The organism is Arthrobacter sp. BPSS-3, assembly GCF_044628475.1.
Lineage (GTDB): Bacteria > Actinomycetota > Actinomycetes > Actinomycetales > Micrococcaceae > Arthrobacter.
On sequence record NZ_JBIMMV010000011.1, the window covers coordinates 1 to 56,999 of the forward strand.

The window sequence follows — 56,999 nt, forward strand, 5'->3', positions numbered from 1 at the left end:
TTCCTTCGGTTTCCCAGTGGTGTCCGCAGTCTTCACGGCATCCAGTGTCACCGGCATATCCAGCTCATTCCTGCCAAGCAGACCGCCTGGCGTGTCGAGCCGGATACACCGTTAATTCCACAGTCCCCCCGCGAGACGGGGCAGGGCGAAGATGTCTTCCATGGTGGCCAGCAGGCTGTAATGGTTGTAGGGGCGGTCCGAGCTGCTGCCCGGGGCGGTGAATGGGGAGAGCACCAGGGCGCCGACCTTTCCTCCGGTCGTGCCGCCGGTGACGCCCGTCGAGGGGCCGACGGCCCCGCCGTCGGCCTCGTCAAAGGTGATCACGAGCATGCCGTCCTGCTGGTAGGCGGGGGAGGCCAGGATCGCCGGCACCTGGCTCTTCAACCATTCATCCGCCGTACCGAGGCCGCCGGCGGTCCCGTCCACGCAGGGACTGTCGTGCCCGTCGTGGCAGAGGTTAGGGGTGATGTAGGAGAGGTTGGCCGTGGTGTTGACCGACTGCAGGTCCTTTGCGAGCTTGGAGTAGTTGACGACGTTTTTGGCGCAGTCCGGGGTGGAGGTCAGGGAACGGAAATAAACGAACGGGTTGTGGCGGGTGCCGTACTGGTCACCGGGGGAGGCCGCCACATGTTCGTCGACGGCACCGAGCTCCGGGTGCTGGCAGGGTGCGGACATGTCTTCCATGTAGCCGCGCCAGGCTTTCGCCTTGGCGCTCAGTTGCCCGGCGATGGTGGGCACCTCGGCAGGGAACACACACCCGTCGCCCATCAGCCGTCCCTGCGAATCAACACCCGTGCCGGTAAACGGCGTGTAGACGGGGCAGTCCTTTTTGGTGCTCATGTTAGGCGGCTGCCCGGAGATCTGGGCGAGATAATTGGGCAGCGAGTTGTGCGAGATGCCGTAATAGTTGGTCAGCAGCACGCCCTGGGCGCGCAGAGTTCCGGAGAGGTACGGGGCCGGGGAGCCGCTGTCCCACACCCGGTCATAACCCTTGTTCTCCAGATTGATCACGAACACGTGGCCCGGCGTGCCGGCCCGTTGTCCCTGCACCGGCCCACCCTGCGACTGGCAGGCCGCCGCCGTGACGACGAGGGCGACCATCGCCATCAGCGTGGCGGTCTGGGATCGCCGCGGGAGCGTGCTCTTCCATAGCGAACGAGTTCGGGCTGTCACGCTGAGCTCCTGTCCTCAGAATGTTCCTCGACGGATACCCCTGCGGCGACGCCGCCGCAAAGTTCCCGGCTTTGCGACTGAGCCTGCCAGAAATGAGCCTTTGGATGCTCTGATCTTCCTGCGGGCAACCTGTGAAGGAGCAGCCGCCGGAAAGAGCTTCGGCGGTCCACGGCGCCTGCGTCCCTTGTTCAGGATCTTTCGTGCTCCCGTCCCTGAGCGGCGGCGGTACGTCGTCGGCTCTTGAGCAGTTCCACTGCGATGGGGACGAAAGAGATTACAACGATGACAACGAAAATCAGGTCAATGTTCGAACCGATCCACTCGTAGCGTCCCAGCCAGAACCCGAGCAACGTCACCCCTACGCCCCACAAGGCAGCCCCGATGGCATTAAAGGCGAAGAAGGAACGGTAACTCATCCCGGCGACGCCGGCCGTGACCGGAAGGAACGTCCGCACCACCGGAACAAAGCGGGCCAGAACAACGGACCGGCGTCCGTACTTCTCGAAAAAGCGGTGCGCCTGGTCCACGTATCTGCGTTTGAAAAACCGGGAATCCTCTTTCCGAAATACCGCAGGCCCCGCTTTGCGGCCGATCAGATACCCGGCCTGGTCGCCTACGAAAGCGGCCACGAACGCGGCGGCCGCCAGAAACAGAATATTCACCTGAATAGTGCCGGTGGCCACCAGCAATCCCGCCGTGAACAGAAGCGAATCCCCCGGCAGGAAGAACCCGACCAGAAGACCGGTCTCGACGAACAGGAACACACACACGACCCCGACGACCCATGGAGCCAAGGCAGGATCACGCAGGAACTCGTTCGGATCAAGCCACGGCGGGAGCAGCCCGGCAACGGGTCGGGACAACACACCGGCAGGCAGCGCCAAAGAAACCATGGCCCTCACCGTAGGGCAACCATGCTGAGCAGACGCTGAGAACAGCTGCCCGGTGCAATCCGCAACGACCGGGCCCGTTCCTCAAACCCGGCACTCACACGCCGCCGGTAAATTCCCTGCCCGGGCCACAGCCGCTTCAGCTGACGCGACGACCTCAAGCCCGATCACGTCCAGGCGCGCCAAGCTGCGGACGTCCCGTTGAAGGGCATGTAGATCCGTCGACAGCCCACCCCGCCCGCACCCGGCCGCGGCCGCGGCAGCAAGACCTGTGCACCTGCCGGTGATAGCCTCTGCCTCGGCCGTGAGCCGTTCGGAAAGTTTCACCTCGAATACCTCATGACTGGCGCCATTGTCCGTCGTGGTGGCCATGACAACGATGTCACCGCCGCCGGCCAGGGCATGCCTTACGGCGGCATCCACGGCCGGACGATGCATCACGGTATCCGGGATAGCCCAGACACCCCCGGAAACGGCGACACCTCCGCCGTCAGCGAGAGCGGCGTAAACGCGGCGCCGATACCGGGGTGCAGCGCCACGGAGCCTGACTATCAGCACCAACCACGTCATGGACCCCAGCTTATCGGGCGCCGTTGGCCACACCCGGCCGCTCCGAATCCAGTGTGCGCACGGACTGCCCGGAACAATAGGTGTCCGCCACCCTTATCCGCGCCGTACAACCTGCCCCGGCGGCCAAAGAGACTCCGAAGCATGGGCATTCCGACGGGAGGGCCCTACATGCCTCGTAGCCCTACATGCATCACAGGCCCTCGGTACTTCAGCGGCAGCACAGCAGGAAGAAAAAGCCTCCGCCGCGGTCGCCGGAAGACTGCGGCCCCGGTAAGTGTGCGCCCGGTCCGTAGCTCCTAATGGCCGACCAGCCGCCCGCACAGCGTCGAAGGGCTGGTGCGTCCGACCCCGGTGAAGCCGCCGAAACAGCGCCCCGAATTGACGCCGTCTTTTGGTGGACCATACAGGAAGCTCGGTTATGCTGGCGCAGATCGTGCAACTGCCGTCCGGCTGACCAGCACGTGCCTTCCATCCCGGCCGGTACCGATGGTTAGTCAGAATGTGATCAGATCTAGGAGGTTGGGTACACATGACCACCGCCAACCCTGCACCCCGGGGACCTTTGTCCACGGCGCCGGATAGCCCCGCTGTCCGGGTCGTGGTCGTAGAAAATCCGCATTGTCTCCAGGAGGACCTGGCCGTCGCCGTGAAGCAGGTCCGGGACACCGCAGAGTCGGGGGACAGACGAGGAATCCTAATGACCCGCCTCGGCCAGTCGCTGTTCACGGTGGAGGCCAGCCCCGACGTACCGTACGGAACCACCCTCGAGAGGGACCTCTGGAGGCGCCGCGCCGTCCCGGGCTCTGATCAAGCAGCACCGGTCCTGTGATACCCGACCCGGACCAGGTCCAGGGAAGTCTGTGGAGAACGGACCCGATAACGCTGCGGGAAATCGTCCTGGACAGGGAGGCGCTGTGGGCCCGCCTCGACTCCTGCCCTGCCCTTGAACGGGTGTGGATCTTATCGCTTCTCGGCCAGCCAGAGGAAGCCATACGCGCCGGCCACGCACTGGCGGCAACAGCCCGGGACCGGCTCCTACCCCTGTTGGTGCTCGCCCGCGCCTACCAGCGCCAATACGCCTGGCATGAGGCGGCCCGGGTCCACGAAGAAGCACTACAACTGGCCGGGACCCGCGTCCGCGAGGCCATGGTCCGATACCAGATCGGCAGGCGACTGTTCGACGAAGCCCGCTACCGCGAGGCAGCTGCCGAATTCGAATGGGCACGCGACCTCTACCGAACCTCGAACACACCCGGGCAAATGGTTCGCACGTGCCAAGACGCCCTCGACAGAGCCCGCGAGCTGCTAACCGGGCTCTAAGCCCGGCCGAACGCAAACCGGGACGACGCCGGACCATGCCAGGGCTGTCTGTTCAATGACCACTACCCGGCGCTGGTCTGCTGGAGCCCACCGATCACCAACCGGCCACAGCCGGCCCACTTCGGCCCCTGTAGGGGCCCTTACAGCTATCCGAGTACCCACAGCGTTCCAGTTCTGGCCGCAGGAACGAGAGACCACCGAACCCGGGAACCATGAAGCCCGAAGCGTGGTGGTGAGGGCGGCGTGCATCAGACAAAGCACGAAGAAAGCGCTTCCCACGACCGGACCGAAATTCCCTCTACAAGCACATACCGGCGCCCGGAGGACGCCAGCGTAATAACCGGCCCGGCGTTCGGTAGGCGATTCCCTCGCGGCAGCGAGGCGACGAATATCGCCGCAAAAGACCGCCATCTACCGCCGAAAATTGTCGTTTTCAGAAGTCGTCTGCACTCGCTCCCGCGGAATTCCGGCGTAGTGCAGACGAGTACGGACACGGAGATGTCACAAGTCCCCTGCACGGAATTGCATTCCGCTCAATAGTCCTCTGCACCAACCGTCACTTTTCAGAAGTCGCCTGCACCAAACAGCGGCGACTATTGCGTCGAAGCCCCAGTCGCGCCCGTTGCCGGGACCCACCGGTAGAGCGTCGGGACGGAGACGCCGAGGCTCGTGGCCACTTCCCGGGGCGGTGTTCCCTGGTTGATTAGTTTACGGGCTGAGCGGATCTTGGCTTCCGTCATGATGCGTTTGCGGCCACCTACTCGTCCCTGTTCGCGCGCGGCTCGGAGTCCGGCTTGGGTGCGCTCGACCATGAGCTCCCGTTCCATCTGGGCCAGGGATGCCATCACGTTGAAGAAAAAGCGCCCGGAGACCGTGGTGGTATCGATCGCGTCGGTGAGGCTGACGAAGCCTACGCCGCGGTTGTTTAGGCCGCCGGCGAAGTCCAGGAGGTCTTTCACGCTCCGGCCCAGGCGGTCTAGCTTCCACACCACCAGGGTGTCACCGTCGCGCAGGGTGTCTAGCGCCTGGCCGAGTCCGGGGCGGTGAGACTTGGTGCCGCTGATCGTGTCTTCGTAGATTTTGTCGCATCCGGCCTTCTTCAGGGCGCCGATCTGCAAGCCCAGGTTCTGGTCCCGGGTGGAGACTCGGGCGTAGCCGATTCGGTGTGAGGTCATGGGTGTTCTCTTCTCAAAAATCAGCCTGGTGTGTTGGTTCGACTGTACCGTTTTGAGAACTATTTGTGAGAACGACCGGCCCTGAGCTCGGTTTTTCGTCCCAACGGCGGTTTTCCGCAGAAAGATGCCCGTTTGCAACAGCTCGCTGCGAACACCACGATTCTCAAATCAACCTGTTCTTGAAATCCTTCGTTTGTGAGAGCACCCACTGGCAGCAGTTGCGGGGGCGGTAGCGGTCATGGGGAGCGCCAACGCGCTAGGCCCCGGCTATCGGGGAGGGTCGGTGCGAGGGGCAGTCCAGTATGATGGCGTCAATTGAGCAGAGGGGGCGCACGTGGGCGGGCTTGCTGGCGGCTCCAACATGCGTCAATCAGGGCTGTCGCTGCCAGTCGTCGCCGCCTTGATCACGATGGTTCTGCTGGTTGCCTGCTCTGCAGTGACCTGTCTGGCCGGGATGCACGCGGGCGCAGGAGTAGACACCGGAAGTCAATCGCACGCAATAGCCAGTGCTGACCATCTCTCACACGAACACGCGTTTGATACCTCAGCTCCAGATCTTCTGAGCCGCGAGGGGCCGGCCGTGCCCGGGGTAGACCTCGCAAATGTCCACGTCGAACCAGCGGAGTCGTTACCTGCCGGTGACGAAGGGTGCGCGCACGACATTTACGATCCTCGAGACGGAACTCTAGTCCGCAGCGCAGCCCCGGACGTGCTAATTCTGTCCGCAACCTCTGGCGGACCCGTCCGCGATGGCAATGTGCAGGGTCGGCTCGCCGGAGTTCAAGATGCCGTGCCCGTTGGCCTTTCGCTCGTTCAACTTTCGATCAGCCGGACGTAGAAGCAGCGCACTGGAAGCCGCCCTATTCCGGCCGGCTGGCCTGCACCTGCGTTGGCCGTCCCGCAGCTCCGTCGAGCCGTCGGCTGTTGCTCCCGTTGGGCGCCGGAGCTCACGGGAGACCGGTGATTCCGCATCCACTGCTTCAAGCCCCCTTTCAGATCATGCACGCCACGCGCTGAGTTCGCGTGGGTCTACGGAAAGTCTCTTGTCATGACCAAAACGCAATCCCTCGTTGTCGCCACCGATGGCTTCCATTCCATCTCCGAAGCGATGATGGCCCTCCAGAAAATGCTCGATGAATCACTCGCCGGCACCTTGAGTCTGTTGGAAGAGGAGGGCAGCAGACTCTGGTCTATTGAGTCGGGTACCCACGCTGTGACTTCAGTTCCGGCGGGCATTCCAACTGCGTCTTCGCAGTCCGTCCGCCCAGTGGCGGTCCAATACGTTGCGTCTGCGGTCGTCTTGATCACGTACCAGGAAGGCGGGAGCGCCTAACGGTCCGAACGTTCTTACCGGACTTCGATAGCCCCCATCATGCCGAGGTCCTCGTGATCCAGAATGTGGCAGTGGTAAGCCGAGCGTCCGCGGAAGTCCTTGAAAGCTACCCGGACCTTCACACGCCCGTTTGCGGGTACGTTGACCACGTCCTGCCAGATGGCGGTGTTCGTCCTTTGGCCGTTTTCCTCGATGATTTGCATCGGCCAGACGTGCAGGTGGAACGGGTGGTCCATGGGGCTGGTGTTGGTCAGCGTCCATTCCTCCACATTCCCGGCCGCTACCGTGGTGTCTGTTCTGGCCTCGTTGAACTCCCTGCCGTCGATCGTGAAACGCATCATGCCACCGCCCCCACCCATGCCCATGCCGGCGGCCAGGACGATCTGCCGGCGTGCCGCGACGGCGGCAGACCGAAGGTCTCCCAGCCCCTTCTGGGCCGGCACGGCCGCCAGGGCTGCGACCGGTTCGCCGGATACGCGGAGGGTGGCCAGCGCGGCGCCGTCCGGCTGATCTGGAGGGTTGCGTGCTCCGGATCCCGGTCCCATCATTCCCGGCATGCTTCCCCGGTTCTGGTAGAGCGCCCGCAGCACGGAGTCTCCGGTCGTGGTGGTCACGAGGAGGTCTGCCCGGTTTCCGGGCGTCAGGAGAAGTTCATCCACACTCTCGGGTGTCGGGAAGCGGCCGGAGTCCATGCCGAGGAGCTGCAGCTGCTGTCCGTCGAGTCGTAGGCGGAGGTAGCGGGACACGCACGTGTTGATGATGCGCCACCGTTCGCGTTGTCCTGGGCGGGCACTGAATTGCGGGTTGCTTTGACCGTTGACGAGGATCAGTTCACCCTCCCGGCCCATCATCCGTTCCATCGCAGGGACTTCCGGGATGTTCCCCAGGCCGTCCAGGGTGGTGTCCGAAATGACCAGTACCCGTTCCGCACTTGACTCGATGGGGTCAGGGTCTTCGACGATGATTGCTCCGAAGAGCCCGGCGAAGATCTGATCGGCGACCATGCCGTGGTGGTGGGGGTGATACCAGTACACGCCCGGGGGATGGTCCCCGGGAAGCTTGTATTCGTAGTCGAAGGTGCTGCCAGGTTCGACCGAGACGAAGACGTTGTCCCCGTTTCCCTCCGGGGAAACGTGGAGGCCGTGGACGTGCAGGTTGGTGGCCTGGGTCAGCCTGTTGACGAGCCCGATCCGCAGGACATCCCCGGCGCGTACGTGAAGCGTCGGGCCGGGGATTCCGCCGTTGTAGCCAAGGGCCGCGGCCTGCCGGCCTGCCAGCAGAATCTGTCCGGGTGCGGCTTCAAGCCGCACCTGCAGCTGGCCGTTGGTGCTTCGTTCCTCCGGCGGCTGGGTCAGGTCGCTTCCCGTAACGGGAGTCTGCCGCGACGACAGGGTCCAGATCATTCCGGCGCCGCCGGCCACCGTTCCCGCAATGCCGAGCCCGCCCAGCAGCACCGCCTGTCGGCGGCTGATGGGCTTCACTACGGGCCCTCACCGAGCACTTTGAGGTTTTCGCGGTACTGGTCTGCGGTGAGTTCTCCTCTTGCAAAGCGCTCGTCGAGGATCTGGCGGGCCCTGCTCCCTCCGACCGGCGGCGGTGCTCCTGGCCCCTGGGGGCCTGGAGGTCCGTATCCATTATTACGGACGCCGCCGCCAAAGACTCTGACCGCCAGCAACACCAGCAGCGCGATCCCGATAAGTAGCAGAAGAGTCCAGAGCCACATCCATCCCATGCCTTGTCCGTAACCCCACATCATGACCGGTGCCTTTCGTTTCAGAGATACTCCGACTCTTCGCCCGGCCTCGGCTGAGAGGTAGAGTCCGAGGTCCCGGTCCACGCGGGCCGGTTTCAACGCATCCGCACCGGCCGGCGGATGGGCCGGCTGATACTTAGGCCAGTGCAGCCAGGAGGGAGGTGCAGGCCGCTTCGCACCGACGGCAGGCTTCGGCGCAGATCCTGCAGTGTTCGTGCATACCGGAGTGCTTCTCGCACTCCTCGGCGCAGGCGGCACAGGCGGTGCGGCAGGCCTCCAGAATTGCGCGGCTGATGCCAGCGTTGGACGCTGTTTGGCGGGTCATGACGGCGCCGGTGGCGGCGCAGATGTCCGCGCAGTCCAGATCCGTGCGGATGCAGGAGACAAGGTCAGCGACCATGTCTTCGGCAAGGCACGCGTCAGCGCAAGCTGTGCAGGTCTGGGCGCACTGAATGCACGCGGCGATGCATTCGGCCAGCTTTGTTTTCTCGGCGCTTTCTGCCGCCTGCGGGTGGACGTCGAGCATGGCAGTGATGTGGTGGGTCATGACGCAGCTCCTGTCGCGCGGTGATGGGGCGGCCGGCCTGTCCGGCCGTCACGCTCACCCTAAACCCCTGATGGTCACGTCGTCAGCCCCTCTCTGAGGACGGGCCAGGGTCCGCCTGCCAGCGGAGCACCAGCCTGGCCCCAGCGCGATGATGAGGCCCGGAAGGAACAACAGAATGCGCAGGAACGCGGCGGTGTATTAGCCGGACTTGACATGGGCAGGTTCTGCGGCCCTTGGAAGGTCTCAAAGGGCTGTGCCGAGCCGCAGCTGGGAGCGCAGGACTTCCTCGCGGAAGGTGGACGACACAATGGCGAGGCCCGTGTACGGCCACGCGTGGTGCGGTCAGGAGGCCTCGGCGGGCCGGAACGTGACTCCTCCGTCGGTGGAGGCGACGAGCCCGCTGGCCGTGGCGGCCCAGATGGTGGGGCTTGCCTCCGGGCCTTTCGCTGCTGCCACCGCCTGGACCGTGTCGTCGATTTTGCCCTTTCGGGTCCAGGTCGCGCCGGCGTCTGCCGAGGTGTGGACTGTCCCGTCGGGTTCGATTCCGACCGCCTCGGCGGGGCTGGCGAAAGCGGCGAACTGGACCACAGGTCCGGAGTCCACGGCGGTCCAGGTCTTACCGCCGTCCGTTGAGCGGCGGATCCCTTGGGGGGTGGTTGCCAGGACAGTGTCGCTGGTGGGGTGTCCGGCGAGGGCGGCCGGGACGAAATCCGCGGCCACCGTGGTCCAGGTTTTCCCGTCCGGGCTGGTGCGCAGTGCGCCGTCGAAACCGACGATTCCGGATTTGGTCGCGGTGAGCGCGTGGAAGTCGGATTCACCCTGACGGGAGAGCTTTTCCCAGGTTTTACCGGCGTCGGTGGATCTGATCAGCCCGAGCGGGTTGGCCATGTCGGAGCCTTCCCCGGGGTGTCCGGAAGCGTAGAGGACGCCGTGATCGGTGCCGCCGGTGAAACCCATCAGGTCGTTGGTGGCGCCGATTTTGGCAGCGGGCTGTTTCGTGATGTCGAACAGGCCATCGTGGGTGGCCAGGAGCACCTGGCCGGTTGTGCTGACGCTCAGCCCGTGCACGTGGGCGTCCGGCAGGGAGCTGGCGGTGCTGCCTGCGGGCGAGGGGTCTGCCGGGACGGAGGACGGGCTGCATGCGGACAGGGCAAGGATGAGGCCGGCGCCGGCTGCCAGAACAGCTGTGGCGCGGACCCGGGGACAGGAGGGATTGGGCATGGGGACTCCAAAGATTCAGGTAGGGCATGGCAGGGGTTGGGCGCCGGCCCGCGACGGGCCGGCGCCTTAGGACACCGGTCAGAGGGCGGCCAGCAGCTCCTGCATTTCCTTGATTTCGGCTTCCTGGGCCGTCACAATGTCTTTGCTGAGTTTGATAGCGTCGGCGTTCTTTCCCTGGGACATTTCGGTCTGGGCCATCATGACGGCGCCTTGGTGGTGGGCGATCATCCCGGTCAGGAAGAGCTTGGCCGCTTCGGTGCCCTGGGCGGCCTCGAGCTTGCTCAGATCGTCATCGCCCATCATCCCGTCGCCCATGCCATGGCCGGAAGCCATCTTGGCCGGTTCGTTCCAAGCCTTGAGCCAGCCCGTCATCTGCTCGATTTCGGGGGCCTGCGCGGCCTTGATCTTGGTGGCGAGGGCGGTGATCCGGGCATCCATGCCCTGTTTCTTGAGCATCATCTCGCTCATCTCCACGGCCTGTTCGTGGTGCGGGATCATTCCCTGGGCGAACATGGTGTCGGCCTCGTTGTGTTCGGTAGCGGCGGCCGGTGCACTGCTGGGCATCATCCCCGGGCCCATTCCCGGCGTCGAACTGGTGGAGGACGCAGGGCTGCTGGAGGTGGCAGACGGTGCGGAGGGGCCGGTTGAGCAGCCGGCAAGGGCCAGTGCGCCGGCAACGGCGGTCGCGGAAAGCGTCAGAAACTTCGTGTTCATCATGGCTGTTTAAGTCCTTCAAGACATTAGAGGGCGCGCGGGCGCCAGGGGATGTGTGCATCAGTGATGCGCCCGGCTCAGAAGAGGAGAGTCAGGCAGGGGCGGGCGCCGGTCAGGTCACAGCGCGGGGCCTCGTTTTACGTTCTGCTGATGCAGAGATCGCCCGGTGAAGGACTGCCGGGGAGATAGGACCACAGCGCGCTGATCGTGCTCTGTGACCCTGCGTTGGTGTTCCGGACGATGATTCCGGTGCCGGGCAGCGGTGCGGCCAGCGAGCCCGTCTTCGCCGACGGGGTGCAGCTCGAGGTCATGGACTGCATGCTGGTGCAGTTGTTCGAGTCCGTGCACTGCACGGTCCGGGCACCCGCTTCGTCCTGTGCTGCGGGCGTCTCCGGGGCGGAGGATGGTCCGGGAGGATGAACTCCGGTGTGGCCGGCAGGGGATGAGTCGTGATGGGCGTTGACGGTTGCTGCCGCCGTGGCCGGGGAGTGCATGGCATGGGTGGCGGTCATGACGTGCATACCGAAAATCCCGGCAATCAGGGCCAGGACCGCGGTAAGCAGGCCCGCACGGCGGAGGAAAGCGATCGCGGTGGCGTGTGCCGGTGCGGTCATGACGGTCCTCTCTTCCTGTGGCGGGCTATCTGTTTCAAGGCTACCGGCCCTGTGGGAGGGCCCTTACCGGTACAACGATCCTGTAAAAGACTTTGTTTCTGTCGCTGGCCGGTGCACGTGGTCGGGCGGTCCGATCTTGCGGGTAAAACCCTGCGGGGACCGCACTGAGGGCAACAGTTGCGGGACTTGGCGGAGGGCGGCGCTCATGGGCGGCGACGGTGTCTTCAGAATCGTGGCCGGGGTCGACGGTTCTGCCCCGTCGCGCCTGGCCCTGGAATGGGCAATCACGGAGGCCCGGCTGCGCAACGGCCGGGTCAGGGCCGTGACCGCCTGGGAGGTCCCGCCCGCCACCGGCATGGAAGGCCTGGTCTGGGACCCGGACGTCTTCCCCCAGGCCGCACGCCGCCTCCAGAACGAGGCCCTGAAGCGCGTGGACAGCGAAGGCGTGACGGTGACCGGGGATGTTGTCCAGGGAAATGCGGCCGCCGTGCTCCTGCGGGCGGCCGGGAACGCTGACCTGCTGGTTGTGGGTTCCCGCGGTCTCGGAGGATTTACCGGATTGCTGCTCGGCTCGGTGTCCACGCAGGTCCTCCATCACGCGCCCTGCCCGGTGCTCGTGGTCCGGACCGGTCCCGGACCGCAGGCGAAGAATGAGTGATCCGTTGGCCCGCAGGGGAACCCATCCGGTGAAGGCAGCGGGCCGTGACCGGTGACCACTCCTCCCACCGGCACCCGCCGGCCGTCCCCGACGGCGGGACCGCTCCGGGGCCGACCCTCCGCGGCAGGCTCCACGCGCTGTGGCATACGGTCGTCGGCGCGGTGGGCCTGATCATGGGCCTCCTTCAACACGTCCTGCACCACATTGGACTGCTCGCCGGAACCGCCTTCGTGGCCGGATCCGGCGGCACCGCACTGTTCGGGGCACTAGGGCTTCTGGCATCCATTCCCTTGCTGGTCCGCCTCTACCACCGGTTTGGCAGCTGGGTCGCACCGGCACTGGGACTCCTGGTATTCGCCGCCATGTTCTCCCTGTCCGCGTTTGTCATCGGCCCGGCCATCAGCGGCACCGGAGGGGACGTGACCCCGGCCCCGGTACCCACCCCGGGCCCGGTACCCATGCCGGGGCACACCAGCGGGCACACCGGAGGGCACTGAACACCCAGGACACCCTTGGAGACCCGGGGATCAGGGCCTTTCACCGGCCAGGGACGTGGAAGGCTACTTCGCGCCGGTCAGGACGTAGCCGGAGGAGCGCACGGCCTCAGCCAGCGCCTCCTGGTCGGCGGTGCCGGTGACCGTGAGCCGGGAGGTGCCGCCCGGGGTCAGATCAACCGTGGCCAGCTCGACGCCGGAGACCCCGGATACGGCCTTTTCGACGGTCTGGACGCAGTGTCCGCAGGTCAGTCCTTCCAGGGTGTACTGCGAGCCGGGAGAGAGAACCGCCGCCTCCGGGGCAGCATCCTGCGTTTCGTCAGCGGGGGAGCAGCAGCTGCAGCCGTGCTGCGCAGCGGAGGCCAGGGGCAGCTGGGTTCGTGTTTCGGTTGTTCCACACATGTCAGTTTCCTTCGGAGCGAGGGATAAAAGGGCTGTTGTGGTTGAACGGCTGTGGCGGCCTGGGAACCGGACAAACCTCGTCACTGACAACACTGAAAGGATACCCCCTAGGGGTATATAGGGCAAGAGTCCGCATCTGCCGCCATGTCAGCGAAGAGGTATTGACGCATACCCCTAGGGGGTATATCTTCGGCTTAACCGGAAAAGGCCGTCCCGGGCGAAAGCCCATACGCAATGAAGGTCCAGCCACGGGTGGACAGAGCCCGCCGCCCTCCTCATTGCCAAAGGACGCACCTTGCCTTCACACCCCAGCCCCGCCCCCGATCACCAGCCGGCACCGGCCAACAGCCGCAGCCTGCCTTCTGGTCCGGCCGTCCCGCCGGGCAGCACCGGCGCCAAAGGAGGAGCGGTGACCACGCTTCTGAAACGCACCGTCGTGGAAGTCCGTGGCCTGCAATGGGCCACCTCCAAAGCGGTCGTGGAACACGTCCTGCTGCAACGGCCCGGAGTCGCCGCCGTCGACGCGAACCCGGTCGCCCAGACCGCGACCGTGAGTTTCGACCCGTCCGTGACCTCCGTGGAGCAGATCTCCGGGTGGATCCGGGACTGCGGATACCACTGCCGGGGCGAAGCGCTCCCCGACCACGTCTGCTACCCGATGGACGAAGAAACAGGGCACCCCGGGCATATACCCGAAACGGCGGAACCGCACGCGGGGCATGCCCACCCTGCAGCGGACAGCCATGCCGGCCACGGCCCGGGCCCGCACGGTGCGATGCCCAAGACCCCGCAGGAGACGATGGGCCACGGCGGACACCATGGCGGAATGTCGATGGATGACATGGTCAGGGACATGCGCAACCGGTTCCTGGTCGCAGCGATCCTGTCAGTGGGCGTGACGCTCTGGTCCCCGATGGGCCGGGACATGTTCGGCTTCACCGCGCCCGCCCCGTTCGGGCTTCGTGACGACGTCATGGCCCTGATCCTGTCCCTTCCCGTCATCTTCTACTCGGCATGGATCTTCTTCGACGGCGCCTACCGGGCACTGAAGGCCCGAACCCTGGACATGATGGTCCTGGTCGCGATCGCTGTGGGCACCGGATGGCTTTACAGCGTCTGGGTCACCTTCACCGGCGGCGGTGAAGTGTTCTACGAAGCCGCCACCGTCCTGACCTCATTCGTGCTGCTGGGCCACTGGTTCGAGATGCGCGCACGCGGCGGGGCGAACGAGGCCATCCGCACCCTGCTCGAGCTTGCCCCGCCGGTCGCCGTCGTCATCCGCGACGGCGACACCGTTGAGATCCCCACCTCCGAGGTCCAGGCCGGGGACCTGCTGCTGATCCGGCCGGGATCAAAAATCCCGGTTGACGGGGAGGTCGAGGACGGCCAGTCGGAGGTCGATGAGTCCATGGTCACGGGCGAGAGCCTTCCGGTGACCAAGACCATCGGCTCGGAGGTCATCGGCGCCTCGATCAACACCACCGGCACGATGCGGGTCCGGGCCACCAAAGTCGGCGCCGACACGGCCCTCGCCCAAATTGTGGCCCTCGTCCAGGAAGCCCAGAACTCCAAGGCACCAGGCCAGCGGCTGGCCGACCGGGCCGCGTTCTGGCTGGTTCTGGTCGCCCTGATCGGCGGAACCCTGACGTTCGCCGTCTGGCTCGCCCTCGGCGCCGGCGTCGAAACGGCCCTGCTGTTCGCGATCACCGTTGTGGTGATCACCTGCCCCGACGCCCTCGGGCTTGCCACGCCGACGGCCATCATGGTCGGCACCGGCCTTGGCGCCAAACGTGGCGTCCTGTTCAAGAACGCCACCGCCCTGGAAGTCTCCGCCCGAATCGACACCGTCGTGATGGACAAAACCGGAACCCTGACCAAGGGTGAACCGGAAGTCACCGACGTCGTCGTGGAGGGAATCGGTGAAAACGAACTCCTGGCCCTGGCTGCCGCCGTGGAGCAGGAATCCGAACACCCGCTTGCTGCGGCCGTGGTGCGGCACGCCCGCGAGAACGGCGCACCCGTCCTGGCTGCTTCGGATTTCCTCAACGTTCCCGGGCACGGTGCCGGCGCGGTCGTGGACGGGCACCGGGTGCTGGTCGGCAACCGCAGACTCATGGCCAACGAAGGCATCGACCTGGGCCCGCTGGCCGCCGTGCGCGATGAACTTGCCGCCGCCGGACGGACTGCCGTGCTCGTCGCCGTCGACGGCAAGGCCGCCGCGGTGATTGCTTTGGCCGACGCCGCGAGGGAAACCGCGGCCGCGGCGGTCGCGGCCATGCACGAGGCCGGGATCGAGGTCGTCATGCTCACCGGCGACAACGAAGCGACCGCCCGGAGGATCGCCGGCCAGCTGGGCATCGACACCGTCATCGCCGAGGTGCTCCCGGGAGACAAATCGGCCAAGGTAGCCCAGCTGCAACAGGCGGGGAAGAAAGTCGCCATGGTCGGCGACGGCGTCAACGACGCCCCGGCCCTGGCCCAGGCAGACCTCGGTATAGCGATCGGAGCCGGCACCGACGTGGCCATCGAAACAGCCGACGTCGTCCTAATGCGCTCCGACCCGCTGGATGTCCCCATCGCCCTGCGGATCGGCAAAGGCACCCTGCGCAAAATGCGCCAGAACCTGGGCTGGGCCGTGGGATACAACGCGATAGCCCTGCCCATCGCGGCAGGGGTCTTCGCCTTCGCCGGCCTTGTCCTCAGCCCCGAGATTGCGGCCCTGTCGATGTCCGGGTCCAGCTTCCTGGTCGCCGTCAACGCCCTGCTGCTTAAGAGGCTCCGGCTGCCCCGGCCGGAAACACCCGAGGCCACCACCGCGCATGCTGACCGGCCGCTGGCCCCGGCCGGTAACCGCTAAGCGACCGCGGCCATGGACCTCCGCCTCATCACCCGTGTGCTGTTCCTGCGGGCCGCATGGCGGAGGCGGGACCACTGGGACGCAGCCCAAATCACTGCCCACCAGGACCATGCCCTGCGGGAGCTGCGCCGGGCAACCTACGCCGGTTCGGAGTTCTACCGGCGCCATCACGCCGGCCTGCACGATGCCCCTCTGGGCCAGCTGCCGTCCGTGACGAAAGCGGACCTGATGGCCCACTTCGACGAGGCGGTCACGACACCGGACCTGAGGCTGGCGGATCTGGAGAACCATCTGCGGTCCCTGGCGCAGGGCGGGGGAGACCCGGGAGTGCCGTGGAAGGGCCGGTGGTGGGCTGCGGCGACGGCCGGAACCACCGGCCGTCGCGGGACCTTCGTCTGGAACCGTTCCGAATGGGGCACGATCCTGGCCTCCTACGCCCGCGCCAACGACTGGGCCGGGATCTCCGCCGGGCCCACCCGTCCGGTGAAAATGGCGCTGGTGAGTTCCCGCGTGCCCACGCACCAGTCCGCCGTCGTCGGGGCGTCCCTGCGCTCCGGACTCGTCCCCACCCTCCGTCTGGACGTCACCGCACCCATGGACGAGACGGTCGCCGCGCTCAACCGGTTCCAGCCCCGAATCCTCGTCGGATATGCCTCAGCACTGAAACCCCTCGCGGGTGAGCAGGCCGCCGGGAGGCTGCGCATCTCACCGGAGGGCGTGATGTCCGCCTCCGAAGTGCTCAGCCCGCACACCGCCTCAGAGCTGGAGGAGGCGTGGGGGAGCGCCCCTTTCGATGTTTACGCCGCCACCGAAACGGCCGGGATCGCCTCCCCCTGCACCTACCGGAACCGGCACGTCTACGAGGACCTGCTGATCATCGAACCCGTGGACCAGGCCGGAAACCCGGTGCCGCCGGGGACGACCGCGGCCAAGTTCCTCGTCACGGTCCTGTTCTCCCGCACCCTGCCACTGATCCGTTACGAAATGTCCGACACCGTCAGGCTGGGAGGTCGGGGCTGCCCCTGCGGGCGCTCCTTCACCGTCCTGGAGGACATCGAAGGGCGCATCGAAGACGTCCTGCAGCTGCCAGGGAAGGCAGGCACGGTCAATGTCCATCCGATCGTGTTCCACCACGTCCTCGACCAAGCCGCCTATGCGGGGTGGCAGGTCATTCAGGAGACCTACGGGCTGCGCGTCCTGATGGCGGGCCTCGCTCCCGGAGCCTCCATCCAAGGGGTTTCGACTGCCGTAGCCGGCGCGCTCAGGGACGCCGGCGCAGTGGACACCCAGGTGAATGTGCACGTTGTGGAACGCCTTGAACGGACCGCTTTGGGAAAGCACCCTTCGTGCGAGGTCTGACGCGCCCGCGATGACCGGTCCTTCTTCCTGGAGACAGCAACTCCTGCCCGGCTTGCGGGGACTCGGCGTGCGAAGGGACGTACCGCGGAGGACGCAGCCTGCCTCGTCGGCCGGAGCCGCGCAAGGCTTTACCGCCGCCAGCAAGTACTCGCTGTACGCGAAGCACCACAACGTAGGTGCTCCTGAACATCGGGTAACGGACGCCATCGTGCCCCAGCCTCGCCCGGGGGGCGGCGCCAGGGTTAGGCCCTCGGACCTCGCTGCGCTCGGGCTGTAGAAGCGTTTTTCTGTTTTTTGCTGCTGTCCTGCGGATCGTACGTGCCCGCTCCACCGGCTCAACCGTCCTGCGGACGGCTGCGCAGCCGATGCCTTGTGTCGGCGCTTCGCTTATTTCCTCCCACAATCCATCCGCTGCTTGCCCTTCGGGTTGCCCCGGCTCCGTCGGGCACAGCTACGCGTTGCTCCGCCAGCAGGCAAAAAACGCCGGGGGAGAGGGGACGCTGGCCGGTCACCACAGCCGCCCCACCCACCGGATCCTCAGCAAAGGACGAGAGAAACCATGAACGATCGCATTGCACGCGCAGCCCTGACCCGACTCTTCGAACCCGGCGACCGTGTCGGTCGGGCCCTCGTGGGCAGGCTCGGCGCGTACGCCGCGTTGAGGCTTGCCACCGGCGCGCAGCCCGTACACGCCATTCCGGAGGCCACGGCCGAGGAACTGTCAGAGGCCCTCAAACGGTGGGCTCCGCGGGTTCCGGAGGTGGACCCGGAGAAGGATCTGGCCACCATCGAACGACTGGGCGGCGGGTTCCTCATCCCCGGAGATGAACACTGGCCGGAAGGCTTGGACGATCTGCCCGACGCCCCGTACGGGCTTTGGTACCGGGGCAACATCGACAACGGCATCCCAGCGCCTTCGAAGTGTGTGGCCCTGACCGGTTCCCGGGACTCGACCAGCTACGGCGCCTCAGTGACAGGGGATATGGCCTACGGGCTGGCGCAACGCGGAATCTGCGTGATCTCAGGCCTTGCCTACGGCATCGATGCGCACGCGCACCGGGCCGCGTTGGCCGGAAGCCAGGGAGAAGGACCGGCAACCCTCGCGGTACTGGCCGGAGGCCTTGACCGGGACTACCCGTCCGGTAACGCTGAGCTCGCGGCCGCGATCCGCGGTAACGGCCTGACCCTCTCCGAGCTCCCGCCCGGTTCCGCCCCGACCCGGCACAGGTTCCTGCAGAGAAACCGCATCATCGCCGCCCTCGCAGGCGTGACCTGTGTCGTGGAAGCCCGCTGGCGTTCAGGGGCGCTGAACACCGCCCACCACGCCGAAACCATTGCCCGGCATGTCGCGGCCGTTCCCGGGAGCGTGCACAGCGCCAACTCCGCAGGATGCCACCGGCTCCTGAAAGAAGGTGCGGCGGTGCTGGTCTCCGATGCTGCCGAATTGGCCGAACTCCTCGCCGGCTAGTCCTTTCAGGTGGCCGTCCCGTTGCCGGGGCGGTCACCGCGAGCGGTCCGCCGTCGTGGCCGGCTTGGGCGGTGGGTTGGCGGCGGCGGACCGCCATTCGCACACTCACGCCCGGGGACCAGGGTGCGCGGCCGCCGATGCCATGGACGTCGTGAGCAGACCCGGGGTGCTGATGGAAGGGTTCGCAGGGCTCACCCAGGAAAGGGCGTCCGCTGGCGCGGCCGGCTGCGGGGTCCAGTGCCGGCTCCGCAGGGCTCCGCCGCCCCCGGCCCTGTTCTGTCTACGACGTTTTGGCTGCTGTCCTGTCGGATTGTACGTGTCCGCTCCGGCCCGTCTAGCCCCTCCTCCGTCGGGGCCTGCGGCGCACGAAATGTCCCTGCGGCGCTCCTTCGTCGCTGATTTCCTCCGGGAATTTCCCGCCCCTTGCCCTGCGGGTAGACAGGCCTCCGTCGGCCACAGCTCCGCAAGCTTCGCCAGCAGCCAAAACAACGGGGGAAAGGGGAAGCTGGCCGGTCACCACGAGCCGCCCCACCCACCACCATCCTCAGCAAAGGACTTTGAACATGAACGACGCAATCCGCATCTCCAGCCCGGCCGACATCCTCGGTTTCATCCCGCACTCCCTCGGGTTCGCACCGCGTGAATCCTTTGTGTTCCTGACCATGCGGGGCACGACCCTCGGCGCCACACTGCGCGTCGACGCGCCCGTGTCCGCGGAACCCGCCGGGTTCGCCGCCTCCATGGTGGAGTACCTCGCACTGGACACTCAGGCCACGGCGTTGCTGCTGGCCATCTACACGGCCAGCACCCCCGGGCCCGGTCAGCCCCGTCCCTTCCACGACCACGTCGAGGCCGTCATTGAGGCCCTGGACAGCGCAGGTACCCCGCTGCAGGACGCGTGGCTGGTCACCCCGTCGCACTGGCAAAACCTCCTGTGCGACAGCGACGCCGGGTGCTGCCCGCTCGAACCGCTGGAATCCATCACTGACGGGCAACTGAACGCGGAACTGGTGTTCCGTGGCAGCAGCTACCAAAAGACGCCCGGCACCAGCTACGCACCGTTCGCGGGCCCGGCAGACAGGGAAGAACAGATCCACCACGCGCTCCCGGGAGTGCTCGGTGCGGACCTGGAACCGGGCCGGGAACTGTGGGAAGAGGCCCTGACCCGGGACAGCTGGACGGACCCGCAGACAGCGGCGGAGCTGCTGGCCTGCTTCCAGCGCCCGGACCTGCGCGACGTGATGTTCTGCAACGTGATCGACCCGGAACGGACCGACGCCGAGGAAAGCGGGAATCTGCTCGTGGGGGAGGGGATCGCCCCGGACTGGAACCGCGTGGACCGGGCGCAGGAAACCGCCCGGGACCTCATCGACGCCGCGCCGGAAGGGTACCGCGCGCCCCTGCTGACTTTGATCGGCTGGCTGGCGTACCTCAAAGGCCAGTCGTCAGTAGCCGGAGACCACTTCAAGCTTGCCCTGGCCGACACACCGGGATACCGGCTCGCGGAACTGATGGACCAGCTGGTGAGCCGGGGAACCATCGCCCCCGTCGCCAAGAACCAGGACACCGCCTACAAGCGGCACCGCTAAAAAGCGTCAGGGCCGGACCGGGGTACCGGTCCGGCCCCTGCGTGCGGTGGCGGCCTCCCCCGCATGCGCTCCTCCGGCCGCCGACGGCGCGACAACGGCGCAACTCAGGTAAGGTATGGCCGGAGTGGAAGCTGATACCAGAGGCCGTACCCGCACCGACTCGAAGCGCTCAGACCACAGGTTCTGATTCCCGGGCTTTATCCAGATCGTATGAACGCAACCCGTGCTTCACGCCGAGGCGAATAATCCAATACAGCGTGACTGCCGCTAAAACCACAGGCCCAAGCACCCACACCACGCCAACGACTATCGAAATGTCCAAAGTACTTCCCCCGAACGTGAGTCTTTGCGTAAAGCCTCTCACGAGGGCAGGAACATCTCCTCCGGCCGCCGATCGCGCTTCCGCGGGCGCAGCACCACAAGCGGGCAACCCGCCGGACGCCGGGCTACAGTGGAAAAGGAACACGATCCACTAAGAGCCCTGGGGGCAGCACATGAGCCACGAGTACATCCTGACGGACGAAGACGCAGCACCTGCCGATGCCACCCACGCCCAGGACATCCTCGAGCTCTCGATGTTGACCATGCCGCAGCCAGGCGCCCCCATCGTTGATATCTCCTGGGAGAAATCCCCGCTGGACCTGTAAGTTTCCTGCAGCGATGACGCTGCAGCACTGAGTTTCCTTTTGCTGAGGGAAAACTGAGGCCGGCCCCAACGGGCCGGCCTCAGCCCTTTTAAACACTAAAAGGGCCTCGCTTCGCTCGGACTGTAGAAGCGCTCTTCTTGTTTTGGCTGCTGTCCTGACGGATTGTACGTGTCCGCTCCGGCCGGTCTAGCCCCTCCTACGTCGGGGCCTGCGGTGCAGGAAATGTCCCTCCGGCGCTCCTTCGTCGCTGATTTCCTTGAGGGAATTTCCCGCCCCTTGCCCTGCGGGTAGACAGGCCTCCGTCGGCCACAGCTCCGCAAGCTTCGCCAGCAGCCAAAACAACGGGGGAGAAGGGGAAGCTGGCCGGTCACCACGAGCCCGTCCCACTCACCGGCAAGACAACTTGGTCCGCGCCCGCACCCGTTTCCACCCGCTTGACAGACATAGAAGCGTCGGGGGGAAAGGGGACGCTGGCCGGTCACCTGAGCCGCCCCACCCACCGAATCCTTGGGCAAAAAGGAGCAACACCATGACCACCAACCCGACCCTCGAAATGCTCGACCCGGCCACGCTGACCGTGGACATCAACGTCCGCAAAGACGCGGCCCTGACCGGTGACTTCATCGCCAGTATCAAAGAACACGGTGTGATGGAGCCGGTGATCGCGCACCGCAAGGAGGATGGCACCGTGCACGTCCTGATGGGCCAGCGGCGCACCCGCGCGGCCGTTGAAGCCGCCCGGCCCCTGATTCCGGTGATGATCATCGAATCCCCCGAGGAAGCCGAACGCATCGTGACCCAGGTCGTGGAGAACATCCAGCGGGCCGAGCTGACCGAAGCGGACGAGGCCGACGCCTACCACCAGCTGTCCCTGATCGGAGTTTCGGCCGCCGCGATCGCCAAGAAGACCGGACGGACCAAAACCACGGTCGAGGGCGCGCTGAAGGCCAAGGCCTCCGACGCCGGAGCGGCCGCCCTGGGCAAGGGCTACACCATCGATGAAGCGCTCATCATGGCCGAGTTTGAAGGTGACGTAGACGCCACCGAGGAATTGGAGTCCGTGCTGGCGGACGAAGCCGACCAGCTCCTCCACGTCGCGCAGCTCCTGCGCGACCGCCGGGCCAGCGAAGCCGCACGCGCCGCGCTCGTTGCCGAGCTCGCGGCGGCTGGGAAGACCATCGTGGAGCACGCAGGGTACTACGACGAGGACGAGAACCTGTACGTCAGCGCCGCGAAGCGTGCCGATGGGGAAGCGGCCACCGACGAGGACGCCAACGCTTACAGAATCACCACCGACTATCGGGGGCAGTACAACGCCGAACCCGTCATCATCGGCTGGAAAGAGCTGGGTTTCGTGTCGAGGTACAAGCGGTACGACGGCGGCACCCAGGCCCAGAAAGGGCCGATGACCGACGAAGAGAAAACCGAGCGCAGGACCCTGATCGCGAACAACAAGGCGATGGAATCCGCTGGGGTCGTCCGCCGCGAGTTCATCAAGACCCTGCTCTCGCGGAAGACCGCGCCGAAGGGCTGGCAGTACTTCACCGTCCACGCCATCACCCACTACTCCGAGACCGCCAGTGGCTATGACGGCAAGGTCGCCACCGAGATGATCGGTGCCAAGACCGGGGAGGATATGGACCGGTGGGGCTGGAACCCGCTCCGGGACCACACCGCCAAAACCACCGCCCGGCCGGAGTTCTCCCTGATCGCCCTGATCTGCGCCGGGTATGAGAAGACCATCCAGAAAGACTCATGGCGCTCCGCTGAGAAGCGGCACTTCGATTACCTGAACCAGCTCACCCAGTGGGGGTACACGGCCAGTGCCGTGGAGCAGATCATCATTGACAAACACACCACCGAGGGCGAATAGTCCGGCATAGGCCGGGTGACTGAAACCCCCAATGCAGAAGCCAGGCCCTTCCACCCGCAAGGGTGGAAGGGCCTGGCGTCCAGATCCTCCCCTTATCGCAACTGCCCGGCCACTGACCCCAGCAGGGGCGAGGAACCTCCCGCACGTCGGGCGGTCCGCCGCCCAGGGCGAACCACAGCAGCCACTCACCAGCGACGGACCGCCATCAACCGCGACCACGCAGCCGGCAAGTCACAGCCGCGAGATCAGGAACAACGACGTACCCACCCCGCGGCAGCATCTCAAACACTTCAGCTCCGCTGAACCACAGATTTCCTTTGCCCAAGGGAAACCAAAGAGGGACGGCACATTGTGTGTCGCCCCTCTTTTCCTTTGGAAAGCAGGGAGCTACCCGACCACATCAACGCGGACGTCTGTTTGTCGGTCTGCCCCGCCGAAGTTGAGATAACCCCTGAGGTCAGGGCTGTCGCCCAACTCTGAGAAATGCATCGCGGGGTACGGCGTCAAAATTTGGTGCTCGTCCTCAGTAGCTCGGATGTAGTCGAAGTTCTCCTGCTTCGCCGCATTGTGGTCAAAGACGAAATATGCGGCCCGTTCGCCGTCGAGAAACTTGATGCCGAATTGCCGCAGGGTTTTCCCATCCTGGCTTTTACCCTGGATGCCCACGAGGAACGTCTCCTCTTTGGGCACGGGACCGCTCAGTTCATATTTCACAAGGACAGATCCGTTGCCCTCAAAGACAGTGACGGCAGTAAGAGTGGGTACAGGGGTTGTCATGTGGACAGCCTAACCTTGGGGCCGGACAGCTCTACCCCAGCAGTTCTCGGGATGTGATTGTCTCGACAAACCAGTAGAAGTCCTGCGTCCCAAGCGGTCCGGAACCGCCCCCCATTATCTGCTGAGGTGTTTCTCCTGGATGCGGTAACGGCAATTGAAGATTCTCGGGAGAGGGGGCCAGCACTTGTGATCGATGGTAGGACGTTGCTGTTAGCCACATGCCGGCACCGTTCCGGATCGGACCGATGCGGGAACTGCCCCGAATAGAGTCGTCGGGGGCGGGCCAGTGTGGTTCTCCATAAGAAACGACGATGTCTATGTCCCAAGCGCTGTTGGGCTGCAGGAGAGTTTTGAGCATCAAGCCATCTCGGTTTTCGCTTAGCTTCGGAACAGGCGCCCTGGATAGAGCGGCTTCACGGAATCGAGGGCGTTGGAGGTCCCAAGTCCATCGCAAACGGGCGACGTGGTAGGCCTGGTGGCTCAGCTGTACTCCATCAAATGCATATCCTCGCCCGAGCTGGTGCTGGACAAAATTGCCGAGAGCACGAGCCTCCCTGACCGCTCTCCTGTCGCTTCTGATGTGGAAGCGGTGACGAGAGAAGCCTTCGGTGGGACCATGCATCGAGAGATGAAAACCACCGGCATGCCGTCCCTCGAAATCAAGGTAAAAGTCGCTCTTCTTGGCTGTGATCCTCCAGATATTGCCACGCGGAAGGTTATCGTCAGCGCTCAAGACTATGAAGATTTCCCGCTTGCTCACCGCATAATCCTTTTACGCTTACTCAAACAGCGCAGCCACATCTTCGGTTAGTCATTTCCGACCGAGCTAATCGTGTTCAGCCACGCCAGGGCCTCCGACTCATCGGTGAAATACCTGCTTGGGCACAGTGGCAGGGGCAGCCCCCGACGCCCGTGGGCAATGACCCGGTCCATTGGCGTTCTGCCAAGGAAAGCGAAGGCCTTGACGGTAACGGCTTCACTGAAGACGCGAACTGCTTCGCGACTGACATAGTCAACGCCGGTGACCTGGAGCAGGACAACGCAGCCAGTACCTCCGGTCAGGGCCAGAAGTTGTTCCCGCACGCGAATTCCGTCGGCCCCGGTGATCCGGCTGCCGGGACGGAAAGTAATCCGGAGAAACGCTTCGCCTTCGACCTCCAGAGAGACATTGGCAGGTCCGGCATCCAAGGTTTGTTGTCCCTGGCTTTCCTCAGCCAGCGGATATTGGTTGTTGTCGGTGCAGGTTAGTGTCGTCATCGAATCCCCCGAATGCCGTTCGACGCTGCCCCGTCGTACGCTTTTGACCCCGGGTTGGCCACGGGGTTGTGTCGCCAAGAATACCCCCGGGGGAATCGCTGGTCCATAGACTGGACCTTCGTTGTGGCAGGTTAGAGCGGCCGACCGTAGGGATAATCCACCCATTGCCCGGTACCGTCTTCTGGGCACGCCAGCTCGGCGCCGTTTAGCGTGGACCAGTAGTCGGCGGGGTAGCGGGCTCCCTGGAGAACGGCGTTCACGTCCACACTCTGCTCTTCGCGTCCGTCGGCAAACCGTACGTCATACCGAATACTGCGGTAGCGAGTTCTCAACCAGCGCCGCTCCCATGAGGCAGTGGCTCGGATGGCAACCGGCATGTCTGAGCTCATCCCTTCATCCTGCCTTACCGCCCGCGCTCACCTGGCCAGCGCGGGAATGGCGCCCATTCCGCAAACGGTCAAAAACGACCCTTATCGAAATGCGGGTGCCGCATAGCTAAGAGCCGATGGGTTTTGACTTGTTTTGGTCCGCACGGGCTTGCTGACGGATCGTCGACGGGCGACTTAGTTGTAGTCAGCGGTGACTGTCTTGGTGGCTCCGTCGAGGCGGATTAGGCCACCGTGGGGAAGAATCCACTGGGTCGGGTGTGGCCGAAGGGCACTCCAACACAGACGACAGCGTCCGGGTTGTAGGCACTTACCTGCTCGGTGATTGCTTCGCTCTGTTCCGCGCGTAGCTGGGCTCGCACGTCGGCTGCCGGAACGGCGGCGCCTAAGCGACTGACTGGCGGCCTGGCAACCAATATGCCGGCGGAGGCTTCGAGGATTCCTCTCTCGCCCAGGGCCCGCACCCACCCCTTCACTTCGTCCGCGGGAGGCAGCTCCTCGCTGGTCTCAAATAGCAGGACCGCCCCCTCGAGGTCCTCCACCGCAGGCATCCGATCAGCCATTGCGATCTGGTCAATTACCTCAAGACAGCCGCCCCACGATCGTCCTTCCACGACCGTCTTCGGACCGGTCCAGGTCCACGGTTCCGTCGGCTCCCGGACACCAAACTCGGTCAGGGCGCGAGGGTCCGTCCAGGTAATTCCGTAATCCTCTGACTCTCCAGGATCGGTTAGTTCGATCGTTCCGCCCTCAATCAGTGCGGCGCGAAGCGAGAGGAGGTGCGGCTCGTCAACACGTGGGCCTGCTCCCAGGTGTACCTGCGTGGAACCACCGTAGTAGCTGGGGATTCCGAGGTCCCACAGGAAGTTGTGCAGGTTTGTGTTGTCCGCTGTAGCCGAGGAAGGGCTTCGGATTGCCAACCACGACGTCGGCGTTAATGTGTTTGATTACCGTGATTTGGTCGTTGCCCCCGATTGTCGCGAGCACAGCTCGGATGCTGGGGTCGGCGAATGCGGCATTGATGTCAGCTGCCCGAGCCTGGGCGCTTGCGCCCAGTTGTCTCGTCGTGGGGTACTCAACTGGAACTAAACCCGTAGATTCTGCCAGACGCCTCATCGCCTGCTCATGGACCTCCTTCGAGATAGCAGGAGAACCCGATCACCCGTGTGAGCCTTGGCCATGGCAGCAAATTGTTTTGACGTCATCTCATCATTAGATCAGGCATGGAATTAATGTCGCGGCGTCCACACCGGCCCGAACTCTGAAGCATTAGGGAAAGACGATGACCTCTAGCGGTCCTTCTTCCGCTGTTGGGACTTCGAAGTTGTCAAAGTACTTGGCAGCCAGTTTCTCGCTAAGTCTGAAGTCGTCTGCGTGACCCGCCGCCCGGCCACGAATGCGTTCAAGAGCGACTTCACGCGGGGTCGCCATATAGATTGTCTCCGGCTCGACGCCCAGGGGCCTCAGCAGGCGGCGGTACTCTTCGCGCATATTCAGCGACCAGAAAGAAAAGTCGAGAACCACGTCGAAACCTGACTGGACAAGTTTGATGAGACGGCTTTGAAGCGCTGCCTCGATCTCGCGTCGTGGGCCTGCTTCCAGCGGCATAGCACGGAACCCCATCCGCCACGCAGCCTCGTCAAAAGAGAGACGGACCATCCCGCCGCTCTCTAGTCTTCGAGCAATTGTGGATTTGCCAGCGCCGGCAGGGCCGCACATGAAAACGACTCGACTCACCTGAGCAATGCTATGCGTATGGGGGAGGGGAGCCGACCTCGTCACCTGAGCTGCCGACCGAAAAATGCCGAAAGCCGAGGCTCTCTCCGCTTTGGTCAAAAACGACCCTTTTTGAGCTATTTCGCGTCGACAACGCGAAACGCTGTGGACTTCGGAGCTCTCTGGCGGTGTTCTGGTGGCGCTCTTTGTCGTCAGTTGCCTATGACCAGGGGTGGCGCGGCTGTTTCGATGACGTCATCTGTGATGGTCGCAAGTTGGTTGATCTTTACTACAGGGATGACCTGGGGGAAGAGTCGTTCGAGGAGCCGGAAATGCCGCGGATGATTCGTTCGATTGCGGCTATTGCTTGGGCATCAATGAAGTCGCCGGGCCAGTCCTAGATTGAATCTACTGCTCTTAGTTGTAGGTGTGTCTTGTCGGGGATTTTCGGACGCACTGAAAAATGTGCCGTGAGGGCCTGTGCGTTCTCGCTCGTGGTCCTGGGTCATAACAGACCGACCAGGGGTAATCGACTGGTTAGGCCCTACTAATTCCATTGCTTTCCGGCGTGGAGCCATCGAAAGCATCGCTTTGGACCTTCCAGCGGTGCGTAATGATCGCAGCGGCAGCTACGGATAGCGGGACGAGCGGTACATGCCAGCAAATCGTTGCGGTGATGCCCGCGGCAAAGATCGCTATCGTTGTGAGCCGTTTGGTGGCCGCCAGACCGGCGATCCTCCGCCGGTGGGTGCGCACGGGATGCCAGCTCGCTCGGGCCCGTTCAGATGGGGGTTCGTGCTCGCGGATCAGGGCAACTAGGGCTGCCGGCGTCCCGGTGATGCGGGCAACGCGCTCGGCCGAGATGCCACGGGCGAGCAGCCGCGGCACAAGAAGGACCCTCACGCTGGGTTGATCGCTTCGTGCCCGAGTTGGGCTGGTGTCTTGCACAATGATAAATATGCGCCTTGGCTGTCATTTGCGCCAGTGAGATTAGCCTTCCCTTCCTGTTTCGTGGTGGTTGGACTCGCGGCGGGACCAGTCGTCGGGGATCGCGGCCTCGAGGGCATCGTCGACTGTGATGGAACCGATAATGCGGCGGTCTTCGGCGATGACCGGCATCGCCAGGAGGTTGAAGTCCGCCATGCGGGTTGTGACGTCAATGACGTCGTCGCCGGGTGAGGCGCAGACCAGGTCGTGGTCAGCGACCTCACCGAGGGTCGTAGCGGGGTCGGCCTGGACGGCGTGGACCAGGCTCAGGGTGCCCTCGAGTTTTCCGTCGCGGGCGAGGGTGTAAATCACGCTTAGAGCCTGGGGTTGGAGGAGGCTGGCTCCGCGGACCGCGGTGAGGGCGTCGGCGATGGTGGCGGTTGATGGAAGCGCGAGGAAATCGGTGCCCATGAGGCCGCCTGCTGTTAGCCCGTGGTAGCCCAGGAGCCGGTGGACAACGGCTCGGTGGGGTTCGGGCAGCAGATCCAGGACAGGGGAGCGGCGCTCCTGTGGGAGGTCCATGAGCGCGTCGGCGGCGTCGTCGGCCTGCATGCGTCCGAGGACTTCGGCGACCTCTGCGTCGGTGCGGTCCCGGAAGAGTTCGGACTGGGAGTCCTCGTCCAGTTCTTCGAAGACATCGGCCTCGAGCTCGGGATCTTTGTGGACCTCGGCCAGGAGTTCGTTTTGTTCGTTTCCGGTGGCTTCTTCGATGATGTCGGCGATCTGGGCCGGCTTCAGTGCGGGGATCCGCCCGGTCACGGCGCGTATCTGGGCGGATCCTGCATGGCCGATGAGTGGTTCGAAGTCCTTCCAGTCCCGCTGCGGGTGTGCCGCGTGGCGGGACCCGAGGCTGAGCCACCGGCGACGGTGAACGTCCAATCCGGTCGCTGCCCATCCGTCCAGGACAGGCGTGAGGTGGACGTCGTAGGCTTTCACGAACGCTGCCCGGGAGACGTCGATGAGGCGGTGTCCGAGGACGTCCTCGGAGAGGAGGACTTCGCCGTCGCGCCTGCGGAACTCGCCCACGTCGCCGGTGCTCACGGCAAGCTGAACGCGGGTGGACTCGAGGACGGCCAGGTTGGTCGCTGCGACAAATACCCGGGTGTTGCCGACGGCGACGACGAGGCCGGTGAGGAGGGGGTAGTCGCCGTGACGGAGGCGGACGATGAGGTCTGCCAGGGTTCCCATGCGGTGTCCGTCGACGTCGGTGACGGGTTGACGTAGGAGGGTGGAGAGGGACTGTGTTGCGGTCGGCGCTGCGGTGGTCATCGAGGGCCTTTCGTGCTCAAAAGCGTCTGGGGTGACTTTATGTCATTGGGGGCAGGTTTGAGAGGGGCTGTTATTAGCCCGCGAGGGCGAGCTGCACGACACGGACGATGACCAGGATCATCGCCACGAGCAGGTAGAGGCGCAGGACGCTGAGACCCGCCCTTCGGGCTGTGGAAAGCTGGGGGCGCCGCAGCAAGGCAAGCGGTGGCATCCGCCACTCGGAGCGCTGGGACCGGTCCATCTGCTCGGGAACCACAAGTTTGCCGGTGGCCCGTGCCCGTGCACGGACCACCACGAGCGCGACGGCTGCCAGGACGGCCAGGACGGCGCCGCCGCCGAGGATCTCCAGGATCGTGGTTCCGTCGATGTCCGGGAAGAGAACCGCCGCGGTGAGAACGACGGAAAGGATCACGAGAACAGCGATAACTGCCGAGGTGAAGATGTTCATGCCGCGTCCGTTGACCCAGGGGCCCATGACTTCCTTGTCGTTGCAAAGCAGTAACAGGAACACCGTCGCGGAAGGCAACAGCACGCCGGCGAGCACCTGCACGCCCACGGTGAGCAGGCCCAAGGGGCTGCCGGGAATGATGACGATCACCGCGGAGAGAAGGATGAGGGCTGCGAAGGCTGCGTAGAAGCCCTTGGCTTCACTGGGCTTGCGATGCAGGGAGTGCTTCAGCCCGAGAACATCGCCCAATGCGTAGGACGTCGACAGTCCAACAGCAGCGGCGCCGATGATTGAGGCGTCGATGAGGGCCAGTGCAAACAGTATCCCCGCGGCGTGACCCACATATTTCCCCAAACCCTCCGCCACACCGCCGGCGTCGGTGAAGTGCCCGAACTCCGGCCGACCCCCGAAAGTGAAGGCGGTGAAGGAAATGATCGCCGCAGCGCCGAGGATCACGATGCCGATTCCAAGCCACAGATCCACGCGTTCGTACTTCATGTAGCGGGGTGTGATCCGCTTGTCGATCACATAAGACTGCTGGAAGAACAGCTGCCATGGGGCGATGGTGGTGCCCACTACAGCGATGATCAGCAGCGTGACGTCGGCGATGTCGGAGCCTGCCGGGATGCCGGGGACCACGAAGTCGTGAGCCATCTGTCCGTAGTCCGGGCCGGCCATGAAGAAGACGGGAACGAGCAGGAGTGAGCCGATGATCAGGGCCATGCAGACCCGTTCGAAACGCTGGAATGAACCCGTGCTGGCCGCGCCTATGACGAACAGGGCAGAGACGACCACACCCGCCACCTTGGGCACGCCAAGGTAGTCGAGTCCAATCGAGATTCCGATGAACTCCGTGACGATCGTGAGCGCATTGAGGATGAACAGGTCAATGGCGCTGAACGCTCCCCAAAACTTTCCGAAGCGTTCGAGGATGAGTCGGGCGTGGCCCACTCCGGTCACCACACCCAGGCGCAGCACCATTTCCTGGTTGACGAACAGGACAGGAACCAAAAGCAGCAGCGTCCACAAAAGGGACGTCCCGTAGTTCTGCCCGGCCTGGGTGTAGGTGCCGAAGGCACCGGCGTCGTTGTCGCCGACCATGACGATCAGGCCAGGACCGACGATCGCGAGCAGGGTCTTCAATCGCCTCTTCCAGCTCGACTGAGCCGAGGAATCCTCCAGCCGGATGGTTCCAAAGGCGCCCTTAATGTCGCCCACGTGGGCAGAGTCGAGGACTGCTGAGGTTCTGCCGTCGGCCGGGAGTGCGGGAGCGGCAGGTAGGGACCGGCCCGGTGGGGTCGTCTTGTTCATGGGGATCTTGGGCATGGGAAACCAGCTTTCCTCCCGGCGGTGGCCGGGCGGTTGTGAAGCGGGCACGCCGGAAGCCCTGAGAGGGCCATCATCGGCATGCTGAGTGAAGGGTGGACCGCGCTGAAGTCCGGTCAGGACGTGAATGTCAGGACGTCAGGACGTGAATGAGGAGGGGGTACTATCGCCACTCGCCACGGCGAACCACCTCCTGGGCATCGACATCGTGTGCCTGCAGAGGCTCGGTCAGAGCGACCGGGCCCTTCCTCGTAAGACCTTCAGCACTCCGCGTCGTGACCCCCGGGCCAATGCCGGGGGAGCCAATCGGGGTTGCCCCTTAGTCCGGGGGAACCTGTCCTGACCCGTGGCGTCTCTCGACGTTGGGGGTCGCTGGCGTTTGTACGCGAAGGAGCCTCAGCTAACAAACGGCACCTTGCGTCGCTCATGATACACACAAAACCTTAAGCAAAAATGACAAGCTGCCGGCCGTCTCCAACGGGCCGGTCCTGTCCCCGATTTCGCATCCGTTCCCAGGACGGAATATAGCCGCCCCTGGGCCAGCACTCTCCTGAGCATGTCTCATAAAACAACAGCTTCCTGAGACGCCAGTACATTTCCAGTGACCGGACGACCGGCCGCGATGGACCAGTAGAGCGGTGTCTCGGAAAGTTGTCCCACCGTGTTCCATCTCGCCGGCGCTGGATTGCTGACTTTGCAAGACAGAGAGCGACGACGCCTCACTACTGTCGGAAGCCGTGATTGTCGGCGGTAAAGGGTGGTTCTTCATGGCGCTGTTTGTCGGGCGACTTCATCGGATGCCTGCAAGACGGAGTCTCGCAGGCGCTTGGTTTGTCAGTTCGCTTAGCGCGGTCGGTGGTGATTTGAAGAGGCTCTCACCCCTGGCATTGTGGAGAGCGGGCCAAAGACTTGCTGCCCACGCTATCTCCCTCTCTTCATGGGTGAATCGCCGGCCCGTGGCTTCTTCGTAGCGGTCTATGAAGGCTTCGGAGGCTTCCATGGGTGCGAGTGTCGGAATGGTGGTGCTCGTGAATGCCCCGGAGGCTGCACCGACTATCGCGGCTTCTGGAAGTGCTACGAGGCTGTCCCAGTCGTGAACCGTCGTGGGGGAGGTGCCCTGCCATCGAAGGTTCTGGCTCTCCCAGTCTCCATGGCCAACAACGAGCGGAAGTGTGGTCTGGGTGAGTCGTTCGGAGACGCTACGGGCGATGGCGTTCACACGCTCTGGTACAAGGTTCTGGTCCATGGCGTCAATGGCTGGATTCGGCGGCCACAGGCTCCCCGTAGGAGGGTTCCAGGAGATCCATGGTGGCGGCGCGCCCAAACCCGTTGGCGCCTCTCCTTCGAGGATTGCCACTAAGCGTGCCAGGAGGGAAGCGGACCGAGCAGCGAAGTCGTGGTCGCTGCCGGCGTACATCTGGCCACTGGAACGCCAGGACTCAGCGTGAACAACCATGTCAGCTCTGAGCCGGTGTGCAGCTGTCAGGGGGCGGGCGCACGGAAACCCGGCGTCGGCCGCGAATGCCTGCAGTTGAAGGCACCTGTCGATTCTCTCCAGGGACTCGGGCCGGACTTTCACGGCCACGGCTTCGCCTCGGTTGGAATCGAAGCGGAACAGATCCGACATCTGGCCCCCGGCCTCAGGCAGGACCGGCGTGAGCTGGCCATGACCGAAGGCTTGAAGACACCACGCTTCCACGTCTTTGCGCATCGAGACAGCGACCATCGCCTGATCGTACAGAAGATAGACCGCACCCCGATTCCGTGCCGCTCTCCGGAACCAGCAAAAACGACTGTATTTGTGGGCTGGTTTGACCTGCCGCGTACCCCCGGCGAACGCGAGTCAATCCCAGGGCATCGGAGTGCGGGCCGAGCAACCGGGTTGCCCCTTTCCAGGCCAGTCGCGTCCGAAGGAGCGGTTGCACGGACACCGTTTAGGGGTGTTCGGGTTCTTCAGCACCCGGAAGCGCGCGGGCTTGACCGTGGGACTATAGTCGAGGGTTGCCCCAACCAGCACGGCGTGTGCAGCTTCGCTGACGAATAGCTCCGCGCCGGGGCACCCGTATTTGGCATCAGAGTCAGAGCCGGGGCCTCGGGTGAAGACATAAGTGTTTCCGCAACAGCCTCCGTCCTGGATGTCCACCCGTGCTCGCCCTCCCATCAATTCCAACTGCCGAATGGCCGTGGCTGTAACGGTAAATGGTGGGAAAACGGTCTCTGCCATAGCGGAAACTCTAAACGAGGCTGAAGTGGGGGACGTGTCATTCGCTGCATGCAGTGCCGCCAGATCGTCACCAATCCGATCGTCAAAACCGACCTTTACCGAGTCTCGCGTGCTCCGAAACTTCTGCGCGACGACTTTTGACTCGTTTGGCGGGATGAGTTGCGGCTTTGGATTTGGTTCAGATTGATTGCTGGCCGCCCGGGTGTGGCCTCCGGGCGGCCATTCTCGTTCAGTCGAGGCTACGGGGCAGAGTTCACTACGGATGTCTGCACGGAGGTCCACGACGTCGCTGTTCCGGCCGGGAAATCAGCCGTGGCCTTGAGCGAAACATTCCGTTCTCCGATCATCAACCCGGTGGCCGGGTCGATGATGATTTCCTGCCGCCCGCCTCCGTCCGGAGACTGGATTCCTATGGCTACACCGGTCTTGCCATTGAGTGTTGCCTGCTTGTCCACGACGGCTACACCTGGGATGAGGGCTGCCGCCTTGTATAGGGCAGCGCGCAGGTCTGCGGGAACGACTCCGGTGCGCAGGCCATCCGCGATGGTGATCAATGCTTCCATCTCAGGCGAGGGGCCGGCGCCCTTAGTGCGTTCCTGGATGAGGTTTAGGAGCGCCCGTGGATCCCTGGGCAGGCTGCCGGCCTCGGTGAGGGGCGTGCCGATAATGACTGTTGGTTTGTTCCCGTAAAAGGCGCCGCCCGGGGCGCGCTGAATGCCGACAATCGAGGGTTGACCTGCCGGCCGCCCCTGGTCTTTTTTCTGTCTCTGGACGGCGTCAGCTTTGGCGGCGTCGCTGACGGGCTCAAGGGGAACGCGCTCTTCGCGGTTCCAAACCCATTCCCCATTTCGGTCTGCTGGCACATAGACCTGGCCTCCGGTCTTATCCAGCCACGCATCCTGGGTTCCATCGGCGGCTACTGAGCCGCTGGAGTAGACGGCCGTGGTTTCGATCTTCAGGTATTGACCGGGTCCCACTATCGGGTCGGAGGTCTGGATGGTGGCTGCCGCGGCGTTGTTCAGGATCTCGGCTGCTTCGGCAGTTGCTCCGGGTTGGTTCGGCAGGACGACTTCGGCCGCTACGATGCCGCCGACGAGGAGGGCGGCGGCTGCCGAGACCATGAGGATGCGGCGTCGGACGCGGAAAGGACTCACCTTGGCCAGTTCGTGTGTGCGGGCCGCTGCCTCGGGACGGGAACTGGCGTCGATGCTGGCCATGAGCTTGTTGCGGCCGCGGGCCAGGGTGGCGGGCGGGGCGGACCCGATGTCGCTACGCATTTCGCGGAGCAGCTGCAAGTCGTCCATTGTCGTTCTCCGTTTCATCAAGTAGTTCGAGGTTCAGTTGGGTTCGCAGGGTTCGACGCGCACGGTTCAGGCGGGACCGCACGGTTCCCACTGGGACGTCCATGGCCGACGCGATGCCTTCATAGGTCAGGTCAGCCCAGGCATAGAGCAGTAGTGTTTCCCGATCGATAGCGGTCATGGCCTTCAGGCTCATGGCGATGCGCCCGGTCGCCGCCACGGCGTCCACTTGGGCAGCAACCCGATCCGAATCGTCGGCCAAGGCCTCTCGTGATGCAGCTTTAGCAGCGACCTTGAGCATCTTGGTTTCGGCGCGGTGATGTCGGCGGAGGAGATTGGTGGCGATGCCGAACAACCACGGGCGGGCGTCATCCCGGTCGAGGTCGTAGGCGTCGAGTTGTTCCCAGGCCACCAGAAATGTCTCTGACGTGACGTCGTCGGCGGCGAACTCGCCGGCTCGTCTGGCGGCGTATCTGTAGATGACTGAGGCGTGTCTGTCGTACAACTCCCCGAAAACCGCGGGGCTGTCCCGGGACCGCCTGATGATGTCGCTGTCTGTGCTCACACTATGTATTGCCCGTTGACCGCAGAAGGGTTCACGGAGCGTCCCCTTCTTCCCGCCCAGTGGATCTCCGACGAAGCGTACCGGTGGACGACGGGCGGACTGCTCGGCCGTTCCGACTCTGGCCTATGTCTGTCCAAAATACGTGTCAAGAACGACCGTTTGTGGGACGGGCTTGTGGTAGTAACAGAGGAGAGGCCGGCCGGAGCGCAGTTTTCCAGCTGTTTTAAGGCAGATCCGTAGCAGGTCGAAAACGGTTGATTCTGATCACGATCTCGTCTAGCAACGTGGGTGGTATCCGCCGCACGAAGCTGACTGGATGGGCTCCTCCAGTGCACTTACCACCGGAGCGTCTTCGCCATCAGCCATGCGGGTCGCATCGAATGAGCCCTGCTGGGCTCCATAAAGTTGTATCCGTTGTTGCGGTAAAACTGTATAAGCCTCTCTACATCTCCGGTCTCGTCCGGATGCACCACCACGAGGTCCCGCCCCGCCCGCATGGCGTCGGCCTCAAAAGCCCCTAAGAGTAGGCTTCCCATACCGCCGGATTGTCTCTGCGAATCCACGTACAACTTCACTATGTAAGAGCAGACCCATGACTCAGGACGGTGCTCATACGCTGCGAGATTCCCCCAGGCCCCTGAGCGATGGCTCCCGGAAATCCACCCAAGTATCCCGTCCCCATCCTCAGCCACGAACTCACGCTCACTGACTCTTCCACGCCGCTCCCGGTACCTCCACCCGTTGTCCCGGTCCCAAGGGGAAATGAGCCTACCAATGGCTTCCTGGTCTTTCCGGACCGCTGGCCGGACTCCCACTCCCATGCCCATCAACGTGCCCTCCGGGCAGCGTGCCGCTTCGCCGTCTTGGCCATAGGCTTGAACTGCCGTGCGCCATCACCTGATGTGCGGTTGATCCATACCTGATCCCGAAATTTGCTCACTGCGCAAGTCTGCCTGACGAGGTGCTTACTCCTAGGAAAGGCCATCTAAAAAAGTTGTTAAGGTTGCCGCAGCGCACCTCTCGGCCTTCGGGCAGAATGGCTTCATGTGCCGGGCCCGCGGGACGGGCGCCAACTTCAATTCCAGACGGGAACACCTACGTCGTGAAGCTACCCCGCGAATTTTCACTGTCACAGGCCAGAATCAGTCGTGCTCAGGACAACATCAAGGAGTTTGCCCAACTCCTCAGCGGATACCTTGAAGGAGGCCCGGCGAGGATACGCGTCGACATCGACGACCGAGGTCGTGGGGCCATCAAGGTTGAGCGCAGCGAACCCATCCCTGACCAGCTGTCCATCCTCCTGGGTGAAGCACTGCAAAACCTGCGCGCCGGCCTGGACAACTGCCTCTACGCGGTAGCTATCATCGACTCTGGAACTAACCCACCTCCAGGAGCGTCCCAGCTTCAATGGCCCATCGCGCTTACACCCAAGGAGTGGGCCGCGAACAAGAAACGGATTCAGCACCTTTCTCCGCACCTGGTCGATGCCCTGCACCGCATCCAACCCTTCCAAGCGGAGAGCCCCGGGTGGAATTGCCTTCGCATCCTGCACGATTTGGCGCGCATCGATCGACACCGGGCCGCCCACGAACTCGCGATGCGGCCGGAAAAGGTCATAGGAACATACGACAAGAAGGTCATCCGCGATTTGAAGATCAACGACGGCGCCCTCGACGACGAGGGCATCGTGGTTACCTTCACCAAAGTTGGTGGTGACGAGCTGACACCGCAGTTGCTGGACCTGCAGTTCGAGTTCGATATTGATGTCCGTGACGTCGAGCTGGCCCCACATATCGTGACGGGCAAACCCTCCCGGCCCTGGGGGTCGTTGGACAATCGCTTGAAGATGATGTGCGTTGCCGTCGAGGACTATGCTGACGGTTTGGTAGAGCTGGCCCACCACCCTGGGTTGGAACGGGCCGTGCAGGATTAGCTGATCGTTTGGATTCGCCCACGTCGTGGTCCGAAATGACCGCCGCAACGATCGGGGCATCTCGGGTGGCCCGTCGACGGACGCCGCCGACACGTGACAGGGGCGCCCTGCTCCTTACCCCAAACGCATACGATGTGAGGAAATGGCTGCTGGCTTGAACCATGGCGTTGCGTTGTGCATACTGGTGATTGTCTGGAGCGTTGAGTTCCAGGAAGTGAGCCCGAGACCCGGCCGGACGACCGTGGCGCTCGGGCTTCGCGCGTATCCAAGCAGTTACACCTCGCGGATTTCCCGCACGACGGGGCGGATGCGGGCGCGCCACTCGCCCCCGCGCGCCCAGCACCAAGCGACCGCGTCAGGAAGGGCAAGGAGCAGTTCAGTATTCCGGTGGACGTGATCGTAGCTCAACCGGTCTTGGACGCCAGCGGCTCTTGTTAGCTCGATCATCTGTTGGCGATCCCAGCTGCGCAGGGACTCGTCGAGGTCGAACACGATTTTTGCCTGTGGATGCCGGGCGGCGTCCTCGACGAGCGCTTCTAGGCAACGGGCGCGTCGTTCCTTCTCGGTGCCGGACCGGCCGGCGTCGTAGACCGTCGCTTGAACCCCGAGCATTTCCCCCATCCGGAGGATCGTGTCGGCGATCTCGCGCCTACGGGACGGGCTCTCGGCGTTCATGTGCAAGCCTCTCTGGCGGGGAAGGACGAGAGTACTAAGTTCCTTTCGGGAGAGTGTGAGTTCCGAGCGGGTGCCGGTCGCTGCCGCAATGAGGTATCCCTTTGCTTTGGTCTCGTCTACGTAGATGTGGGTACTCACAGTGCTTCCTCGGTCGTCTTTTTCGTGTTCTTTGGGGGTCTCTTCTTCCCCGTCGATTTAGGCGCTTTGTGGTGTGCGGGAGCTGTCCTTGCCCCGAGCTCGGCCTGCGCTTTACGCTGGATCTCTGCTCTTGCGTCTTTGCTGAATGGGCCGGAGAGGCTATACCAGTGGCGTTTTGTCGTCCCGGACGCCGATAAGGGAGCCTTGATCCATTCCACGGTCTCGAAGAGCAAGCCTTGGTCTCGCAGGTCCTCGATGCCGGATTCGACCGATCGGGGTGAAAGGCCGTACCAGTCAGCTGTGCCTTGGTTGGTCAGCCAGACGGTGTCCTTGTCGCTGGTCTCGCCCGCGATGATAAGGAGCATGGCAAGACCAGGCATGCTGAGCCGTTCGAACCACTCTTCAGTCCAGAATTCAGGCGGTAGGACGAAATAGGTCTCACGCCGGTCGCCTTTAACGAGCCCCGGTTTGGAGTATTTGGCCTTACCGTCCTCCCGGCGCGGTATGACTACCACGCCACGGGACAATCGTCGGCGTTCGACGAGCCCACGCCGTTCGAGGTCCGACCAGGCTGCGGACACGTTTGTCGCTGTCCAGTTCCGGCCGCGATCTGTAGACAGTGCCCGGGCCCAGACTGCCGCGGCCAGCGGTTCGTCCCGGGTTTCCAACCAGGGCCAGGCAGTTAGAAGCAGCAGATACAGTTGTACGGAGCGGCGTTTGCGCTCTGTCACCATCGGCCCGAGCACGCTGGGACGGTGCTCCGAGTCGTCCGGGAGCTGCCGGAAGATGTGCCGGACCACGGTGTACCCGCGGCCGGAAACCTTCAGCAGGTACTCGCGCGTCTCGGCGGGTGAGGAGATGACCGTGTTCGAAATCATGGCTCAAGAATACGCGTCCATCGAGAATCCCAATACTCGCAGAAATAGCTCGCGAATATTCGTTTCATGCCTGTCTATGCGACATCGCTATGCTACCCCTCGATGCGATACCGCTGATGCAATACCCTGCGACACTTCAAACCACATTAAGGTCTGACTTCATACGTGCGGTGCCCCTGAGTGGGGGGGCTCGGTCTGTGCCCCGCATCAATCCAAGTTTTAATCCTTAATTTCCGCCCCCTTGCCGAACGGCAATGCAGCGGCTCATGAATGCCGGAACACCTGCTGGGCCTATCCTTCGGACAGCAATGCACAGCTGCAGAACTCGAGTGCGGAACGTCCGAGGGGATTTTTGGTCAAAAACCGGGAAGAGCCGAGTTTCGAGGCAGCCGGCGGGGACAAGAGGTAATGAACCGCGAGTTTGAAATAGTGTTGAGCTCAAAGACTGGCGTTGGCACGGGGGAGCAACACCGCTAATCCGAGCAAAGGAACCCCATTGGCCCGCAAAGTTCATGTTCAGTTGATCGACGACATTTCAGGTGAGGACGCCCAGGAGTCCGTTCGTTTCGCCCTGGATGGTGTCGAGTATGAGATCGACCTGGCAGAAGAGAACGCAGTCGGCCTGCGTAAAGCGCTGGAACCCTACATTGCCCACGGCAGGCGTGTTCGTGGCGCTGCAACGGGCCAGAAGAGCCGGGGAACGACGTCCAGTCGCGAGGAGACGCAGCGGATCCGGGAGTGGGCCGTTTCCAACGGTTACAACCCCAGCGCGCGCGGCCGGATCAGCCAGGACATTTTGAAGGCCTACAACGACGCTAACTGACCGGCGGTACGGGGTCCGCCTTCGACGTAGCTCCGTTTCTCCGCTACGGGGCCTTCGGGGTTGACTGTTTATCCGCTTCTCCAGATGCCCTCGCAGCGGCCGGGCCCGCTGGTACCGTTCAACGATGGGACCATTAACAAAGCTGCCGGACCCGTGCTCGTCTTCCTGTCCGGATTCATGCCCTGGGCGTTGTTGTGGCCATCGATCGGAGCGATCCAAGCATTTCTCGTTGGCGTCGTCGTGGCGGTGGCGGCTGGGTTCGTATTGAAGCGCCCGGGGAAGCAGACCGAACGGTGAGTTTCTTGAGAGGGGCCCTCATTGGGCTGGCTGCCTTCTTGCTGCTCAGCGCCGTTGGAGCAATGCTGTACGGCCGCATCGAGGTGTGGCCAACCGATGTTGTCATGATCCTGGTCATTAGTTCGATGGTCTTCGGCGGACGGAAGGCTGCCCAAGGCCGGGGCCGGGGCTGAAGGATCTGACAATCTCCCTAAACGGGAGTCTCCGATGCCCGATGCCCGTCAGGTCGAGATCGATTGGGAGCGCCGGTAGAACGTTGCCCGGGACATTCCGAGGTCGCGGGCGACCTGTGCAGCTGGTGCGCCGCCTTCGACCAGACGCATCGCGCTTTGGATCTGACTGTCTGTAATCCTGCGGGGCCGGCCGCCAAGGTCCTGCCCGGCTTGTCGTCGTTTGTTGATGGAGTCGGTGACGCGTTCGCGTTTGATCTCGTGTTCCATCTGGGCGAGAGCGGCCATGACGGTAAACAGCATCGACCCCATGGGTGTCGAGGTATCGACGTCGCCCCCGCCGAGGTTCAGGACTCGGAGGCCGGCTCCGCGGGTCCGAAGCGCTTCGGCGAAGGCGAGCATGTTTTGCGTGGATCGTCCGAGCCGGTCCAGTGTGGTGATGACGAGGGTGTCGCCTTCGACGAGCGAGTCCAGTGCCCGGTCGAACTGCGGCCGAGATGACCGGGCGCCGGAGACGCCGTGGTCGATGTAGAGGTCGTCCCGTCGAACGCCGGCGGCCAGAAGGTCTGCCTCTTGCCGGTCGGTGGACTGTTGCCGCGTCGAAACGCGCGCGTAGCCGATGAGTTTCGCCATGTCTGTCCTCAAGGTGTCTCATAACTAATGGTGAGTACATCGATTCAAGCAGATGGTTACGAGACGTAGTTATGAGATCGCGGGCGGTGGGAAGTTTCCCGAGAATCAGCGGGTTTAGGAGCGCTGCCGTTCCGGATCTGGCGGGGTCCGGTGAGACGTCTCGTATCCCATGGGTTTTGAGACGCCAGAGGCTAGAACGAACGCGGGGCTGGTCCTTGAACCCAGGATCGGGCAATCCCCCGAGTGGAGCGGCCAAGTCAGGGAGCGTCGGCCGGACCGCGGATTCGAACGGTGAGTTTCCTAACCCAGGATTCCTCGATCAATGAGGCCCAGGAATTTTCCGACCTCTTGTTCGATCGTCTGCCTGGCAGAGGCAGTTACGTCCTTCCCCGCAGACAAGACAAATGGCAGTTCAAGCTCATAGATGGCGACGAGAAGGCTGATGATCTCGTCCCCCCAAGGGCTTGTGTTTACCTCGACAGCAACTCGTGGTGAAACGTAGAAATCCTCTGGTTTCATTACGGAACAACCACTGATGGCGTTGAGGGGGTAAAGAAGAGGGCTTCCCTCGTCGAGGTCGTCAACGAGACAGTCGGCGTAATCGAAGAAACCGAATGTGTCGCCGGCTATGTGTGACTTTTAGTCGGAGTTGGCGGTTAAATCGCAGTTTAGATTGGCGGTTTGTCGTCCCGCCAGGGAGCCATCAACGGGTGAGCGGCAGTTCATGGGACAGCGCGCATTGGGGGCTGACCGGTCGAGCGGCGGTATGTCTCCTGATTTATCCGTTGACTCCGCCGCTGCAGGTCTCGCCGGGTTCGGGTGTCTGCGGACCCTGCTGAAATGCTTTGATGAATGCGAACAGCCGCGGATCTGCCGGGTCTGTGACGCTTAGTTGTTTTCCCCAGGCGGTTGCTTCGATGAGGGATCCCTGTCCGGGAAAGGGACTGACCAACACGTGGCTCTGGTTGGTTGCAAGCCGGGCGAGTTTGGCGATGTCATCGGCGGGAAGCCCGGGTTGGTAGCTGATCCAGACGGCACCGTGTTCAAGGGAGTGCACTGCCCGGGTTTCCTGCACGGGCCGGTCGTAGGCTCCGCAGTTCGTCCACACCGGTGAGTGGTCTCCGCCGACGCCGGGACGTTGCGGATAGGTCGCCGCGGTCTGGACGTGGTTCCTGCTCAGGCCGGCATAGCTGATGACTCCTTCGATCACGGTCGGGCCCTTCTCTGCTGACGGGGTCGGTTGACCGCTGCCGTTTGCGGTGAGCCCGTAGGTGAGCGCGCCGGCTGCGAGGAGGAGTGGCACGCCGACGGCGATCAATGGCCGCTGCAATCGGGCGGGCGACCTGGACCCTTTTGTGTTGGTGGGTGAGCGTTGCTGTGAACCGGGTGTTGACCGGGGTTTCATGAGGCCACCTTCGGGCGCTGTTAACGGTTGCTTGTTTGCGTGACGGGTTGCTGGTCCGCTGCGGCCCGCCTACGGTGCGGTCGTGGCAGGCTTCTGGAAGAGGGTGCCTTCGAGGATGCTGCCGTGGAAGGTCCGCGCGGCGACGATGATCCACGCGGCGACCAGCAGGGTGTAGCCTGCGACGGCCATTGCGTCGAACACGGCGAGGTGGGTGTGGGCGGCGAGGCCGGTCAGGCCGGTGACGCAGGTTCCGATGGGGAAGGTGAAGGACCACCAGGTCAGGGAGAACGGCAGGCCCCGACGGGCGGTGCGGATCGTGATGGCGGTTGCGAGGGCGGCCCACATGAGCGCGAAGCCCAGAACCGGCACCCCGTACAAGACGCCGAAGGCTTCCATCGCCCGGGCCAGGGTCCCGGACACGGCGAGGTGGGCGTTCCCGCCCAGGAGGTTCGCGGCGGTGATGGACTGGCCCAGCGGGCCCAGCACGATCCACAAGGTGGGCACTGCCGCGGCGGCCCCGATCTTGTGCCCGGCGAGGCGGTTCCAGATCAGTGTGGTGATGATGATGGAGGCCAGCAGGCTCAGTCCGAACATCGCGTAGCAGCCCATCAGCAGGGTCAGGCGTGCTTGCCCGGCCGGGACGTAGGGCAGCAGCAGGGCCCCGGTGGAAGCCGAAACCATGGGCGGGACGACGGGCATAAGCCAGCCGCCGAACGCACTGTCCTGTGTGACCTGATGCCGGGTGAACTGCAGGTACGGGACAGCGACGGCGCTGGCCAGCCCCAGAAGGGTCCCGGCGATCCACAGCACCGCATCGATGCCGAGTGCCAGCTGTTCGCCCAGGACGTCTTTGCCCAGCAGCAGGGTACCGGCGCCGACGGTGAGCAACGCCATGGGCGGTGCGCCGTAGAAGTGCGCCATCACCGGATGGCCGTGGTGGCTTCGGGCGGTTTCCCGGTGCCGGATCCAGTGCACCCCGGTCGCGGCACTCAGCAGGATCAGCAGCAGGGACGCCAGAGCCCAGACGACGGTGGCGCCAGTGCGCAGGCCGGGAAACTGCAGGGGCAGCGTCGCGGCCGCGGTCGCGACGATCCCGGTACCCATGATGGAGGCGAACCAGTTCGGGGTCAGGTTCGCGAACAGCTCCGAGGACCTATCCAGACGGCGCAGGACGCGCCGGCCCCCAGTACGGCGACCATGGGTCTGTGCCGGTGGTGTGGAGTGGTGTTCGTCGGCGGTCAGCAGCAGAGATTCCATACCTTCCATGCTCCCGGACCGGGACCTGCCGCAGTAGGGGGCATACACTTGTCAGGGTACAAGCCGGACTTGTATCACATGTGACGTTTCTGAAGGAGATTCCCCGATGCTCAGCCCCCGGATACCGGATCTCTCCGCCCTGGAAATGCTCGCCGCGGTCCATGATCTGGGATCCCTCTCCGCCGCCGGGAAACGCCTTGGACTGTCCCAGCAGGCTGTCTCCTCCCGGATGCGTTCCCTGGAGTCCCAGATCGGATCCGCCCTGCTGACCCGGACACCGCGGGGATCCACCCTGACAGAATCAGGTGCACTGGTCGCAGGGTGGGCGGCGGAGGTCCTCGCAGCCGCGGAACGCCTGGACGCCGGAATCGCCTCGCTCCGATCCGACACCGCCCGGCAACTGAAGGTCGCGGCCAGCCAGACCATCGCCGAACACCTGCTGCCGCTCTGGCTGGTCGCGCTGCGCCGCCAGCAGGAGAGCCTCGGACTCGTCCCCACCGTCGTGGAGTTGACGGTGAACAACAGTGAAGCCACCGTAGCCCTGGTCCGATCCGGACAGGCAGCCATCGGCTTCATCGAAAGCCCGCACCTCCCCCCGGACCTGAGCGCAGCGGCGGTACAGAACGATGACATGGTCCTGGTCGTCGCCCCGGAGCACCCCTGGGCCCGGCGCCGGACCCCCGTCACAGCAGCCGAACTGGCAGCAACCGCGCTGGTCACCAGGGAACACGGCAGCGGCACCCGGGACGCCCTCGAGCACCTGCTCACCGCCGCAGGGGCCCCGCCCCTGGCAGATCCGCTGGTGGAACTCTCCACGACGGCGGCCGTCCGCTCCGCCATCGCAGCCGGCACGGCCCCCGGAGTACTCAGCGCACTGGCCGTCCGCGACGACCTCGCCCTGCAACGGCTCATCGCCGTTCCCGTCCGCGGGCTACCCCTGCGCCGCACCCTGACCGCCCTTTGGCAGACCGGCCCCACACCACCGCCCGGACCGGCCCGTGACCTGGCAGCCATCGCCGCCAGAGCTGTCCCGGGAGCCGGCACCCGCCGTAAGTCATGAAACCAGGCGACTTCGCGAAGTAGGGAGGTTGGGCTGCCTAAAACGACCGTATCTGCTACAAACCAGCCGACTCAATGAAGAGATTCGATGCACCCCCGAATTTTGTAGCGGAACCCAGTGCCGGATTCTATGTGCCGGTTCTTCTGCTGGTTGACGGGTATTGGTACATTTGGGCGCATGGGACATCTGTTGGGCTATGCCCGGGTATCGACCGGGGACCAAGACGCGGCTCTGCAGCAGGACGCGTTGAAGGCGGCCGGCTGCTACCGCATCTTCACGGACACGGCTTCCGGGTCTCTGGAGTCCCGGCCGGAACTGACCAAGGTTCTGGATCAGCTACGGCCCGGGGACACTTTGGTTGTGTGGCGGCTGGACCGGCTTGGCCGGTCCATCCGACACCTGATTGACCAGCTGGCCGATCTCCAGGAGCGTGGCATCGGGTTCCGGTCCCTGCAAGAGGCGATCGATACAACTTCCTCGGGCGGACGTCTCGTTTTCCATGTGTTTGCGGCGCTGGCGGAGTTCGAGCGGGATCTGATCCGTGAGCGGACTAACGCAGGGCTTCAGGCGGCACGGGCTCGCGGGCGCGTTGGTGGCCGGCCCCCGTTGCTGACCAAGGACAAGCTCCGGACCGCCCGCCGGATGTATGAGCAGAAGGACATGACGGTCGAGAAGATCGGCGAGGTTCTGGGCGTCAGCCGGACCACCGTCTACCGGGCACTCCGGCGCGAACCGGCCCCTGCCGTGCCGCGGCGCCGTTCAGGGCAGAAAACAGTCCGGTGACGGCCGGAGGCAGCGGCACCCTCACCGGTAACACTGCCTCCATGCCTGACCAGACAGCGTTTATGCGCTGGCGGATCCTGCGCCGGCATATCGAAGACGGCGTGCCCCTTACTGCCCTTGCTGAGCACGAAGGCATCGGACTTCGGACACTGCAGCGCTGGCACGCGGCCCACAAACGCAACGGCATCGCCGGACTGGCTACTGCAAACCGAGGGACCACCCGACGCAGAAGCACCTCCGAGCTTGTCGCACTCGTCGAAGGCCTGGCATTGGTGAAACCGCCCCTGTCTGTGGCTGCCATCGCCCGCAAAGCCAACCGCGTCGCCGCCGACCACGGCTGGCCACCTCTCTCCTACAGCACCGTCCGCTCCATCACTGCGGGCGTTGACCCCGGCATGAAGACACTTGCCCAGCTGGGAACCGCCGCTTACCGGGACACCTATGAATTGGCATGGCGGCACCGGGCCGAGCGGCCGAACGCGACCTGGCAGGCAGACCACACCGAACTGGACATCCTCGTGCTGAACGCGAACATGAAACCGGCGCGCCCTTGGCTCACCACCATCGTGGACGATTACTCCCGGGCGATCTGCGGCTACACCATTTTCCTCGGGGCACCATCGGCCCTGAACACAGCATTGGCACTTCGGCAGGCCATCTGGCCCAAAGCCGGCACAGGATGGCCGATGTGCGGAATCCCCGACGTCCTCTACGTTGACCACGGCTCAGACTTCACCAGCAACCACCTCACCCAGACGGCGAAGGACCTCCACTTCGAAATCACCTACTCAACAGTCGCCAGACCCCAGGGACGCGGAAAAATTGAACGCTTCTTCAGCACCGTCAATACGGTGCTGCTGGCCGAACTGCCCGGACACCTGACCCGCGGCCACACGCCGCCCGCGCCGGTGCTGACCCTCAAAGAGCTGGATACCGCCATCGGCCGCTTCATAATCGAGGACTATCACCAGCGGAAGCATCCAGAGATCAAGGCGACCCCGCACCAAGCCTGGGTGGGGGACGGCTGGCTGCCCCGGCTCCCGGCAACCATGGACGAGCTGAACCTGCTCCTGTTGACCGTTGCCAAACCCCGGATCGTCCACCGCGACGGCGTGCACTTCCAAGGACTTAGATACGTCTCCCCACTGCTGGCCGCCTACGTCCGCGAACCCATCATTGTCCGCTACGACCCCCGGGACATCACAGAGATCCGCATATTCCACAAGAACCAGTTCATCTGCAAAGCCGTAGACCCCGACCACGAAACCTCAACCCTCACCCTCAAGGACATCCAGGCCGCACGCTCGGCCCGCCGCCGTGAACTGCGCGGACAAATAAACCAGAGCATCGCGGTCGTGGCCCGGCACTTACCGGATTTAACGACACCGAAGCCAGCTTCGGCGCTGCCCTCTGTCGAGCAACCCAAGAAGCGCCCAAAGCTACGCACATACCTGGAGGATGACCTGTGACCACGCAAAGTTTCATCGCCACGAAAGAGCACCGCCGGTTTGTGGAGTTCGCGGACGCGGTGCGCCGCCAGCACACGATCGGCATCTGCTACGGACAGGCCGGGATCGGAAAGACCCTCTCCGCCAGACGCTATGCCAACTGGCACAAGGCACAGAAGCTACTGGAGGAGTGGGGACCCCGGGAAGAATCCGATCACCAGGTCTACGCCGCACTCTCCCGCTCCCGCACCGTCTTCTACACCCCCGCCGTGCTCACCACCCCCAAACAGATCCACGCGGACATCGAGCACACCAGCACACGCGTTTCGATCTGCGTGGACCAACACCTGTCAGACATCGGCAAGGGGACAGGGCCCCACACCCGCATCAATAAACATGTCGAGCTGCTAATCATTGACGAATCAGAACGCCTCAACGCCACAGCCCTTGAACTGTTGCGCGACCGCTACGACCGCGACAGCGTGGCCCTGATCCTCATCGGCATGCCCGGGATCGAAAAATGGTTCAGCCGCTACCCGCAGCTCTACAGCCGGGTCGGATTCGCCCACGAATACCGGCCCCTCGAACAAGAAGAACTGCATTTCGTCCTGCAGCGCCGCTGGCACAAGCTAGGGCAATCCTTGGACCCGGACGACTTCACTGACGCCCAGGCAATTGCCGCCGTCGCCCGCATAACCAGGGGAAACTTCCGCCTCATCGACCGGCTCTTCATCCAGGTCGAACGCGTCATGAAAATAAACGAGCTCAACACCATCACCGACGACGTCATCGAAGCCGCACGCTCAACACTCGTCATCGGAATCACTTGAACCGCCAAACCGACCTGCAGAAAAGCCGCCATTCCGGACTAAAAGTCACACCTGGCTGCGTCATCGTGGCCTCCTCGAGGGCTGGCGAGACGTCTCGTATGCCATGAGTTTAGAGACAGTCGGGAGCGTAGCGGTTAGGGCGCCTTCATGGTGAGTTTCATCGTGCGGGGTCTTAGCCAGCGGCCGGCGGGGGACAGTCCCGCGGGGTCATCCCGGATCCAAGGAAATGGGACCTCATTGGTCAGAGGTCCCGATATTGTTTGCGAGTGAACAATCTTAACGTCCAGCCGCGCCCTCGTGTGCTCTTGGAAAACCTTCCCCCGGAGGTGTCGACCAAAGAATTCTTGGAGCTAGTACCAACGAGCAAGCTCATAACTAGCCATGAGAATGTGCATGAAGACGAGTACGACGTCCTAGTAAGGTTCGCGAACGACGCCCGTCGACCCGGCACGTGAGAGCACCGTCCTTCTCTCTGCAACGGATGGCGAGGCTCAGATGTTCGTGCCGTCCTCGCAGCAGAAGGTCGCCATCGTGACGAGCGCCCGGATCAGCTCCAACCGCGCCCCGACCCGGCATCTTGACCGGGCATTGCAGCGCCCGCCTTGCCCGGCCTCGACCCGGGCCCTCGGATTGCCAGCTCCAGGCGTCAGATAGGACTGATTGGTTCCTGATCCGAGCAAGGGCTTCGCGGGCAAATCGAATGGACTCTGACCGATTGTCAGCACCCCCAAGCTCGGAGCCGATATGCCGCGTCGTGACCGTAGGTAGCGATGCCGACTATTGACCTTACGTTGAGACAACTGGTGCAGATCCCAGCCCTCCATCTGAGGGCTAGATTTGTGAGGTCCGGGCGGAATGCGCAATGGCGTTCGACGCCTGGCATGTGGCCCACTGACCTGCGCGCGATGGCCTACCCTGAGGTATGACCGCTTACTTTGAGTGCAGAACTCGCGCAGCAATGCCCCCACACATCTTGTTTGATCGAGCGCGGAGTATCGATGTGCACAAAGAATCTCTGGCAAAATCCAAGGAAAAAGCTGTTGCGGGCATCACATCTGGACTCATCAACCTCGGAGAGGAAGTGACCTGGCGCGCATGGCATTTCGGGCTTCCTTTCCGCATGACCAGCAGGATTACCGAAATGGAGTATCCACAGTACTTCATTGATGAACAGGTTCGGGGGCCCTTTAATACTTTCCGTCATGTCCATAAGTTCCAGCGGGAAAATGATGGCACGATGATGATCGATGAAATAGAATTCGAGGCTCCGTTCGGAGCTTTAGGGCGGTTGACGGCGCGGCTAGTCCTGAAGCCATATCTGCAAGATTTGATTCAGTCCAGGAACCATTTCTTGGCGTCAGCACCAACTTCCAACTTCTGAGCGCCCTGTCAGTTCATGCGCCGCACAATCGCTCCCGCCGACAAGGCTTTCCTGCAGCCCACTTAGATCCAGGCGTGATCAGATGCCGGAGGCCCAAAACCAATGTGTGTCGTTTTGTGGCCACGAGGCAGGACATCTACCGCGCAAGCAAAGTGCGCAATCCCATACAGCAGAAAACCTCACTCAAGACAGTTCACCCGGGGGATCGACGGCCCGCATTGAAATAGCGCAGCTGGAGCGAACCGCCCCACTTTACTATTAGTGCCATCGAGGCAGCAGCACCCGCCATAACCACTCGCCAGTCAAAAAGTGGCCGCTGGTTGATAATCGCCAAAATCGCCCCTAAGACCAAAATTGACAAAAAGAAAATTGCCAATAGAGAAGTTGATATCAATTGCGCGTCTGGGCGAGAGCTTCGTCGACGGTAGCAGGCAATCAATGCCGAAATCACGAGAAAAAATGGCGCAAAGACCAAAAGTGGCCCAATAAATAGGGACGCGAACAGCAGTAAAGACGCGCTAATCAGCCATAAGGCCAAAAAGGCTCTTCCCAGATGAAGGTGTAGGTCGGCCGGGCGCGTCGGTCCGCAGATAGACGTCGAGGTCTCCCGACGATGGAGGTTCCTACGCCATCCATCCGAAAGACCTCGACGTGCCCGACGCTACCCCGCCGGCCGGCTTCGGCCGCCCTGACCTAACCGCCTTCGCGGCTCATCCCAATCGGCTCTGATCGGGTCTGCTGACCCTCTCGACGAGAACGCAGCGACATCACAGCCACCCAACCCCGACCGTCCGGGAAGCCGGGGCACGTCACATGGGCTGTGCTGCGGGCGTGTCGAGTGGGTAGTCCAGGGGCGACGCAGGAGCGTCGAAGCGACGTGCTGAGAGGTGGTTCCAACCGAGCGCTAGGACACAAGCTACAGGCATGGCGATAGGTCAGGAACGGCGTCGCTCCCTGCGCAGGAGGGAGCGCAGAGTCTCGGCGTTTGCGTAGCCGACCCGTAGCGCGATCTCGGCGGAGGTGAGGTCCGTGGTTGCTGAGAGGTGTCGAGCTCGTTCGGTGCGAAGCCGTTGGACGAAGCCGAGCGGAGTGAGGTTGAGCGCCGCACGGACTCGTCGTTCGAGGGTGCGCCGGCTGGTGCCGAGCGACTGCGCGACGAAGGCGACGTTGAACGGTTCGTCCAGGCGGGCGCGCACGAAGCGTTCGAACTCGACGACGATCGGGTCCTCGTGCCGGAGATGTTCGTAGGCGACGAAAGCCGCCTGCGACGGGCGCTCGTCGATGATGAGGAGCTTGGCGACATGTTGGGCCAGGTCGGGGCTGATCGATCGCACGAGTGAGAGCGCGAGGTCGATGTGGGCGAAGGCGGCGCCGGCGGTGACGAGGTTCCCGTCGACCACGACCATGGTGTCGAGATCGAGGGCGACGGTCGGATAGCGCTTCCGGAACTCCGGCCCCAGGAACCAGCTGGTCGTCGCCCGCCGATGATGCATCCGTCCTGTCTCGGCGACGGCGAACACGCCGGTGCACGCCGCGGCGATCCGGGTGGTCGCGTCGTCGAGGCGCCCGAGTGAGGCGATGACCGAACGAGCATCTCGACTCTGGAGGGCGTCGTGGGTCGCGGCGGCCGTGAGGGTTCCAAGCGCAGGGACGACGACCACGTCGAACTCTCCGGACTCCGGCAGCGGGTGGTCCACCGACAGGGTCATCGATGCCGTCGTGGTCACTCGCCGTTTCGGTCCGAGGATGGCGAGTTCGATCGGGTCGATCCGCGGGTCGACGTCGCCGCGGGCTCCGTCGGCCACCCGCACGATGTCGATGATCGACGCGATAGCCGAACCGAAGCAGCCGTCGATCGCGATCAGTCCGATACGCATGACGTAAACAATAGCAATACTGCCGTATACGCCACTTCCCACCGGCCCTCGCTCGTCATACGCTGAACTCGTCCCACGAAGAACCCCGACGTCAAGGAGAGTCCCTCATGTCCACACCCGCATCACTTCCGTATGCCTTCGTCGCCAAGATCGTCGCGGCCGATGGACAGCACGACGCGGTCGCCGATCTGCTCGCCGGCGCTGTCGCACTCGCCAACGAAGAAGTAGGAACGATTGTCTGGTTCGCGGTCAGGACCCACGCCGACACCTTCTGGATCTTCGATGCATTCCCCGACGAAGCCGCTCGCGACGCCCACGCCAACGGCGCCATCGTCGCAGCCCTGATGGCCAACCAGCACCTCCTCGGCGCAGCACCCGAGATCCTGGCGGCCGACGTCCTCGCGTCCAAGCTCCCGTAGTCCGCCAACGCACGAGACGATCGCGCCCCGCCGAGTCGGTCCGCAGATAGACGTCGAGGTCTCCCGACGATGGAGGTTCCTACGCCATCCATCGGAAAGACCTCGACGTGCCCGACGCTACCCCGCCGCCCGGCTTCGGCCGCCCTGACCTGACCGCCTTCGCTCGACTCGACGGCCTCGGTCTGAGCGTGATCGGGCAACGACTTGAACCGGATCGTGCGGTCCTCGCGTGCCGCGTGGTGGAACCAGATCAGTGGTGCCGACGGTGCGGCAGCGAAGGCGCCGCTCGTGACACCGTGATCCGGCGGTTGGCCCACGAGCCGCTGGGCTGGCGACCGACCGTGCTGGAAGTTGTAGTGCGCCGCTACCGCTGTGCAGACTGCGGACACGTGTGGCGCCAAGACACCAGCGCCGCGGCGGAGCCACGCGCGAAGCTCTCGCGCACCGGGCTGCGGTGGGCGCTGGAAGGGATCGTGGTCGCACACCTCACCGTCGCCCGTGTCGCCGAGGGACTCGGGGTCGCGTGGGACACCGCCAACAACGCGGTCCTGGCCGAAGGCAAGCGGCTGCTGATCAACGACCCCACGCGGTTCGAGGGCGTGAAGGTGATTGGCGTCGATGAGCACGTCTGGCGCCACACCAGGCGTGGCGACAAGTACGTCACCGTGATCATCGACCTCACCCCGGTCCGCGATGGCGCCGGCCCAGCAAGGCTGCTGGACATGGTCGAGGGCCGGTCGAAGGCGGCGTTCAAGACCTGGCTCGCCGACCGCGACGACGCCTTCCGTGACGCGGTCGAGGTGGTCGCGATGGACGGCTTCACCGGGTTCAAGACCGCCGCTGCGGAGGAGATCCCGGACGCGGTCACGGTGATGGATCCCTTCCACGTCGTGCGCCTGGCCGGTGACGCCCTCGACAGGTGCCGGCGCCGGGTCCAACTCGCGATCCACGGGCACCGTGGGTTCAGGGACGATCCGCTCTACAAGTCGCGGCGCACGCTGCACACCGGCTCGGACCTGCTCACCGACAAGCAGAGCGACAGGCTACGCGCGCTGTTCGTTGATGCTCACGTCGAGGTCGAGGCGACCTGGGGTGTCTACCAGCGGATGATCGCCGCCTATCGCCACGAGGACCGGCAACGTGGCCGCGAGCTCATGGAGAAGCTGATCACCGACCTCAGCGCCGGCGTCCCCAAGGTGCTCACCGAGCTCACCACCCTGGGCCGGACCCTGAAGAAGCGAGCCGCCGACGTGCTCGCCTACTTCGAACGACCCGGCACCAGCAACGGGCCGACCGAGGCACTCAACGGACGGCTCGAACACCTGCGCGGCTCCGCACTCGGGTTCCGCAACCTGACCAACTACATCGCCCGAAGCCTGCTCGAGACCGGCGGCTTCGGACCCCAACTCCTACACCCCCGATTGGGATGAGCCACTTTAATTGCCGAGACGCTTGAAGCGGGGCGCGTTTTGGTGCCATGGGCGGGTTGTGGTTTGTCGCCGTGGAGTGGGTGCAGGCTCAGTTCGGGGCGTGTTCTGGGCTTTCCATTTGGCGCCAGGTGCCGCCCGTTAGGGGGCTGAGGGTGACGAGGGTGTAGAGGATGGCGATGATGCCGAACGATAGGCCGAGTCCGATGGTGTCTGCTGCGAAGCCGCCTAGTAGGGCGCCGAGGGGCATGGCCGCCCATGCGCCGGCGTTGATCAGTCCGTACACCCGGCCCCGCATGTGCTCGGGCACGCGTTCGAATTGCACTGTTCCAAGGATCGGGTTGATCGATCCGGCGGCGAGTCCCTGCAGGGCAGTGGTCGCGACAAGTATGGGCAGTGTGGCGTCGAGGGCGAAGGCGGCAGCTGGGGGGTGCCTCTATGGTTTTCGTCAAGCCGCTGGGGTTAGCCGTGGTTCGTAGAGAGTGCCGTCGCGCAGCATGGCGTAGAGGGTGTCGCAACGACGGCGGGCGAGGGCGATGAGGGCCTGGTTGTGGCGTTTGCCTTCGGTTCGTTTGCGGTCGTAGTAGGCCCTGGATGGCGGGTCCTTCAGTGCGGCGAAGGCGGAGAGGAACAGGGCTCGCTTGAGGATCTTGTTTCCTTTCCGCGATGGGTGGTCGCCGCGGATGGATGTCCCGGATCGCCAGGTCACTGGGGCGAGGCCTGCGTAGGAGGCCAGGTGCCCTGCGGATGCGAAGTCTTTGCCGACGATCTCGGTGAGGATCCGTGCTGCGGTCCTGACGCCGACCGCCGGGAGTGACGTCAGGACCGGGTGAAGAGGGTGGGCCTCCACGAGGGCCTCGACTTGAGTGAAGACGGTGTCCCGGGACTCGCGGATGTCGGCGAGCATCCGGGCCAGTTGGGGCAGCACGATCGTGGCCGCGTTCGTCCCCACGACAGTGACTGTTTGCTGGTCCAGGGCATCGATGATTTCGCCGGCAAGGCGTTCGCCCATCCGGGGTGCACGCTTCTTGAGCCGGTTTCCGATCCTGCGCCGGCCTGCATGGCGCAAGGCTTCTGGGGTTGGCCAGGTCCGCAGCAGGTCCAACACTGCGGGGTGGTCCAGGCGCGGGCCCAGGACACGCTCCAGGGCAGGGTGGATCTGGGTCAGCAGGCCTCGGATCCTGTTCGATGTTGCGGTGGCCTGCTTGGCCAAGTCGTCGTCGAAGCCGCAGAGCATGGTCAGTTCGGCGAGCTGTTCATCGGCGATCTGGATGGAGCGCAGGGTGTGGGGCATGGTCCGGGCCGCTTCGGCGATGATGAACGCGTCCCGGGCGTCGGTTTTCGCTTCGCCCGGGTGCAGGTCCGCGATCCGGCGCATCGCCAGCCCGGGCAGGTACCCGACGGTGACACCGGCGGCCTGGGCAACCGCGACGGGGAGTGCACCGATCGTCGCGGGCTGGTCAACGACCAGCAGAATGCGGCCGTGTCGGCCCAGAGAAGTCAGTATTTCGCGGAGCCGGGCCTCGTCGTTGGGTAAAGCCTTGTCGAAGAGCTTCATCCCCATCCGGTCCACTGCAACGGCATGGTGCTCGCCCTTGCCGACGTCCAGGCCGATGAAGACATCAATGCTTTCGTGGTTTCCGATCACCTGTACCTCCCAGTCACAGCAGCTGATACCTGTGCTGGACTGTCCGCGGTGTCAGAGCCCGGCATCCACGTTACGCACGACGATCCCAAACTGTCTTGCCTCTATTAGCGGTCTCTCCGGCACCTACCGGACCCCGGTGACAACACCCCCCGGATCATTGACGACTGGGGGCGGCAATCATGCCGGGGCCGGCAGGCCAGCACACCCTCATCCTGCAACAGGAACGGGCTACGAAAAAGGTAACGGGGCGCCGGCGATTGCGAAGCAGAGAGCGAAGGTCAGGCGCCGGGGCACCCGGTGTGCGATGAATCCGAACGCCACGTTTCCTGCCAGGGCGCAACCGGCCATGACGGCCACGAGCAGGCCAAGGGCAGTGGCGCCTCCGAGACGGTCGTGGGCGTAGAGGGGCATGAGAGAGGAGCTGCGGGCGGCATCGAACATGTTGGTGATCAGCACGAGGCCAATGATGAGTTTCATGAGCGGGTCCTGGAGGATCCAGCGGAATCCTTCGGCCAGGTCGGCCCGGTAGGACGCCCGGGGCGGGGTGTCCGTACCGGTGTTGTCACCGGCTCGGCGACGTGCCGCTTGAAGGTCGGGCACGAAGAGTCTGGTCAGGGTGGCGGAGATGGCGAATGTCGCGGCGTTGATGAAGAGGGCGGTGATGGGTCCGAGGAGAGCCACGAGCAGGCCGGCGATCGATGCGCCGATGAGTTTGGCGAATCGCTCTGAGCCGTCAAGGAGTCCGACGCTCCGCTCGATGCGTACGCCGGCCAGGGTGGTGAGTTTGGGCAGCATGACCCGGCGGGCGGTCTGGCCCGGAGTGTCCAGGAGACCCGCGGTAAAGAGGGGACCGGCTTACGGGCGACCCTAAATTAGTAGCCTGCAACGACCCGCCGCCTTTCTCATCATTGTTCAGCGCTATCGGTCAGTAGCTCTAAGCTCGGTCATTGACGATCTTCCTGACCGAGGTGATGAAAAGTGCCGCAGCCCTATGTCTCTTCCCGGCGCCTCGTCGCGAATTCACTCTCGGCAATGCTGGCAGCGATTGAGGTCTACAACAAGCCGCGAATGGAGTACCGCGACGAAGTCACCGTGGTTCTCGTCGTCAACGCCTGGGAACTCGCGCTGAAGGCGACCCTACGGCAGGCGGGAAAGCGCATCTTCTACCCTAAGAAGCGCAACGAGCCCTACCGAACGCTGGCGGCTGAAGATGCACTAAAACAGGTGGTCATCAACAAGCTCTTCCCGACAGGTGTTGATGGCACGGCCTTGGCAGCCAACGTCACAGCTCTCGTCGGGTACCGTAACCGCGCGGTGCATCTCTACGCCGCCGATCTGGGCGAAATGGTTTACCCCTTCTTGCAGACCAGCGTCCTCAATTATCGGGATTTCATGCTCGACCGCTTTAACAAGGATTTGGCCGATTCAATTACCTGGCAGCTCCTGCCCCTCGGCGCTAAGGCACCGACGGAGCCAATCCAGTTCATGAAGACCGAACCTGCCACCTCCGCCGTGACCGAGGTTCAAGACTTCATCGAGGACCTACGCGAACTACTCGACAAAGCCCAAGCCGCTGGCGCCGACATGCAGCGCGTCGCGGCCGTCTATGACGTTCACCTGAATTCAGTCAAGGCCGTAACGCGGGCCGACTTGATCGTGTCAGTGGCGCATGAAGGGGAGCGGGTGATGGTGAAGAAGACCGACCCAAATCAGACGCATCCCTACACGAGGACCAAGTTGCTCGAGCGGGTGAATGCCAAGCGGAAGGGGCCCGGAAAGGACAGAACGCTGACAACCCATGATCACCAGGCCCTGTGCTGGAAGGAAAATCTGCGTGACGACCCGCGCATGGCATGGAAGCACAGCGACGGCGTTACCTACGTTTGGTCTGGCGACGCGATGCGACACATGGTCGACCTCACGGACGAGCAGTACGCGGACGTCCGGGTCGAGTACCAAGAAGCCCTACGTAAGAGAAAATCCGAAGCCAAAAGCTGAGGGAGGCCGGCTTTGAGCGTGTCACAAAAATTCCCAAGATTTACCTCAGGCGGCTGCGTGCGGGGCATGTGGTTTTCGGGTGTGCTCTTTATGCTCTCGGGGTGGTCAGGTACCTCACGGCGTGATCGACGGGCGAGGCCGCCCTTCGTAGCACATGCCTGGTGGCAGCACCTCCCGGCCCGCTGCCCACAGCCGGGGACAATCACTTATGGGTTATCCACGGCTACCGCCGATGAGGGAGCTTCCCAATGGCTCCCTAAAACCAGCCGTGGATAACCCGGATTGACCCCAACTGGTGGACAGCCCAACCTCACCTTGGGTGCCGGCAACCCAGGAAGAACCAGCCGGTTTCCTTGATCGAAAATCTCAACAGACATTGTCGAGGAAATTCTGGGGAGAGCGGGTTACACGTCGAGCATAGGGCTTCGGTGTATAGCGATTTTTTCCTCGTCAGACAGTTCCTGGAACCAGTCTGGTTGGGCGATAGATACCACACTGACCGCGCTACGGAAAGCTAACTGTATGGCCCCTGGAACGATTCACATCCGTTGCCGCCGGCACAAATTTCGACCTCGAAGCTGCGCGTCAGGACATCTGGGACATGATGCAAGAGGACGCGGCCTAAATCGTGGCGCGCTTGGAACGCGGATCGAAGGTCGGGATGTGTTCTCTCTGCAGCGCCACCACACAAAGGAGACTGACTGTGGATATCGACCCGTCGGCTGAACTCAAGCTCGGCCACATCCTCCATGCTGCGGGGTTGACGCCAGAGGATGCGATGGTTATCCGGCACACCCTCAACCCTGGTGGTCTGGCGACCCGGGAAGTTGCTATGAGTGCGCAGCTGCTGGCGTTCACACGTGAACAGGGCATCAACAACAAAGTTGGTAAAGAGCCTCCAAAGATTTGGCTGAATTTCTTGGCCTCTTCCGGACGTCGCGCACGCTTTATTACCGCGTTCGAGAACCACGGTGAAGTTCTCGAGGAACGAACCGACCGTGTGCGT

The 56,999-nt window shown here is 63.8% G+C and carries 51 protein-coding genes, 3 pseudogenes and 1 riboswitch (1 of these 55 running past the window's edge); of the genes and pseudogenes, 22 read left to right on the forward strand and 32 right to left on the reverse strand.

The window, feature by feature from the left end:
* Positions 1 to 111 precede the first annotated feature (111 nt).
* The 3 genes from ACFVY3_RS15410 to ACFVY3_RS15420 all read right to left on the reverse strand — a co-directional run bounded on the left by ACFVY3_RS15410 (position 112) and on the right by ACFVY3_RS15420 (position 2,633).
* Complete coding sequence (locus ACFVY3_RS15410) at positions 112 to 1,173, reverse strand: alkaline phosphatase family protein (RefSeq protein ID WP_400160375.1); 1,062 nt, start codon at positions 1,171 to 1,173, stop codon at positions 112 to 114.
* Positions 1,174 to 1,361: 188 nt separating this feature from the next.
* Positions 1,362 to 2,066, reverse strand: a complete 705-nt coding sequence (locus tag ACFVY3_RS15415; protein ID WP_373993043.1) for a DedA family protein — start codon at positions 2,064 to 2,066, stop codon at positions 1,362 to 1,364.
* A gap of 81 nt (positions 2,067 to 2,147) precedes the next feature.
* Entirely contained in the window at positions 2,148 to 2,633 is a 486-nt protein-coding gene (locus ACFVY3_RS15420) for a Chromate resistance protein ChrB (RefSeq protein WP_156810869.1), read from the reverse strand.
* Between the two features lie 697 nt (positions 2,634 to 3,330).
* On the opposite strand from ACFVY3_RS15420, the gene ACFVY3_RS15425 reads away from it, so the two are divergent.
* Complete coding sequence (locus ACFVY3_RS15425) at positions 3,331 to 3,462, forward strand: hypothetical protein (RefSeq protein ID WP_400160376.1); 132 nt, start codon at positions 3,331 to 3,333, stop codon at positions 3,460 to 3,462.
* Between the two features lie 1,084 nt (positions 3,463 to 4,546).
* On the opposite strand, the gene ACFVY3_RS15430 is transcribed toward ACFVY3_RS15425, so the two are convergent.
* Entirely contained in the window at positions 4,547 to 5,128 is a 582-nt protein-coding gene (locus ACFVY3_RS15430; protein WP_400160377.1) for a recombinase family protein, read from the reverse strand.
* 1,048 nt (positions 5,129 to 6,176) lie between these two features.
* Here ACFVY3_RS15430 and ACFVY3_RS15435 point away from each other — a divergent pair.
* A complete protein-coding gene (locus ACFVY3_RS15435; protein WP_400160378.1) occupies positions 6,177 to 6,461 on the forward strand; it encodes a hypothetical protein in 285 nt (94 codons plus the stop codon).
* Between the two features lie 14 nt (positions 6,462 to 6,475).
* Here the strand turns inward: ACFVY3_RS15435 and ACFVY3_RS15440 are convergent, their stop codons facing one another.
* The 6 genes from ACFVY3_RS15440 to ACFVY3_RS15465 form a co-directional block, all read right to left on the reverse strand.
* Positions 6,476 to 7,942: a multicopper oxidase family protein gene (locus ACFVY3_RS15440; protein WP_400160379.1), complete on the reverse strand. Its 1,467-nt coding sequence runs from the start codon at positions 7,940 to 7,942 to the stop codon at positions 6,476 to 6,478.
* Positions 7,942 to 8,217 carry an SHOCT domain-containing protein gene (locus ACFVY3_RS15445; RefSeq protein WP_400160446.1) on the reverse strand — a complete coding sequence of 92 codons (276 nt, stop codon included), beginning with the start codon at positions 8,215 to 8,217 and terminating at the stop codon, positions 7,942 to 7,944. The genes ACFVY3_RS15440 and ACFVY3_RS15445 overlap by 1 nt, the downstream gene beginning before the upstream one ends.
* A 133-nt stretch (positions 8,218 to 8,350) precedes the next feature.
* Positions 8,351 to 8,761 carry a four-helix bundle copper-binding protein gene (locus ACFVY3_RS15450; RefSeq protein ID WP_400160380.1) on the reverse strand — a complete coding sequence of 137 codons (411 nt, stop codon included), beginning with the start codon at positions 8,759 to 8,761 and terminating at the stop codon, positions 8,351 to 8,353.
* A gap of 342 nt (positions 8,762 to 9,103) precedes the next feature.
* Positions 9,104 to 9,982: a F510_1955 family glycosylhydrolase gene (locus ACFVY3_RS15455; RefSeq protein WP_400160381.1), complete on the reverse strand. Its 879-nt coding sequence runs from the start codon at positions 9,980 to 9,982 to the stop codon at positions 9,104 to 9,106.
* A gap of 78 nt (positions 9,983 to 10,060) precedes the next feature.
* Positions 10,061 to 10,699, reverse strand: a complete 639-nt coding sequence (locus ACFVY3_RS15460; RefSeq protein WP_400160382.1) for a DUF305 domain-containing protein — start codon at positions 10,697 to 10,699, stop codon at positions 10,061 to 10,063.
* Positions 10,700 to 10,833: 134 nt separating this feature from the next.
* Positions 10,834 to 11,310 (reverse strand): hypothetical protein, encoded by a 477-nt coding sequence (locus ACFVY3_RS15465; RefSeq protein WP_400160383.1) that lies wholly within the window; start codon positions 11,308 to 11,310, stop codon positions 10,834 to 10,836.
* A 205-nt stretch (positions 11,311 to 11,515) separates the two neighbouring features.
* Here ACFVY3_RS15465 and ACFVY3_RS15470 point away from each other — a divergent pair, with 205 nt between their 5' ends.
* Together ACFVY3_RS15470 and ACFVY3_RS15475 are read left to right on the forward strand one after the other, a co-directional pair.
* A complete protein-coding gene (locus ACFVY3_RS15470) occupies positions 11,516 to 11,968 on the forward strand; it encodes a universal stress protein (RefSeq protein WP_400160384.1) in 453 nt (150 codons plus the stop codon).
* A 44-nt stretch (positions 11,969 to 12,012) separates the two neighbouring features.
* Positions 12,013 to 12,465, forward strand: coding sequence for a hypothetical protein (locus tag ACFVY3_RS15475; protein ID WP_400160385.1), 453 nt, complete (start codon positions 12,013 to 12,015; stop codon positions 12,463 to 12,465).
* Positions 12,466 to 12,528: 63 nt separating this feature from the next.
* Here the strand turns inward: ACFVY3_RS15475 and ACFVY3_RS15480 are convergent, their stop codons facing one another.
* On the reverse strand, positions 12,529 to 12,864 hold the full coding sequence (locus ACFVY3_RS15480; protein ID WP_400160386.1) for a heavy-metal-associated domain-containing protein: 336 nt from the start codon (positions 12,862 to 12,864) through the stop codon (positions 12,529 to 12,531).
* 409 nt (positions 12,865 to 13,273) lie between these two features.
* Between ACFVY3_RS15480 and ACFVY3_RS15485 the strand changes: the two genes are divergently transcribed.
* The 6 genes from ACFVY3_RS15485 to ACFVY3_RS15510 all read left to right on the forward strand — a co-directional run bounded on the left by ACFVY3_RS15485 (position 13,274) and on the right by ACFVY3_RS15510 (position 22,657).
* Entirely contained in the window at positions 13,274 to 15,721 is a 2,448-nt protein-coding gene (locus tag ACFVY3_RS15485) for a heavy metal translocating P-type ATPase (protein ID WP_400160387.1), read from the forward strand.
* 12 nt (positions 15,722 to 15,733) lie between these two features.
* Positions 15,734 to 17,080 carry a phenylacetate--CoA ligase family protein gene (locus ACFVY3_RS15490; RefSeq protein ID WP_400160388.1) on the forward strand — a complete coding sequence of 449 codons (1,347 nt, stop codon included), beginning with the start codon at positions 15,734 to 15,736 and terminating at the stop codon, positions 17,078 to 17,080.
* A gap of 559 nt (positions 17,081 to 17,639) precedes the next feature.
* Positions 17,640 to 18,548, forward strand: a complete 909-nt coding sequence (gene dprA / locus ACFVY3_RS15495) for a DNA-processing protein DprA (protein ID WP_400160389.1) — start codon at positions 17,640 to 17,642, stop codon at positions 18,546 to 18,548.
* 563 nt (positions 18,549 to 19,111) lie between these two features.
* Positions 19,112 to 20,137 carry a DUF4192 domain-containing protein gene (locus tag ACFVY3_RS15500; protein WP_400160390.1) on the forward strand — a complete coding sequence of 342 codons (1,026 nt, stop codon included), beginning with the start codon at positions 19,112 to 19,114 and terminating at the stop codon, positions 20,135 to 20,137.
* Positions 20,138 to 20,631: 494 nt separating this feature from the next.
* The gene (locus ACFVY3_RS15505; RefSeq protein ID WP_364403218.1) at positions 20,632 to 20,784 is read left to right on the forward strand and encodes a hypothetical protein; all 153 of its coding nucleotides are present in this window, start codon (positions 20,632 to 20,634) and stop codon (positions 20,782 to 20,784) included.
* 529 nt (positions 20,785 to 21,313) lie between these two features.
* Positions 21,314 to 22,657 carry a ParB/RepB/Spo0J family partition protein gene (locus ACFVY3_RS15510; protein WP_400160391.1) on the forward strand — a complete coding sequence of 448 codons (1,344 nt, stop codon included), beginning with the start codon at positions 21,314 to 21,316 and terminating at the stop codon, positions 22,655 to 22,657.
* 387 nt (positions 22,658 to 23,044) lie between these two features.
* Here ACFVY3_RS15510 and ACFVY3_RS15515 read toward each other — a convergent pair whose 3' ends face one another.
* Complete coding sequence (locus ACFVY3_RS15515) at positions 23,045 to 23,434, reverse strand: hypothetical protein (RefSeq protein ID WP_400160392.1); 390 nt, start codon at positions 23,432 to 23,434, stop codon at positions 23,045 to 23,047.
* Between the two features lie 475 nt (positions 23,435 to 23,909).
* Between ACFVY3_RS15515 and ACFVY3_RS15520 the strand changes: the two genes are divergently transcribed.
* A complete protein-coding gene (locus ACFVY3_RS15520) occupies positions 23,910 to 24,245 on the forward strand; it encodes a hypothetical protein (protein ID WP_400160393.1) in 336 nt (111 codons plus the stop codon).
* On the opposite strand, the gene ACFVY3_RS15525 is transcribed toward ACFVY3_RS15520, so the two are convergent.
* The 11 genes and pseudogenes from ACFVY3_RS15525 to ACFVY3_RS15575 all read right to left on the reverse strand — a co-directional run bounded on the left by ACFVY3_RS15525 (position 24,242) and on the right by ACFVY3_RS15575 (position 35,740).
* Entirely contained in the window at positions 24,242 to 24,691 is a 450-nt protein-coding gene (locus tag ACFVY3_RS15525; RefSeq protein ID WP_400160394.1) for a hypothetical protein, read from the reverse strand. The genes ACFVY3_RS15520 and ACFVY3_RS15525 overlap by 4 nt on opposite strands.
* 610 nt (positions 24,692 to 25,301) lie before the next feature.
* The gene (locus tag ACFVY3_RS15530; RefSeq protein ID WP_400160447.1) at positions 25,302 to 25,640 is read right to left on the reverse strand and encodes a hypothetical protein; all 339 of its coding nucleotides are present in this window, start codon (positions 25,638 to 25,640) and stop codon (positions 25,302 to 25,304) included.
* 226 nt (positions 25,641 to 25,866) lie between these two features.
* Positions 25,867 to 26,193, reverse strand: coding sequence for an LD-carboxypeptidase (locus ACFVY3_RS15535; RefSeq protein ID WP_400160395.1), 327 nt, complete (start codon positions 26,191 to 26,193; stop codon positions 25,867 to 25,869).
* A gap of 153 nt (positions 26,194 to 26,346) precedes the next feature.
* Positions 26,347 to 26,796 (reverse strand): AAA family ATPase, encoded by a 450-nt coding sequence (locus ACFVY3_RS15540; protein WP_400160448.1) that lies wholly within the window; start codon positions 26,794 to 26,796, stop codon positions 26,347 to 26,349.
* 209 nt (positions 26,797 to 27,005) lie between these two features.
* Positions 27,006 to 27,184 (reverse strand): annotated as a pseudogene (locus ACFVY3_RS15545) (ATP-binding protein); the annotation flags it as partial.
* Between the two features lie 599 nt (positions 27,185 to 27,783).
* Positions 27,784 to 29,049, reverse strand: coding sequence for a magnesium transporter MgtE N-terminal domain-containing protein (locus ACFVY3_RS15550; protein ID WP_400160396.1), 1,266 nt, complete (start codon positions 29,047 to 29,049; stop codon positions 27,784 to 27,786).
* A 73-nt stretch (positions 29,050 to 29,122) separates the two neighbouring features.
* The gene (locus ACFVY3_RS15555; RefSeq protein ID WP_400160397.1) at positions 29,123 to 30,715 is read right to left on the reverse strand and encodes an NRAMP family divalent metal transporter; all 1,593 of its coding nucleotides are present in this window, start codon (positions 30,713 to 30,715) and stop codon (positions 29,123 to 29,125) included.
* Between the two features lie 346 nt (positions 30,716 to 31,061).
* Positions 31,062 to 31,238: riboswitch (M-box (ykoK) riboswitch) on the reverse strand.
* A gap of 375 nt (positions 31,239 to 31,613) precedes the next feature.
* Positions 31,614 to 32,549 carry a phosphotransferase gene (locus tag ACFVY3_RS15560; RefSeq protein ID WP_400160398.1) on the reverse strand — a complete coding sequence of 312 codons (936 nt, stop codon included), beginning with the start codon at positions 32,547 to 32,549 and terminating at the stop codon, positions 31,614 to 31,616.
* A 737-nt stretch (positions 32,550 to 33,286) separates the two neighbouring features.
* On the reverse strand, positions 33,287 to 34,342 hold the full coding sequence (locus ACFVY3_RS15565) for a CU044_5270 family protein (RefSeq protein WP_400160399.1): 1,056 nt from the start codon (positions 34,340 to 34,342) through the stop codon (positions 33,287 to 33,289).
* Positions 34,317 to 34,913: an RNA polymerase sigma factor gene (locus tag ACFVY3_RS15570; RefSeq protein WP_400160400.1), complete on the reverse strand. Its 597-nt coding sequence runs from the start codon at positions 34,911 to 34,913 to the stop codon at positions 34,317 to 34,319. The genes ACFVY3_RS15565 and ACFVY3_RS15570 overlap by 26 nt, the downstream gene beginning before the upstream one ends.
* 335 nt (positions 34,914 to 35,248) lie before the next feature.
* Positions 35,249 to 35,740, reverse strand: coding sequence for a GNAT family N-acetyltransferase (locus ACFVY3_RS15575; RefSeq protein ID WP_400160401.1), 492 nt, complete (start codon positions 35,738 to 35,740; stop codon positions 35,249 to 35,251).
* A gap of 275 nt (positions 35,741 to 36,015) precedes the next feature.
* Between ACFVY3_RS15575 and ACFVY3_RS15580 the strand changes: the two genes are divergently transcribed.
* On the forward strand, positions 36,016 to 36,846 hold the full coding sequence (locus ACFVY3_RS15580; protein WP_400160402.1) for a hypothetical protein: 831 nt from the start codon (positions 36,016 to 36,018) through the stop codon (positions 36,844 to 36,846).
* Between the two features lie 273 nt (positions 36,847 to 37,119).
* Here ACFVY3_RS15580 and ACFVY3_RS15585 read toward each other — a convergent pair whose 3' ends face one another.
* Both ACFVY3_RS15585 and ACFVY3_RS15590 read right to left on the reverse strand, forming a co-directional pair.
* Positions 37,120 to 37,659, reverse strand: a complete 540-nt coding sequence (locus ACFVY3_RS15585) for a hypothetical protein (RefSeq protein ID WP_400160403.1) — start codon at positions 37,657 to 37,659, stop codon at positions 37,120 to 37,122.
* Positions 37,656 to 38,537 carry a hypothetical protein gene (locus ACFVY3_RS15590; RefSeq protein WP_400160404.1) on the reverse strand — a complete coding sequence of 294 codons (882 nt, stop codon included), beginning with the start codon at positions 38,535 to 38,537 and terminating at the stop codon, positions 37,656 to 37,658. Before ACFVY3_RS15590 ends, ACFVY3_RS15585 begins: the two co-directional genes overlap by 4 nt.
* 496 nt (positions 38,538 to 39,033) lie before the next feature.
* Between ACFVY3_RS15590 and ACFVY3_RS15595 the strand changes: the two genes are divergently transcribed.
* A complete protein-coding gene (locus ACFVY3_RS15595) occupies positions 39,034 to 39,360 on the forward strand; it encodes an Lsr2 family protein (protein ID WP_400160405.1) in 327 nt (108 codons plus the stop codon).
* 518 nt (positions 39,361 to 39,878) lie between these two features.
* On the opposite strand, the gene ACFVY3_RS15600 is transcribed toward ACFVY3_RS15595, so the two are convergent.
* The 3 genes from ACFVY3_RS15600 to ACFVY3_RS15610 form a co-directional block, all read right to left on the reverse strand.
* A complete protein-coding gene (locus ACFVY3_RS15600; protein ID WP_400160406.1) occupies positions 39,879 to 40,460 on the reverse strand; it encodes a recombinase family protein in 582 nt (193 codons plus the stop codon).
* Positions 40,461 to 41,238: 778 nt separating this feature from the next.
* Entirely contained in the window at positions 41,239 to 41,778 is a 540-nt protein-coding gene (locus tag ACFVY3_RS15605) for a DUF3105 domain-containing protein (protein ID WP_400160407.1), read from the reverse strand.
* 156 nt (positions 41,779 to 41,934) lie between these two features.
* Positions 41,935 to 43,122: a TDT family transporter gene (locus tag ACFVY3_RS15610; RefSeq protein ID WP_024366863.1), complete on the reverse strand. Its 1,188-nt coding sequence runs from the start codon at positions 43,120 to 43,122 to the stop codon at positions 41,935 to 41,937.
* A 106-nt stretch (positions 43,123 to 43,228) separates the two neighbouring features.
* On the opposite strand from ACFVY3_RS15610, the gene ACFVY3_RS15615 reads away from it, so the two are divergent.
* From ACFVY3_RS15615 to ACFVY3_RS15635, 5 genes are all read left to right on the forward strand, one after another.
* Positions 43,229 to 44,182 (forward strand): LysR family transcriptional regulator, encoded by a 954-nt coding sequence (locus tag ACFVY3_RS15615; protein WP_024366864.1) that lies wholly within the window; start codon positions 43,229 to 43,231, stop codon positions 44,180 to 44,182.
* A gap of 177 nt (positions 44,183 to 44,359) precedes the next feature.
* Positions 44,360 to 44,965: a recombinase family protein gene (locus ACFVY3_RS15620; protein ID WP_400160449.1), complete on the forward strand. Its 606-nt coding sequence runs from the start codon at positions 44,360 to 44,362 to the stop codon at positions 44,963 to 44,965.
* Between the two features lie 41 nt (positions 44,966 to 45,006).
* A complete protein-coding gene (locus tag ACFVY3_RS15625) occupies positions 45,007 to 46,434 on the forward strand; it encodes a Mu transposase C-terminal domain-containing protein (RefSeq protein ID WP_237739580.1) in 1,428 nt (475 codons plus the stop codon).
* The gene (locus tag ACFVY3_RS15630) at positions 46,431 to 47,243 is read left to right on the forward strand and encodes an AAA family ATPase (protein WP_024366866.1); all 813 of its coding nucleotides are present in this window, start codon (positions 46,431 to 46,433) and stop codon (positions 47,241 to 47,243) included. Before ACFVY3_RS15625 ends, ACFVY3_RS15630 begins: the two co-directional genes overlap by 4 nt.
* A 922-nt stretch (positions 47,244 to 48,165) precedes the next feature.
* Positions 48,166 to 48,624: a cyclase gene (locus ACFVY3_RS15635; RefSeq protein ID WP_400160408.1), complete on the forward strand. Its 459-nt coding sequence runs from the start codon at positions 48,166 to 48,168 to the stop codon at positions 48,622 to 48,624.
* A gap of 935 nt (positions 48,625 to 49,559) precedes the next feature.
* Here the strand turns inward: ACFVY3_RS15635 and ACFVY3_RS15640 are convergent.
* Positions 49,560 to 50,501 carry a GlxA family transcriptional regulator gene (locus ACFVY3_RS15640; protein ID WP_087136509.1) on the reverse strand — a complete coding sequence of 314 codons (942 nt, stop codon included), beginning with the start codon at positions 50,499 to 50,501 and terminating at the stop codon, positions 49,560 to 49,562.
* Positions 50,502 to 50,608: 107 nt separating this feature from the next.
* On the opposite strand from ACFVY3_RS15640, the gene ACFVY3_RS15645 reads away from it, so the two are divergent.
* A complete protein-coding gene (locus ACFVY3_RS15645; RefSeq protein WP_033107114.1) occupies positions 50,609 to 50,920 on the forward strand; it encodes a putative quinol monooxygenase in 312 nt (103 codons plus the stop codon).
* A 107-nt stretch (positions 50,921 to 51,027) separates the two neighbouring features.
* Positions 51,028 to 52,350: an ISL3-like element ISPfr2 family transposase gene (locus tag ACFVY3_RS15650; protein WP_400160409.1), complete on the forward strand. Its 1,323-nt coding sequence runs from the start codon at positions 51,028 to 51,030 to the stop codon at positions 52,348 to 52,350.
* 88 nt (positions 52,351 to 52,438) lie between these two features.
* Here ACFVY3_RS15650 and ACFVY3_RS15655 read toward each other — a convergent pair.
* The 3 genes and pseudogenes from ACFVY3_RS15655 to ACFVY3_RS15665 all read right to left on the reverse strand — a co-directional run.
* Positions 52,439 to 52,753: pseudogene (locus ACFVY3_RS15655) on the reverse strand (MFS transporter); the annotation flags it as partial.
* A 42-nt stretch (positions 52,754 to 52,795) separates the two neighbouring features.
* Positions 52,796 to 54,060, reverse strand: a pseudogene (locus tag ACFVY3_RS15660) (IS110 family transposase).
* 163 nt (positions 54,061 to 54,223) lie between these two features.
* Complete coding sequence (locus tag ACFVY3_RS15665) at positions 54,224 to 54,790, reverse strand: MFS transporter (protein WP_400160410.1); 567 nt, start codon at positions 54,788 to 54,790, stop codon at positions 54,224 to 54,226.
* Positions 54,791 to 54,973: 183 nt separating this feature from the next.
* Between ACFVY3_RS15665 and ACFVY3_RS15670 the strand changes: the two genes are divergently transcribed.
* Positions 54,974 to 55,993, forward strand: coding sequence for a DUF3644 domain-containing protein (locus ACFVY3_RS15670; RefSeq protein WP_400160411.1), 1,020 nt, complete (start codon positions 54,974 to 54,976; stop codon positions 55,991 to 55,993).
* Positions 55,994 to 56,696: 703 nt separating this feature from the next.
* Positions 56,697 to 56,999, forward strand: partial view of a GIY-YIG nuclease family protein gene (locus ACFVY3_RS15675; RefSeq protein WP_400160412.1) — the 5' end (the start) only. It continues 537 nt past the right edge of the window; the window shows 303 of its 840 coding nt (coding positions 1-303); it begins with the start codon at positions 56,697 to 56,699; its stop codon lies beyond the right edge, outside the window.

Bases quoted from the DNA above. Each gene is read 5' to 3' on its own strand.
- ACFVY3_RS15415 (WP_373993043.1), bottom strand. From the start codon at position 2,066: ATGGTTTCTTTGGCGCTGCCTGCCGGTGTGTTGTCCCGACCCGTTGCC.
- ACFVY3_RS15420 (WP_156810869.1), bottom strand. From the start codon at position 2,633: ATGACGTGGTTGGTGCTGATAGTCAGGCTCCGTGGCGCTGCACCCCGG.
- ACFVY3_RS15425 (WP_400160376.1), top strand. From the start codon at position 3,331: ATGACCCGCCTCGGCCAGTCGCTGTTCACGGTGGAGGCCAGCCCCGAC.
- ACFVY3_RS15430 (WP_400160377.1), bottom strand. From the start codon at position 5,128: ATGACCTCACACCGAATCGGCTACGCCCGAGTCTCCACCCGGGACCAG.
- ACFVY3_RS15435 (WP_400160378.1), top strand. From the start codon at position 6,177: ATGACCAAAACGCAATCCCTCGTTGTCGCCACCGATGGCTTCCATTCC.
- ACFVY3_RS15445 (WP_400160446.1), bottom strand. From the start codon at position 8,217: ATGATGTGGGGTTACGGACAAGGCATGGGATGGATGTGGCTCTGGACT.
- ACFVY3_RS15450 (WP_400160380.1), bottom strand. From the start codon at position 8,761: ATGACCCACCACATCACTGCCATGCTCGACGTCCACCCGCAGGCGGCA.
- ACFVY3_RS15455 (WP_400160381.1), bottom strand. From the start codon at position 9,982: ATGCCCAATCCCTCCTGTCCCCGGGTCCGCGCCACAGCTGTTCTGGCA.
- ACFVY3_RS15460 (WP_400160382.1), bottom strand. From the start codon at position 10,699: ATGATGAACACGAAGTTTCTGACGCTTTCCGCGACCGCCGTTGCCGGC.
- ACFVY3_RS15465 (WP_400160383.1), bottom strand. From the start codon at position 11,310: ATGACCGCACCGGCACACGCCACCGCGATCGCTTTCCTCCGCCGTGCG.
- ACFVY3_RS15470 (WP_400160384.1), top strand. From the start codon at position 11,516: ATGGGCGGCGACGGTGTCTTCAGAATCGTGGCCGGGGTCGACGGTTCT.
- ACFVY3_RS15480 (WP_400160386.1), bottom strand. From the start codon at position 12,864: ATGTGTGGAACAACCGAAACACGAACCCAGCTGCCCCTGGCCTCCGCT.
- ACFVY3_RS15490 (WP_400160388.1), top strand. From the start codon at position 15,734: ATGGACCTCCGCCTCATCACCCGTGTGCTGTTCCTGCGGGCCGCATGG.
- dprA (WP_400160389.1), top strand. From the start codon at position 17,640: ATGAACGATCGCATTGCACGCGCAGCCCTGACCCGACTCTTCGAACCC.
- ACFVY3_RS15500 (WP_400160390.1), top strand. From the start codon at position 19,112: ATGAACGACGCAATCCGCATCTCCAGCCCGGCCGACATCCTCGGTTTC.
- ACFVY3_RS15505 (WP_364403218.1), top strand. From the start codon at position 20,632: ATGAGCCACGAGTACATCCTGACGGACGAAGACGCAGCACCTGCCGAT.
- ACFVY3_RS15510 (WP_400160391.1), top strand. From the start codon at position 21,314: ATGACCACCAACCCGACCCTCGAAATGCTCGACCCGGCCACGCTGACC.
- ACFVY3_RS15515 (WP_400160392.1), bottom strand. From the start codon at position 23,434: ATGACAACCCCTGTACCCACTCTTACTGCCGTCACTGTCTTTGAGGGC.
- ACFVY3_RS15525 (WP_400160394.1), bottom strand. From the start codon at position 24,691: ATGACGACACTAACCTGCACCGACAACAACCAATATCCGCTGGCTGAG.
- ACFVY3_RS15530 (WP_400160447.1), bottom strand. From the start codon at position 25,640: ATGGCTGATCGGATGCCTGCGGTGGAGGACCTCGAGGGGGCGGTCCTG.
- ACFVY3_RS15535 (WP_400160395.1), bottom strand. From the start codon at position 26,193: ATGAGGCGTCTGGCAGAATCTACGGGTTTAGTTCCAGTTGAGTACCCC.
- ACFVY3_RS15540 (WP_400160448.1), bottom strand. From the start codon at position 26,796: ATGTGCGGCCCTGCCGGCGCTGGCAAATCCACAATTGCTCGAAGACTA.
- ACFVY3_RS15550 (WP_400160396.1), bottom strand. From the start codon at position 29,049: ATGACCACCGCAGCGCCGACCGCAACACAGTCCCTCTCCACCCTCCTA.
- ACFVY3_RS15560 (WP_400160398.1), bottom strand. From the start codon at position 32,549: ATGGTCGCTGTCTCGATGCGCAAAGACGTGGAAGCGTGGTGTCTTCAA.
- ACFVY3_RS15575 (WP_400160401.1), bottom strand. From the start codon at position 35,740: ATGGGCATGGGAGTGGGAGTCCGGCCAGCGGTCCGGAAAGACCAGGAA.
- ACFVY3_RS15590 (WP_400160404.1), bottom strand. From the start codon at position 38,537: ATGATTTCGAACACGGTCATCTCCTCACCCGCCGAGACGCGCGAGTAC.
- ACFVY3_RS15600 (WP_400160406.1), bottom strand. From the start codon at position 40,460: ATGGCGAAACTCATCGGCTACGCGCGCGTTTCGACGCGGCAACAGTCC.
- ACFVY3_RS15610 (WP_024366863.1), bottom strand. From the start codon at position 43,122: ATGGAATCTCTGCTGCTGACCGCCGACGAACACCACTCCACACCACCG.
- ACFVY3_RS15615 (WP_024366864.1), top strand. From the start codon at position 43,229: ATGCTCAGCCCCCGGATACCGGATCTCTCCGCCCTGGAAATGCTCGCC.
- ACFVY3_RS15620 (WP_400160449.1), top strand. From the start codon at position 44,360: ATGGGACATCTGTTGGGCTATGCCCGGGTATCGACCGGGGACCAAGAC.
- ACFVY3_RS15625 (WP_237739580.1), top strand. From the start codon at position 45,007: ATGCCTGACCAGACAGCGTTTATGCGCTGGCGGATCCTGCGCCGGCAT.
- ACFVY3_RS15635 (WP_400160408.1), top strand. From the start codon at position 48,166: ATGACCGCTTACTTTGAGTGCAGAACTCGCGCAGCAATGCCCCCACAC.
- ACFVY3_RS15640 (WP_087136509.1), bottom strand. From the start codon at position 50,501: ATGCGTATCGGACTGATCGCGATCGACGGCTGCTTCGGTTCGGCTATC.
- ACFVY3_RS15645 (WP_033107114.1), top strand. From the start codon at position 50,609: ATGTCCACACCCGCATCACTTCCGTATGCCTTCGTCGCCAAGATCGTC.
- ACFVY3_RS15665 (WP_400160410.1), bottom strand. From the start codon at position 54,790: ATGCTGCCCAAACTCACCACCCTGGCCGGCGTACGCATCGAGCGGAGC.